Raw genomic sequence first — 54,763 nt, 5'->3', positions numbered from 1 at the left:
GGGTGGCGAGACGCCCGTGGTCGAGCGGCTGGGGCCGATCTTCGCGACGCTCGCACCGGGACCGGGAGCGGCCACGCCCACGCCGGGACGCCCCAAAGACGCGGGAACGGCCGACCAGGGCTACCTGCATTGCGGTCCGCAAGGCGCCGGCCACTTCGTCAAGATGGTTCACAACGGCATCGAGTACGGGATCATGGCGGCTTACGCGGAAGGCTTGAACATTCTGCATAACGCCAATGTCGGCAAACGGACCCAGGAAAACGACGCTGAGACCTCGCCGCTGCACGGCCCGGAGTTCTATCAGTACGACCTGAATCTGCCGGAGATCACCGAAGTCTGGCGGCGCGGCAGCGTGATCGGCTCGTGGCTGCTGGACCTGACGGCGGCGTCGCTGGTAGGCGATGCGGGCCTCGAACAGTATTCGGGACGTGTCTCGGACTCGGGCGAGGGCCGTTGGACGGTCGACGCGGCCATCGACGAAGGCGTACCCGCGCCGGTTCTGAGCGCGGCGCTGTTCGCCCGTTTCAGTTCGCGCGGCGAGGCGGATTTCGCCAACCGCGTGTTGTCGGCCATGCGGCATGACTTCGGCGGTCATATGGAGAAGGCGGCCGCCAAGCTGGGCAAGCCACTCGCGTAAGCGGGCGGCGCGCGTCGCGAGGCTCCCGCAGGTCCGGGGCCTGCGCGGCGCCGCCAGTCAAGCGTAGGCGTCGAATGATGGCCTGACAAAGACGGTCAGGGTTTGCAGGATACAATCCGGCAGCGCCTAATTTGTCCTACATCCATCTGACCGATCCATGCTGAATCCTACTCGGACCTATCTCCTGGGTCCGCTGCTGAAGGGCGTTTCACGTTCCTTTTATCTCACGCTGCGTATCTTGCCCGCCGGCATGCGCGACCCGATCGGTCTCGCATATCTGCTCGCGCGTGCTGCCGATACGATCGCCGACACCGCGCTGATTCCGCCGGAGCAACGTCTGCAATTGCTGCTCGCGCTGCGTGCCGAGGTCAACGGCGCGGGCGACCAGGGCGCGTTTCTCGAACGGATGTCGGCGGAAGTGGCCGCACAACAGACTTTGTCGGACGAAAAGGTCTTGCTCGAATCGCTTGGCCCCGCATTGGCGATCCTGTCGCAACTGACCGAGGCGGATCGCAAGGCGGTGCGCGAGATTGTCTCGACGCTCACGGAGGGTATGGAGTTCGACCTGCGCACTTTCCCGGACGAGCGTTCGGGGCAGATCGTCGCGCTGCGGGAGTTGTCCGAACTCGACCGGTATACGTATCTGGTGGCGGGCTGCGTCGGCGAATTCTGGACCCGGATGACCTACGCGCATATGCCGGGGACGCTCAAAGGCTCGCCGCAGACCATGTCGACGATGCTGCGCCGCGGCGTGCGCTTCGGCAAGGCGCTGCAGATGACCAACGTCTTGCGAGACTGCGGCAAAGATCTGCGGATTGGCCGCTGTTATCTGCCCGCCGAGACCTTGGACCGATTCGGCCTGACTCCACAGGACCTGCTCGCGCCGGAAAATTCGTTGCGCGCTCAGCCTCCGTTGTTCGAACTGGTGCGCCTGACGCTCGATCATTTCCGCGACGCGGTTGAATACACGCTGGCCATTCCGGCGTTTTCCGTGCGTTTGCGGCTGGCCTGCCTGTGGCCGGTGCTGATCGGTCTCGAGACCGTGTTGCTACTGGTCCATAACGACAACTGGCTCGATCCGGCCAGGGTTTCGAAAATCCAGCGCAGCAAGGTGTACCAGGTCATCGGCTTTTCGACGGCGCTGGTGACGTCCAATACGCTGCTGCGGTTTTGGGCGGAGCGGTTGATCAAACAGATCGAAGCGCGCCTGCAAGGGTGACGGTGCGGGCCGGTGATTTCGTGGCGCGGCGCCTGTGCGCGCGCGCAAAAATCAGCGCTATCTGATCAACGGCATGCCCTGCACGGTGGCATGATATCGGCCTCACGTCTCCATCTTTTCTGCCCCTGCCGAATATGTCGAATCTGATCGTCCATGGCGGTCTCCCGTTACGCGGGGAGATCGAGCCTTCCGCCAACAAGAATGCCGTCCTGCCGATCCTCTGCGCCACGCTGCTGACCTGCGAGCCGCTGCGCCTGATCGGCGTCCCCGAGATTACCGACGTCAAGAAGATTCTCGACATTTTCCGCATGCTGGGCAGCGAAGTGTCGATGGACTTCGGCACCGGCATCCTCGATCTGCACCATCACGCCACCTCGTTCGATCCCGTCGCGCACAAGCTGCCGGAGGAAATGCGTTCGTCGATCATGCTGGTGCCGCCGCTGCTGGCGCGCTTCGGCGTGGCGCGTCTTGAAAACGACGTGAAGGGCTGCACGCTCGGCGTGCGCGAAATCGACCCGCACGTCGAAGTGTTCGAGCGCTTCGGTGCACGCGTGGCGCGCACCGCCGATTCGCTGATCGTGCGCGCCGAAACGCAGATGAGCGCGAATCATCACTGGCTGGATTACGCATCCGTCACCACGACCGAAAACTTCGTGCTGTGCGCGGCCTCGGCAAACGGCACCTCTACGCTGGTCAATGCCGCCTCCGAGCCGCACGTGCAGGAGTTTTGCCAGTTCCTCGCCATGCTGGGCGTCGCGATCGAAGGCATCGGCACCTCGCGTCTGAGCGTGACGGGTGGCAACAAGCTGAGCGGCGATGAATTCCGCTTCAGCGAGGATTTCCATGAAATTGCCACGTTTCTCGCGCTGGGGGCGATCACCGGCGGCGATATCGTGGTGCGCAATACGGCGCCCGAGCAATTTCCGCTGATCGACCGGACCTTCGCCAAATTTGGCGTGGAAGTGGAGCATCGTGACGGCTGGTCGCGCGCGCATCGCGACGGGCCGCTGCGCGTGCGCCGGCCGTTCACGCAAAACATCCTGACCAAGGTGGAAGCTGCGCCCTGGCCGTATCTGCCGGTGGATCTGCTGCCTATTTTCATTGCTCTTGGCGTGAAGGCGGAAGGCAGCGCGATGTTCTGGAACAAGGTCTACGACGGCGCCATGGGCTGGTCGGTCGAACTCTCCAAATTCGGCGCGCACGTGTTCCTCTCCGACCCGCATCGGTTGATTACGTTTGGCGGCCTGCCGTTGAGTCCCGCGCGCGTCGAAAGCCCGTACATCATTCGCGTGGCGATTGCGCTGCTGATGGTGGCCGCCAGCATCGAGGGGCGCTCGGAGATCATGAACGCGCTGCCGATCCGCCGCGCGCATCCGCATTTTGTGGAAAACCTGCGCTCGGTCGGCGCGAATGTGGAATGGACCAGTAGCGAATAAGCGGGCAATCTCGCTGGCTCCCCGGTCACTGCACGGCGTAGCCGCGGCCTTGCATGCAGGCGGCATAGGCGCGCCAATAGCGGGTCATGGGCGGTTCCGGTGGCGGCATGGGCGGCGCTTTCACTTCGGCTGCGCTCGCCGGCTCGCTGGCGCCGCCTAACTGCGGCACGCCGTTCTTGTCGGTTTTCGGCATCGGTTCACTCGCCTGCGCCGCTGTTGCTGCGGCGGCCGTGCCGCTAGCCGGCGCCACGGACGCCGCTGAGGCTGTCGTCCCACTCGCCGCAATCGTCCCGCTGGCGGGCAATGGCGGCTGCGAAAACTGGCCGCCGCCGCCAATGCCGGGTACACCGGAGGCGAGCTTCGGCGGCATGGCCGACTGTGCTTCAGTGGTGATGTTGACGTGGGTTTGGCGACCGGCCGTGCTGTAGCAGGTGGCGGCGTCGACGCTCTGTTGCCACGAGCTTTGACTGCGGATCGGATACACCACCGGCTGCCATGCCAGCGCGCCGCCGCTCATGCTCAGCAGCGCCACGCTCATTGGGATTGTCATTTTCATCGCCGCGCCTCCCTCCTGATGCGGTCTCGCTGCAAGCCGCGGCGTTAAATCATTCCCGCGTTGCGGCTCGCGCTCGACCGGCAATCGATCTCGGTTCAGCGTAACACCCAGCCTGCGTGATCAGCGGTGAGAAATATCGGCTCTGTCGGCCATTGTGAAGTGCAATCAGGGCAGGGCGGAGGCGGCTTCGAGTGCGACGGACAGCGCCAGCCGCCCGGTTTCGACGCGCATCGTATTGCGCATCGGCGGCGCACGGTAGGCTTCGAGCCGGGCGCGCTGCGCACTGGTGCCGATCTCGAGCTGGTTCAGCAGGTCGGTGACGATGGCATAAAGCGCCGTCGCGTTGCCGTCTTCCACTTTCACCGCGATCCCGAGCGCGCCGTCGGCGCCAAGCCGAGTCGTCTGCGCGGACGGCCGCACGCCGATGGCATAACTGGCCTCGGCGCCCACCTTGCCGACCAGCGCGCCTTCGAAGCTGCGCATCAGCGTCGTACAGAAGCGCCCTTCGCCCGCCACCATCTCCGGATACGCCGTCATGGCGCGATAGATGCGCGCGAGGGCCGCGCTACGCGCCGAAACCTCGCCGCCGCCGGCGGGTTGCGCAGCCGCATCGGCCAGCTTGGCGTACAGGCGCGCGAGGCGCTCCAGCGGGAAAGCGGGTGTGGGCAGGTTGCAGCCGTCAATGGCCCAGCGGACTGCGTCGTCGGGCAGATCGCAGACGTCCGCGACGATGTGCTTCACGCGCACCTGCAGCGGATGCTCCGGCAGGTGGTAGTCCTGCACGGTTGCGCCGATCGCCTGCGCGCCTGCGAGCATGCCGGCGTGTTTGCCGGAGCAGTTGCTGCAGACCGGGCCCGGCGTGAAGTCCTGCTTGATCCAGGAGCGGAATACGGCATCCGACAGCGGCGGATGGCCGCCGCAGCGCAGATCCGCTTCGCTCGCGTGGGCTTTGGCGATCATCCGGCTGGCGCGCTCGATATGCCGCTCCTCGCTGTTGTGCGAGCCGCACATGAGCGCGAGATCGGCCTCTTCGAAGCCGAAACGTTCCAGCGCGCCGGTTTCGAGCACCGCAAGCGCCTGCGCGGGCTTGGCTGCCGAGCGCGCCAGCGTCATCCGCGCCGGGTCGCCAAACCTGTATAGCAGACGGCCCCGCGCATCGACCACCGCGACATGCGCGATATGGGAATTTTCGACCGCCTCGCCACGGTACGTGGTCGCCGCAATCGGTCTGGTGGTGGCCGCAGTCATCGCTGTTCTCCTGGAATCGTTGGAATGCAATGCCGCCGATTTTACTTTTTATATCGCGCAGACCCTACTGCAGTAAGCGTGGGCAACTGCGGATTGGCCCGGTTGTCGTAAGTCAGGAAAGTGGACTCGAATATGTCACAACGAGGTTGCATTCTTGATAGAGATTGCAATGCAATTTCTCGTGGCGACTTCGGTATTAATTGCTGACTTCAAACCGAATGGAAATTTACTGAAACAATCGACAGTTTGTAGAGGCAATTGCCGACGAAAAATCCGTGCGCTTGTGCTATTCCTGCAGCGTAGCGAGAATGCGGTCGATTTCGTCGAATTGAGCCTGTGACAACTGGTGGTTTTGTCTTACGTTATGCAGGCGTTTGCGCCAGTAAGCGCGCGGTAAGCCCGAGCGGTCAAGCTCCGAGGTCGACAGGCGCCCCACCACGAGCTTGATATGCAGGATTTCGCTGTGCACGAGTTTTGCCGAATGCGCCCCTGACATTTTCGATTGCCCTTCAATGCACACACCGCTCTCAGAAATTATTCCCATTGTCGCTTGCCGTAGAGCCGTTGACGCCGCGCGAAAAACCCCGGAACGCGCCGTCCGCTCTAATTCGGCCTCCTGTCGCTATTTTTGATGGTACGGCGCGCCGTGAATCCGGAACGCCGGAAATGGAATATTCGTTCGGCTATACAGAACTGCGTTCGGTAATGGATTCATGTTAATTTCGGGATTAGTGACTGTCAATATGAGATGTGGGATGCTTCGGCTTAGCTTCATGAATTCGACGGACAAAACAAAATGACAGACCAAGCTCAATCTACCGAGGAGCGATACGCGCTACGCAGTGTCAGCCGCGCGCTCGACGTCCTCGAGGCCTTGGGGAAGGCCGGCAACGAAGGAATGACCGTTGCGGGCGTGGCTGAACAGATCGGCGTGTCGAAGAGCACCGCGTTCGCACTATTGCAAACCCTGTTATCGCGCAATTTCGTGGCCGATGTCCGGCTAGGCGGCTCGCGCCGCTACCGGCTGGGACTGGCGCTCGTGTTTCTTGGCGATCGCGCGGCGGAAGATGTCGGTGTTTCGCAGCTGGCCATGCCGGTGCTGCGCGAACTCACGGAATTGACCGGTTTGACCTCGCGTCTGGCGATCCTCGATCACGGTTACGCCGTGGCGATTAGCCGGGTCGACGCCCCCGGCATCCTGCGGATCGCGTCGGCGCTCGGGCAGCGTGAGCTGCCGCATTGCTCGGCGCTCGGCAAGTCGTTGCTGGCGCTGCTGCCGCCGGCGCGCGTCGTCAAACTGCTGGCGCAAACCGGCATGCCGCGCCGCACCGAATACACCCTCGTGACACCTGGCGAATTGATGACCGATCTACTGCGGGTGGCCGAGCGCGGCTACGCGTTCGATAACGAAGAAGACAACATCGGCGTGGTCTGCATCGGCGCGGCCATTACCAACCGCGAGGGAGAGGGCGTCGCCGCGATCAGCGTGACGACGCTGAAAAGCGGTTTGAGCGACGACGACCTGCACGAGCTGGGCCGCACATTGCGCCGCTACGCGGATCGTGTGAGCCGCCTGCTTGGCGCAGAAGTGGAGCCGGAAGGGCTCACGCTTCAAACAATCTAGGCCAGGACAACGAGCGGATTGCCCCGAAGCAACGTCACGCCACTTCGCGCCACGCCGGCTTGAGGCGTGGCGGCGGATTGCGCGCGGCGGGCATCAGGTATTGGCAAGAAGGAACTCCATGCTGACAACATTTCTCGCTCTGTTCGATTTGCACGGCGCCGGCGATTACATGCCCGCGCTTCTGCGAGGCACGGCCACGACGCTGGCGCTGACCGCGTGCATCATGTCGATCAGCCTGCCGCTCGGGCTCGTGATCGCGCTCGCGAAACTGAGCCACACGCGGATCTTGCGCATTTGTGCCTCGGCCTACATCGAGGTGATTCGCGGCACGCCGGCTTTGCTGCAACTGTTCTACATCTATTTCGTGCTGCCTTCGTTCGGGATTCGTTTCGATCCGTTCATGGCGGGTGTGGTCGGGCTGTCGATCAATTATTCGGCGTATCTCGCCGAGGTCTATCGCGCCGGTATTGCCGCGGTTCCGCAAGGTCAGATCGAGGCGGCCAAGGCGCTCGGGATGTCGCGTCGCAAGATGCTGCGGCTGATCGTGCTGCCGCAGGCGATTCGTGTAGTGATTCCGCCGCTGGGCAATTACGGCATTTCGCTTTTCAAGGACACGTCGCTGGTGTCGATCGTCACCGTTAAAGAGCTGATTTTCACGGGGCAAATCGTGTCGTCGACCAACTTCCAGTACGCGACCATATTTACCATCATCGGCGCCATTTACTTTGCGTTCTCCTATCCGAGCGCGTTACTGGTGCGCTGGCTCGAGCGGCGCATGAGCGTCGGCGCCAGGTCGAGGCCGGTGGGCAACGCTTCGCAAGCGGCGGCGACGCAATGATTCGTCTCGAACGCGTCAACAAGCGCTTCGGCGAACTGCAAGCATTGAAGGATGTCTCGCTCAGCGTCGCGAAAGGCGAGGTGCTGTGCGTGGTGGGGCCGTCCGGATCGGGCAAGTCGACCCTGCTTCGCTGCATGAATCATCTGGAAAGCGTCGACAGCGGCACGGTCTATTTCGATGAAGTCGCCGTTCGCCCGCCGCTTCATAACGGCAAGCGCCGTGCCGATAGCGAGCGTGCGATCGAAGCGATTCGTGCCAGGGTCGGCATGGTGTTTCAGTCTTTCAATCTGTTTGCGCATCTGAGCGTGATGGAAAACATCACCGTGGCGCCCATTCATGTGCTCGGCCGTTCACCGTCCGATGCCCTGCTCGAGGCCAACGTCCTGCTCGACAAGGTCGGTCTGCTGGCGAAGGCGCGCGCCTATCCGCATGAGTTGAGCGGCGGTCAGCAGCAACGCGTGGCAATCGCACGCGCGCTCGCCATGCATCCGCAAGTCATGTTGTTCGATGAGGCCACGTCGGCGCTCGATCCGGAACGGGTGGGAGAAGTGTTGCGCGTGATGCGCACGCTGGCCGACGAAGGCATGACGATGGTCGTCGTCACACACGAGATGGGTTTCGCGCGGGAAGTGTCCGACCGGATTGTGTTCATGGCGGATGGGCGTATTGTCGAAGAGGGCGACCCAGCCATGTTTTTCGCGTCACCCCGGCAAGCGCGCACGCGTGAATTCCTGCGCTCGCTCTGGGAGCGAAACCGGCAACTGGGCGCCGCCGCCGGCCTGTAATCCCTGCTTAAAACCCATGCTTGGAACAATGACCCGGGAGCTTTCCATGAGAATGGCGGCGCTAATGTTCGCTGCGATGCTGGCGGCCCTCGCGTGTGCGTCCACGGCACGAGCGGCAGACGAGGCGGCGATTGCCGGCACGCGCTTTGACGGCGGCGACGGCTCGTACCGCCGCGCGGTCGAAAACGGCGTGACCTTCGTGATTGCCTCAGATCCGCCTTCGACCTATCAGGACAACCGCACCAACAGCTTCGATGGCGTCGACGTGCGCATTTTCCGCGAGATCGCGAGGCGCCTCGGCATCACGAAGGTGACGTGGAATATCGTGCCGTTCGACGCGATGATCCCCACGTTACTGTCCGGCCGCGCCGATGTGATCGTGGATAACCTGCATGAGACGGAAGCGCGTATGCGTGTGGTGGCGTTTACCAGTCCGGCGTACTGGTATGGGTCGGGCATCGCGGTGCAGCGTGGCAATCCTGCGAAGATCCACACGTGGGGCGATTTTGCCGGGCATACCGTCGGCACGCTGCGCGGCAGTATCAACCATCAGTTGCTCGCTCAGCGCAAGGATCTCAAGGAACTGAAGCTGTACACGAGTAACGAAGCGGAATTCGCCGATCTGATCGCGGGCCGCCTCGATGTCGCGATGGAAGACGACATCAAACTCGCGCAGTTTCTGAAGCAGCATCCCGCTGCGCCCATGGAGAGGGTGATGGACTACAAGCCGCGGCCGCAGGAGTATGGCTACGCGCGCTATGTGCTGCGCAAGGGCGACGTCGATCTGAATAACGCCGTGTCCCGCGCGCTGGACGAGATCCGCGCGGACGGCACGCTCTCGGCGATCATCGCGCAATTTGGCTATAGCGACCGCAATCTCTGGTACTTCCCGGTCAAGAACTGAGACGCGCGGTCTGACGCGCGCCGCCAGCGTGCTTCAGGGGCCGTGCGGCGCGGCGACAATCCATCGCACCGCGCAAAATCCGCCTCGCCCCGACTTCCCCGTACAATCACGCCTTCAAAAAGCGCACGCTTCAAAGCGTGCGCCAGTGTTGCCATTCCCTGAATCGAAACCGAACTGCCCGTGACTTCTTCTTCCAACCTTTCCGCCGCCACCCCGCGTAAATCGCTGACCATTATCCAGACACTCCTGATTGTCGGCGTGGCTGGACTGATCGGCTCCTTGCTGGTGAAACTGCTGGTCTAGTCCGTCATCGGGCGCACAGGATACGGCAGCCGTCAGGCGGCGAGCGCGACGGCGGCTTCGACTTCCGAAGCCGTGAGCAGCACCGGAATCGACTTCGAGGTCGGCGTGCCGGCGCCATCCGCGACCGACGACAGCGGCACCAGCGGATTCGTCTCCGGGTAATACGCGCCCAGACAGCCGCGCGGAATGTCGTATTCCACCAGCAGGAAGCCATCCGCTCGCCGCTCGACGCCGTCGTCCCACACGCTGGTGATGTCCACGCGCTGGCCGGCCGCGAAGCCGAGCATCAGCAGGTCTTCCTTGTTGGCGAACAGCACGCGGCGCTGGCCATAAACGCCGCGATAGCGGTCGTCGAGTCCGTAGATCGTGGTGTTGTACTGATCGTGCGAGCGGGTGGTCATCAGCGTCATCAGGCGCTCGCCGTGGCGTTCGCGGGCACGGTGAATCGGGGTGTCCATGGAAATGGCGTGCACGAGGAACTGGGCCTTCTTGCTCGGCGTCGTCCAGACCCGGTCGCGCGAGGCGACGCCGAGGTGGAAGCCGCCCGGATGCTTCAGGCGCTCGTTATAGTTCTCGAAGCCGTCGAAGACCTTTTCGATGCCGTCGCGGATCATCGCGTAGTCGTTCTCGTGAGCCATCCAGTCGACTTTGGCGCTGCCGAGGGTCGCCTGCGCCATGCGCGCCACAATCGCGATTTCCGACAGCAGGTTCGGTGACGCCGGCTTGTTCATGCCGTAAGAGATGTGCACCATGCTGAACGAATCTTCGACGCTCACGCCTTGCGCCACGCCGTTCTGCATGTCGATCTCGGTGCGGCCGAGGGTCGGCAGGATCAGCGCGTCGCGGCCGTGCACGAGGTGGCTGCGGTTCAGCTTGGTGGTGATGTGCACGGTCAGGTCGCACGAGCGCATGGCTTCCCACGTGCGCGGCGTGTCCGGCGTCGCAATCGAGAAATTGCCGCCCAGGCCGATAAACACCTTCACCTTGCCGTCGAGCATGGCCTGAATCGAGTTCACGACGTCGAGGCCGTGTTCGCGCGGCGGCTCGAAGTCATAGACCTGGCCGAGGCGGTCGAGGAAGGCTTGGGTCGGACGCTCTTCGATACCCACCGTGCGGTCGCCCTGCACGTTGGAGTGGCCGCGCACCGGGCATAGGCCCGCGCCGCGCTTGCCGATCATGCCGCGCATCATCATCAGGTTCGACAACAGCTGGATGGTCGGCACCGAATTCTTGTGCTGGGTGAGGCCCATGCCCCACGTGGAGATGACGGCCTTGCCCTTGACGTAGATGTCGGCGAGCTTGAGCACGTCTTCCATCGGCACGCCCGATTCGGTGACGATGGCGTCCCAGTTTTCCGCGCGCAGGTCGTCGACGAAGTCTTCGAAGCCCACCGTATGTTCGGCGATGAAGTCCACGTCGAGCACGCGCTCGGCGCCGCTCGCGAGGGCCGCGTCGTCCAGTTCGATCACGCGCTTGGCGACGCCCTTGATCAGCGCGAAGTCGCCGCCCACCTTCGGGCGGATGAACACGGAACTGATCTTGGTGCTGCCCATGGTCAGCATTTCAACCGGGTGCTGCGGGCTGGCGAAACGCTCCAGGCCGCGCTCCTTGAGCGGGTTGATCGAGACGATGGTGGCGCCGCGCTTGGCGCACTCGCGCAGCTCGCCGAGCATCCGCGGATGGTTGGTGGCGGGGTTCTGGCCGAAGATCAGCAGCGTGTCGGCGTGTTCCAGATCGTCCATGACCACCGTACCCTTGCCGACGCCCACCGTGCCCGGCAAACCGCGGCTGGTGGCCTCGTGGCACATGTTCGAGCAGTCCGGGAAGTTGTTGGTGCCGTACATGCGCACGAACAGCTGGAACAGGAACGCGGCTTCGTTGCTGGCGCGGCCGGAAGTGTAGAAGGCGGCGCGGTCGGGGTCGTCGAGCGCTTTGAGGTGACGGGCGATCAGTTCGAAGGCGGCGTCCCAGGCGATCGGCACGTAGCGGTCGAGCTTCGCGTCGTAGACCATCGGGTCGGTCAGGCGGCCGTGCTGTTCGAGCTCGAAGTCCGACTGCGTCATCAGTTCTTCGATGGTGTGCTGCTCGAAGAACGCGGGCGTCACGCGCTTGCTGGTGGCCTCGGCGGCCACCGCCTTGACGCCGTTTTCGCAGAATTCGAAGGTCGATGCGTGTTCGCGGTCCGGCCAGGCGCAGCCCGGGCAATCGAAGCCGTCAGGCTGGTTCTGCTTGAAGAGCGTCTTGTAGTTGGCGCCCGCGACCTTCTCCTTGATCAGGTTGATCGCGACGTATTTGAGTGCCCCCCAGCCTGCGGCGGGGTGGGTGTACGGTTCGATGCGCGCTTCGGGTTTCTTCATGACCTTCATGCCGGGAACAGGCGGATTTGCCGATGGACTCAAGCCTACTGTGTTCCGAAAAAGCCGCGGAACACAGAATTCGGGAAAGGGGAGGGATACAGTTTCTTGAGATTTGTCATAGACTCCCGTTATTCCTCTTGCCATATGCCTCCGTCTACCCCTTGAAGCTCTATGAAAAACTCGCCGATGAAATCGGCGAAGCCGTCAGCCGCGGGGTGTTCGCGGCGGGCGAGCGGATTCCCTCGGTGCGGCAGGCGAGCCAGCAGCACGGCGTCAGCATCAAAACCGTGCTGCATGCGTATGCCTTGCTGGAGGGTCGCGGGCTGATCGAAACCCGGCCGCAGTCTGGCTATTTCGTGCGCGAGCTGCCGACCGCGCCCGCGAACGGCCGCGAGCCCGCCGCGCCGGCGTCCGCGCCGGCTTCGGAAGTGGATGTGAGCCGGCTGGTGTTGTCCACGTTACGCAGCATTCGCGCGCACGACGCGGTGCCACTCGGCTCGCCGTACCCCGATCCGTCGCTATTCCCGTGGCGCCGCATCAACCAGTACGCGAACGCGATCGCCCGGCGCCATGCGAGCTGGAACCTGATCGACGACCTGCCGCCGGGCAACCCCGAGCTGATCCGCCAGATCGCGCGGCGCTACGCCGAAAACGGCGTGCCGGTCGATCCGGACGAAATCATCATCACGCTCGGCGCGACCGAGGCGATCAATCTGAGCCTGCAGGCCGTGGCGAAGCCGGGTGACACGGTGGTGGTCGAATCGCCGACCTACTACGCGATGCTGCACGCCATCGAACGGCTGGGGATGCGCGCCATCGCCGTGGCGACCCATCCGACCGAGGGCATCGACATCGAGGTGCTGGCGAAGATCATCGGCGAGCAGAAAATCGCGGCGTGCATGGTCATGCCGAACTTCCAGAATCCGCTCGGATTCCAGATGCCGGATGAAAGGAAGCAGCAGCTCGTCGAACTGCTCACGCTGCACGATATTCCGGTGATCGAGAACGACGTGTATCAGGAGCTGTATTTCGGCGAGGCGCGTCCCACCACGTTGAAGAACTTCGACACCAAGGGACTGGTTTTGCATTGCGCGTCGTTTTCGAAGAGCCTGACTGCGTCGTACCGGATCGGCTGGGCGATGCCGGGCCGTTATCGCGCGCAGGTCGAGAAACTCAAGTTCCTGAACACGCTGACGACGCCTTCAGTGCCGCAGGTGGCCGTGGCCGACTACCTGCGTCAGGACGGCTATGACCGGCATCTGCGGCATGTGCGCAAGTTCTACCATCATCAGGCGCGTCTGATGAGCGCGATGGTGTTGCGGTTCTTTCCGGCCGGCACGCGCATTTCCTCGCCGCAGGGCGGCTACGTGCTGTGGGTGCAGATGCCGCAGCGTGTCGATTCGATGCGGCTTTATCAGGCGGCGCTCGCACGCGGCATCACCGTGGGGCCCGGTTATATGTTTTCGACGCGCAACGATTTTCGCCACTTTATCCGGCTGAATTACAGCTATCCGTGGAACGCGCAGACCGAAGCGGCGCTCAAGACGCTGGGCGCCCTTGTTGCCGAGATGGCTTGAGGAGATATTGATGAACGACGAAGTCGATCCGATGCTGGTGGCCGTGCTGATGCAACTATGGCGCGCGCAGCAGGAAACGCCGGGGCGCGACTGGTCGCTGGCGAAGCTGTCGAAGCAGGCCGGTGTGCCGATGAGCGCGCTGCGGCGCCAGTTGACCGCATTGGTGGACGGCGGAATCGTCGAGACCACGCTTACCGAGGAAGGCACCGGCACCGCGCGCCTGAGCGATGCGGGCCGCAGTCTGTGCGCCGAACTGTTTGCCGATCCGGCCGCATGAGCCGGGTTTTCCCGAATATGGGAAAATGCTGTTTCTCCGCGGGTAAAGCGGGCCAGTTGGGCTTGAACGGCGCGGGCACGGCAATGCCTCGCGCGGGCTTTCGCGGAACGCGGCTATCGCGGCCATTGATCATGAAACGTATTGCAGCCTTCTCTCTTGCGACCTGGGCGGCCGCAGCCATTCTCTATTTCGGTCAGCACTCGGTTGCGTTGATCGCGCTGAGCGGCGTGGTCGTGCTCGGCGGCTTCGACATGCTGCGTCCTTAACTCGATTTTGGCGCAAAAGCACTACCCGACTACGAATAGACTCGGGGTAATCGAGTCGGGGCCGCGTCGGCACGCAGGGTCGGATTGCGGATAACCCCAGGCCGGCCTCACCAATGTTGCGAGGCCGCCAGCAAATGGCGCAATCGTGGGGACAATGCGGTGGGCGAGGCGAAGGAGTGATTCGGGCTCCTGCTGACCGCATAGGACGCACACGGACAATGGCTGCATGATTGGGCCGGAACAATGTGAGTCGCCGATGACAACACTACGAGCCCCGGCGTTGCCTTCCCAGCGCGCGATGCGCGGCGTTCCCGCCGTGCCGTCTACGATCGCGCAGGCGCGCGTGCTCGACGAGTGTGAAGCGCGCTCGATCTTCCATGAACCGTGGTGGCTCGATATCGCAACGGGTGGCGACTGGAGCATGGCCAAGGTCGTGCATGGTGCACAGACAATCGGCGAATTGCCCTACTATTCGACGCGCAAGGGCATGTGGCGGATCTCGCAACTGCCGCCGCTCACACGCACGCTCGGACCTGTCATTCCGTCCAAAGGGCTCGACGCCATCCACGAGCAACATCATCGGCTAAGCGTCACGCAGGCGCTAATCGAGCAGTTGCCGCATTTCGACAGCTTCTTTCAGGTGTTCGATCCGCGTATCGACGATGCCCTGGCGTTCGCCCTGCACGGTTTCACCGTGACCGCACGCTATACATTTCAGATTGGGCCGGATTGCACGATACCGGAGGCATGGGCGCGTCTGCACAGCAAAACGCGTAACGTGGTGCGTGGCGCGGACCGCAAGTTGACCGTTGCGCCTATCGCCACGCCGCGCGAATTTCTGCAGTTCTACGAAGCAAATTTGCACGAACGTTCACGTACCAATGCTTACGGCACCGTAGTGATGCGCCAGCTCGTCAATGGGTTTGTCGAACGCAAGGCGGGGCATCTGCTGGGCGCGTATGGCCCGGATGGGAAACTCGCTGCCGCGATCGGTCTTGTCTGGGACCGGCATGCAATGTATTACCTGCTGTCCTCGCGCACGCTTGGCGCGCACGGCGGCGCAATCAGCCTGCTGATCTGGACGGCGATGCAGCACGCCATCGAGCGCAAGCTGACGTTCGATTTCGACGGCTTCTCCAGCCCCGCCACCTACAGTTTTCTGGACGGCTTCGGCGGAGTGTTGAAACAACGGCTGGGCGTGGAGCGGCTCAGCACGGTGTATTCGGTCGCACGCATTCTCAAGCGCCGCATTGTGCCGGGTGCGGGCGTCATCTTCGATCCCAACCTCTGAGCAGCAGTCACTGCTTCCGCTGCGGCCGGCGGGCCGCAGCGCTTAGGCGACTTCCTGCGTGCGGCCCGCCGACCCGATCATGGATTCAGCCAGCTCGATGGTGTTCGACGCGAACAGTGCCGGTGTCCAGCGCTTGACGGAATTGAGCGCGTTGGCCGAGAAACGCTCGCGCAGAGCGCTGTCGGTGCCTAGTTGCTTGATGCGTTCGGCCAGCGCGGTTTCATCGTCGGGTTCGACGATAAAGCCATTGGCGCCGTCGTGCACGAGTTCGTTCGCCACACCGCAGGCACGCGTGACGATCGCGGGCGTGGCTGCGGCAAATGCCTCGCTTACGCATAGGCCCCACTGATCGAACTTGCTGGCAAGCACGACGAAGTCTGCGAGTGCATAGAGCCCTGGCATATGCTGGTTCGGCACCGAGCTCAGGATGACGACACGTTGTGCGAGGCCCAGCCGGTCGATCTGCTCCAGCAGTTGATCCTTGCCCGGACCTTGCCCAACCAGCACGAGCGATACACCGGCGGCGTGCAGTCCCGAGCGGAAGAACGCGGAAATCAGCAGGTCGATGTTCTTGCGCGACACGAAGCGGCTCACGCATAACACATAGCGCGGCGGCAGTTCGAAGCGCGCGCGGATCTCAGGTGCTTGCGAAGCCGCCTCGCGCGCCATTCTGGAAAAGTATTCGACGTCGATCACGTCGAAACCAATGCGTGAGCGTTCCATCGGAATGCCCAGCGATTCGGCGTAGACGCGATGCTTCTCGCCGGCAACCAGTGCGGCGTCGAACTTCGACACCAGCATGCGTTTGAGGCGCTCCTTGAGGGCATAGCGCTTGCCGTCGTCGGCTTTCGAGTCCGACATGTAGATCAGCGAAAAGCGACGTGTCAGTGCTTTCAGGATGCATAGGACAATTGAATAATTGGTGTTGTAGCCGAGCGTGACGACCACCTCGGGCGCGAACGAGCGCAGCACCGAGAAGATTTTTCCGGCCACGCGGAAGGTGTGGCCGTCGCCTTCGCCCGCGTCCTCGATCAACGTGACGCAGTTCGCGGGGTGCGTGTCGAAGAACGCGGCGCGGCGGTCCTGAGGGAAGCCATAAACACCGGACTTTCCGAACACTTCGACAAGAAACACCTCATGACCTCGGCTTTGGGCCAGCCGGAGAAGTGCCTGATAACGCGGCACATGATAGTCACCCAGATTACCGACGACAAATAGGACTCGCATGGAAGGGCTTATTGATCGGGTTTGGGTTGGCAGGATGCTCATGTCGCAAGCATGTCACTTGTCTCCTCGCCCGGTCTGGCGCGATCGCATGCTTCGCGAGGACGTTGCCGGCTGATCGTAGGTTGTGGTGTTCATCCTAACCTGCTGGCAGCGCGCACCAAGGCATTGTCCGGTGAAGGCGAAGGTTTGGCGGCTAAATCAGACCATTGCAATGTGGATGAAATCTGCTGTAAGGCACGCCAGTGCTAGAACCGGCGTTTTGGCGCCCGATTGACTGACCGCCAGTCAGTGGCATAGCATGAATACAACGAGGAGTGCTTAGCAAAATGCGGTCCTCGCCGGCATGGCCACCGTACTCCCGTTGTGGAGACACCCCATTCGATGCGTACTTCAGCCAGACTCCATTCCAGGACCAAGGCCCCCGAAGAGCGGCGCGACGAACTCATGAATTCCGCCCAGCGGCTGTTCGTCGAACAGGGTGTGGCCGCCACAACCATCGAACAGATTACAGCGGGCGCGGATGTCGCCAAGGGGACGTTCTACCTGTACTTCTCATCCCGGGAAGATCTGTTGAGTGCATTGCGCGAGCGCTTCGCCCTGGCGCTGCTGTCGAATATCCAGACCGTGGTGGCACGCCAGCCGCGCGACGACTGGCATGGCCAGCTGGCCGGCTGGGCTGGCGCCTGTGCCAACGGCTACCTCGATTCGATCCGCCTGCACGATACCCTGCTTTACGAAACGCACTCGCTCACCCGCGAGGCGCGCGTCGATAACGAGCTCATCGACGATCTCGCCGCGTTGTTGCAAGCGGGCGCGGCCGCGCGGGCATGGTCGGTCGACGATCCGCGCTTCATGGCGGTGTTCCTGTGCAGCGGTTTGCATAGTGCGGTGGATCACGCGTTCATGAAGGAGAAGCGCGTCAACCGCGCGCGTCTTGCGCAGAAGGTGGAACAGCTCTTTTTTCGCGCGGTGGGGCTGATTCCCGGGTGACCGCGCGTCACTAGCCGGCTCGCGCGCGCACCGTGCGCGTGTACGAAGCGATCATCGTCGCGAGTTCCTGTGCGGCCGGCGTCACCGGAATAGCCGCACGTTGCAGCAGGCAGACCTGCTGCTCGACGGCACGCTCGCGCACCGGAATGGCCGTGAGCGTCTGACCGAACAGCGGATGCCGCGCCACAATCGACGATTCGAGCGAGAGGCAATCGGTCGCCCCAACCATGTGCAGGGTCTCGAACAGGCCCTCCATGGTTGCGATGATATTGGGCGGCGGCAGACCGTGGCGTTCAAACAGATTGCTGAGGCGATTGGCGTGCGGGTCGTCGGTCAGATTAGGCGAGCGGGTGGCGATCCATGTGCAGTCGCCCAGCTCGGCGAGCGAGGTCGCCCTGGCCTGCGGATGACCACGCCGGCACACGACCACCGGATCGGACGGATAGAGCGTGGTCACGGATAGATCGGCGGTGTCCGTGTGCTTCGATACCAGCGCGGCGGCGAAATCCAGCGTGCCCTCGCGGATCCACGCAATCATCATGCGCGAGGTGCCGGTACGCAGATGCACGGCGACGCGCGGAAAGCGCGTGCGGAATTCGCTCAGCACCGGTGCGAGGGCGTCGATCAGCGGTTCAGTCGTCATGCCGAACGAGACCTCGCCGACGTAGTCGCCGCGCAACTGCTGCACTTCCTGCTCAACCCGTTCGCACTCCCCAAGAATGGCGCCGGCTCGCTGCAACAAGCGCTGACCGAGCGCAGTCAGCGCAATGCCGCGGTTGGTGCGGGTGAATAGCGTCGCACCGAGGATGGACTCGAGATTCTGCAATTGCTGGGTAATGCCGCTTTGCGCCGTGCCGAGCGCCCGCGACGCCGCACGAATGCTGCCGTGCTCGGCGATGGCGGTAAACACGCGCAACTGGGAGATCGTCAGGGCCATGGCGGTCGGAGAGAGGGGTGATCGGTAAAGGTGATCATGATAGCCCGTCAGAGACTTCTTTGAGGCGCAGTCGAGGGTTAGCATGAGCGCCGGCCACACTTCCTTTCCGCACTTCTTCTCATATCCAACTCCTACCCCACCGGCTTGCCATGAAGACTCCGTTGATGATCCTCGTCGCCGCGCTGAGCTTCAGCAGCGCCGCGTTTGCCAATGACGGCGCCACCTTGCGGCTCGGCATCGATCCGAGCTACCCGCCGATGGACGCCAAAGCGCCGGATGGCAGCGTCAAGGGCTTCGACGTCGATCTGGGCAACGAGATCTGCCGCCGCATTCACGCGCATTGTCAGTGGGTCGAGCTGGAATTCTCGGGCATGATTCCGGCGCTGCAGGCGCGCAAGATCGACGCCATCATGTCGTCGATGGCGATAACGGCCAGGCGCGAGCAGCAGATCCTGTTTTCGTCGAAGCTGTTCCAGTTCAAGTCGCGGCTCGTGGCGAAGCAGGGCTCGGGGCTGAGCGATGCGCCGGCGGCGCTCGCCGGCAAGCAGATTGGCGTGCAGTCGGGCACGCAATTCGAGAGCTACGCGCAGGCGCATTGGGCGGCTGCCGGCGTCAACGTGGTGGCGTACAAGAGCCAGGATGAGGTCTTCGCCGACCTGATCAACGGCCGCCTCGACGGCGCCCTGCTGGGCACGGTGGAAGCCGATCAGGGCTTTCTGCGCACGCCGGCCGGCAAGGGCTTCGGGTTCGTCGGCGCGCCGCTTTCGATGGGCGACCGGGGCGTCGGCATCGGCCTGCGCAAGGATGAAACGGCCTTGCAGGCGTCCATCAACGACGCGATTGCTTCGATGCTCAAGGACGGCACGTATGCGCAGATCGCCCACCGGTATTTCGCTTTCGATCCCTACGGCGGCAATTGAAACGACGCGCGTCGCGCACATCGCCGCGGCGCTGCTGCAATAATCAGAACCTGATTTCCACCTCACCCGCACATGAAAAAACAGTCCATTCCGCTTCTGTCGCCTGCCATCGGTACGCATCGCGAACTGGTGAGTTTCCATTTTGGCCCCACGGATAGCGGGCAAAAAATCTATCTGCAGTCCACCCTGCACGCGGACGAAGCGCCGGCCATGCTGACCACGGTGCTATTGAAGCGGCGTCTGCTCGAACTCGAAAAGCAAGGCGCGCTGGCGGCCGAGATCGTGGTCGTGCCGGTTGCGAATCCGGTCGGGCTCGGACAATACCTGCTGGGGCAATTCATCGGGCGGTTCGATCTGGCGAGCGGCAAGAATTTCAATCGCCATTTCCTGCAGTTCACGCGCCTGCTGGAGCGCGCCAGGGATTCGCTTGGCGCGGACGTGGCGGCCAATCGCCAGATCGTGCGACAACTGGTGGGCGAACAACTCGCGCAGCACAAGCCGCTGACCGAGTTCGAATCGCTGCAACTGGCGTTGCTCAAGCTATCCTTCGACGCGGACGTGGTGATCGATTTGCATTGCTCGCTGGAAGCGGTGATGCATGTGTACACGAGCGAATCGGCATGGTCCGACTTCGAGCCACTCGCGCGCTATCTCGGCTCGCGCGCGTCGTTGCTCGCCACCGATTCGGGCGGCGAGGCCTTCGACGAAACGCATAGCTTATTGTGGTGGCACCTGCAGCAGAACCTGCCGGCGCATCAACCGGTGGACAACGGCACGATTGCGGTAACGGTGGAATGCCGTGGCCAGCGCGACGTCTCGTATGCGGTGGCGCAACAGGATGCCGACGCGCTGATCGACTATCTGACCTATCGCAAAGCGATTCGCGGCGCGGCGAGGCCGCTGCCTGAACTGCTGACGCCGGCAACGCCGCTCGCCGGCAGCGAGCAGTTCTACGCGCCGGTCAGCGGGATTCTCGTGCACCGGGCGAATATCGGCGACACCATTCGTGTAGGCGACCCGCTGTTCGACATCATCGATCCGTTGACCGACGAAACCACCACGATCAATAGCAATACCGAGGGTGTTTTCTACATGCGCCGCGCGATCCGTTTCGTCACGGCGGGCGCGCCGCTTGGGCGGGTGACGGGCACGCGGCCGGTGCGGACAGGCGTTCTGCTGGGGGCGTAAGTAAGGGCCGGGCTTTGTCGCGAGATGCCGGGAAATTCTTCGCGTTCCATATAGCCTCCCGGGTGATGTCAGCGGTTGTGCGCCTCACGTCGCGTCAGTCGGATGAACCCGCCGGGCATCGATCCTGCACCGATGCCCGGCAGCACCTCGGAAACGCTTCAGACGGCGGTCAAGGTCGGTGCCACGGCGGCCGGATCGCTGATACTGGGGCGGCCGTTTTCGACGTGGCCAGCGAGGCGGCGCGCGAAACTGCTGTCTTCGGCACTGCTGACAGTCAGATCGTACCAGTGATGACTGGACGCCAGCACCCACGCTTCTTCGATCTCCACCCCAGGCGGCACGATCACCGGGCGCGGCCGCGCGCCATACGCATTGTCCGTCACCGTCAGACGCGCAATGCCGCGGCCCTGGTTGCTGAACTTCAGGAACACGTTGCCGTTGGCGACGTCGTAGTGCGTGCGCACTTCGGGCAAGGAGGGCTGGCCGTTGCGCAGCGTCGACTGCGTCTGCGTCGCATTGCCGGCGAACTTGCGCACGAAGCCGTTGGGACCGAACACCTCGAACGTATAGACGCCGTTCGTCGTCGTCAGGTCGAAGCTCTCCTTCAGCGACTTGCCCGCTTCGACCGTGTAGCGCCACGGGCCGTCCGTGCGATTGGTGGCATAGACATAGAAGTGCGCGCCCTGGTCGCCGGTGTTGGCCAGTTCGACGGTGAAGGTGTTTTGCTGCGTGTCGAGACGCCCGTTCACATGCAGTTCATACGGTAAGGCTCGGGCAAAGCGGATGCCGGACTCCTGCGCATCGAACGGCTGCGGCGTGGCGGGCACGACCGGCTTCGGGTTCACCGCGCATTGATTGTTGGCGGTCGTGATGTAGTTGCTGGTATCCGGTAGCGCCGGCATCGTGACGTCGGGCGTGCGGAAGTCGAACGCCGTCGTCAGGTCGCCGCACACCGCGCGGCGCCATGCCGTAATGTTCGGCTCGCTCACGCCAAAACGCTTTTCGATGAAGCGGATCACCGAGGTGTGATCGAACACCTGCGAGCAGACGAAGCCGCCCTTGGTCCAGGGCGAGACAATCGTCATCGGCACACGCGGTCCGAGACCATAGGGTAAGCCGTCGGCGGTGTAGTTGCCGCCGCGCAGCGGGTTCACCACGTTGTGAATTTCGCCTTCCACGCTGACGGTCGACTGGCCCTGCGCTGCTGTCGTGGCCGGTTGCGGCGGCACGAGGTGATCGAAGAAACCGTCGTTCTCGTCGTACATGATGAACAGCACGGTCTTGCTCCACACTTCCGGATTCGAGGTGAGTGCATCGAGAATCTGCGAGGTGTATTCCGCGCCGTAAGCCGGTGTGTAGCTCGGATGCTCCGAGTACGCAGCTGGCGGACACAGCCACGAGACCTGCGGCAGATTGCCGGCGAGCACGTCGTTCTTGAGGTCGACGATCGTGCGCACCGTCTGCGCGCGTTCGTACAGCGGCGAACCCGGTTGCGCGTCGATGAAGTTGACGAAGTTCTGCAGGATGTTGGTGCCGTAGTTGCCGTTCAGCGGATCGGAACCGGTCAGGCCTTGCTGATAGATCTGCCAGGAAATGCCCGCGGCCTGCAGGCGTTCCGGATACGTGGTCCAGGACAGCAGCTGATATTGCGGCGGACCGTCACCGTCCACGTAATCGTTGTTGTCGAGCAGCGGGCCGCCCATCGTGCCGCTCGGATCCACCATGCCGGTCATCAGATACGCGCGGTTCGGGTGGGTCGGGCCGGCCAGCGAGCAGAAGTAGGCGTCGCAAACCGTGAAGGCGTCGGCGAGCGCGTAGTGGAACGGAATGTCGCTACGCAGGTAGTAGCCCATCGTCATGTCGGTCTTGTACTGCGGCCACTGGTTATACGCGCCATTGTTGATCGCGGAGTGCGTCGGATACCAGTTGTGGTCCAGGTCGCCGAGACATTGCGCGCTGGTAGTCTGCGTGTCGAGGTGGAACGGCAGTACCGGTTGCGCCGCATTTTCTTTCGACGGCTGATACCACACCGGTTGCTGACCGCCCGGCAGCGGGATCGGGAAACGGTCGTTGTAGCCACGCACACCGCGCAGATGGCCGAAGTAGTGGTCGAACGAACGGTTCTCCTGCATGAACACCACGATATGCTCGACATCCTGGATCGTCCCGGTACGCGAATTCGCCGGAATGGCGAGCGCGTTGCGGATCGAGTCGGGGAATGCGGCCAGCGCGGCGGCTGCACCAGCGGACGATGCAACGGTCTGCAGGAAACGGCGACGGCTATTTGAGGTCATTGGTTATCACCTTCTGCGGGGGGAAGAATGGCGCGGCGGGCGCCGTTGGGATCCATTGATCAATTGCTGTTGCTGTTCGAGCCGCCCGGGTCTTTGTCGCCAGGCGCATAGTGCAGCACGGGCGCGACTTGCTGGCTGTCGGCGGCAAGGCTTGCCTCGACGTTTTGCACGGCCGGGTCCGGTGCTGCGTTGGGGTCTTTCGTGAGAGCGGCGGATGCGCCGTAAGCGGGTGGCGGCACCGGCGTCGCGCTGGTCTGCTGACCGGCCGGTGTGGCCGCGTTTGCTATAGCCGTATTGGCTGCGTAACTGCTCGCCGCGTTATTCGCGGCATTGCTCTGAGCGCCGCTCGCGGACGTGCCGTCGTCCGCGCCGCATGCGCAGAGCATGATGGTGGTGAGCGCAACGAGTACTGCTGTGACCGCGACGTGGTGTTTGCACATGTCTCCATCCATGATCGGGTTAGCGCATGCAGTCTCCCTGGAGTTGAAGAAAAATTTATGAAATATCGTGTAACGTTTGCGGCCGCTTAAAACAGACGAAAACTGTCGGTTTCACGAAAGCCGTTCGACACATTGCCGACGAAAAACCATGCTGTTTTGCCCTCTTTTCGCGCAAATCGGTAATATCGAATTGGCACTTACAGCAGGGGTAAAAATGACGCGCATCGAAAAGCCTTTCACTTCCTTCCAGCTCAAGCATGAGTGGCTCGAAGCCGATGGCTTTGGCGGCTTTGCGTCGGGAACGGTGGGCACGGCGCGCACGCGTCGCTATCACGCGCTGCTGTTGCCGGCGACGCATGCGCCGGGTGGGCGCGTGGTGCTGGTCAACGGCGTCGAGGCGTGGCTCGAAGCAGAGGGCAAGCGTTATCCGCTGAGCATGCAGCGCTATGTGCCGGACGTGACGTATCCCGACATTTCGGCAAGCCTGCTGGGCTTCGATACGCAACCTTGGCCGACATGGCGTTTTCAGCTCGAAGACGATGCGGTGCTGATCGCCGAGCTATTCGTGGCGAAGACGACGTGCGAGACGGTATTGCGCTGGCGTTTGGAGCAGGGCAGCGCGAGCGGCATCGCAAGCGCCGCATACATCTTGCATGTGCGGCCGCTGCTGTCGGGCCGCGACTATCACGCGTTGCATCATGAGAACGCGGCGTTCAATTTCCACGCGGATGTGGACGTGGGTGACGCTGATACTCGCGTGAGCTGGCAGCCATACGGCGACGTGCCGGCGATCCACGCGTCGAGCAACGGCACGTATACGCACGCGCCGGATTGGTATCGAAACTTCTGCTATGTCCGCGAGCGCGAACGTGGGCTCGACTTCAGCGAAGATCTTGCGACACCCGGCGTGTTCACCTTCCCGCTCGCGGATCAGGAGGCGTTGCTGATCCTGCAAGCCGGCGCGCAGCCGCACCCGACGCCGGTGCCTGAGCGCTTCAAGACTCTCGCCGATTCTGAATACACGCGGCGTAACGCTTTCGCTTCACGCCTGCATCGCTCTGCGGACGCCTATCTGGTGGCGCGCGACGGCGGCCGCACGATCGTCGCAGGCTTTCCCTGGTTCACCGACTGGGGCCGCGATACCTTCATCGCCATGCGCGGCCTGTTGCTGGCATCGGGACGCTTTGAAGCGGCGAAGTCGATCCTGCTCGAATGGGCTAATACGCTCTCCGAAGGAATGCTGCCGAACCGCTTTCCCGACTACGGCAGCACACCGGAATACAACGCCGTGGATGCATCGCTCTGGTTCGTCATTGCCGTGCATGACTATCTCGCGGCCGACCACGCAGACGAGAATACGCGCCAGCGCCTGCAACAGGCGGTCGAAACCATCCTCACCGGCTACAGCAGCGGCACACGTTTCGGCATTTGCGGCGACGCCGACGGCCTGTTGCGATCCGGCGTGCCAGGCGTGCAACTGACGTGGATGGATGCGAAGGTCGGCGATTGGGTGGTGACGCCGCGCATCGGCAAGCCGGTTGAAGTGCAGGCGCTGTGGATCAACGCGCTGCGTATCGCCGCGAGCTGGAACGCGCAATGGCAGGAACCGGCGGCGCGTGCGACCCAGGCGTTTCACGCGCGCTTCATCGATCCAGCGAGCGGCGCGCTGTTCGATAACGTCGACGTGGATCATGTCGCGGGTGCGGTCGGTCGAGCGATCCGGCCGAATCAGATTTTCGCGGTGGGCGGCTTGCCGTTTCCGTTGCTCGACGGCGCGGCGGCACGCGCGGTGGTCGAGCAGGTGGAGACGCATCTGTTGACGCCGCTCGGTCTGCGTACTCTCGCGCCTTCGGAGTCCGCTTATCGTGGGCATTATGGCGGCGCTCAGGTGGAACGTGACGGCGCTTACCATCAAGGCACCGTATGGCCGTGGTTGATCGGACCATTCGTCGAGGCATGGTTGCGCGTGCATCAACCGGATGAGGGGGCGAAGGCGCAGGCGCGTACACGTTTTCTCGCGCCGCTCGTCGAGCATCTGGATGAGGACGGCCTCGATCACCTCTGCGAAGTCGCGGATGGCGACGCGCCGCATCAGGCGGGCGGGACGCCGTTTCAGGCGTGGTCGCTCGGGGAGTTGTTACGAGTGAAGCGGATGCTGGCCAATGGGTAGCGCAACGGTAGCGCAACGTCATTGCCCGCCCCGCCGCACCGCTCACCCAAAACGCGCTACGATGTCAGTCCCACCGCCAAGCTCCAAAAGCAAGGGAATGCTCCATGCCGCCGCTGCGTGCCGCCAATCTGCTCGCAACCATCGAAGGCGCACGCCTTCATTCCAGCGCGTGCGCCCAATGGCAGCGCTGGGGACCCTATGTGAGCGAACGCCAATGGGGCACCGTGCGGGAGGACTACAGCGAAAACGGCACCGCATGGGACCATTTTCCGCACGACCAGGCGCGTAGCCGGGCTTACCGTTGGGGCGAGGACGGCATTGCCGGCTTCGGCGACGACAAGCTGAACTGGTGCGTCTCCCTCGCGCTCTGGAACCGCCGGGATCCGATCATCAAGGAACGCCTGTTCGGTCTGACGAACGCGCAGGGCAATCATGGCGAGGACGTCAAGGAGCTGTACTTTTACCTCGACGGCGCGCCCACCCATTCCTATATGCGGATGCTGTACAAGTATCCGCATGCGGCGTATCCGTACAGCGACCTGGTCGAGGAAAACGCCCGTCGCGGCGCCGACATGGCCGAGTACGAAGTGCTCGACGCCGGCGTGTTCGACGACAACCGCTATTTCGACGTCCAGGTCGAATACGCCAAACACACGCCCGAAGACATCGTGATGCGCATCACGGTCGAAAACCGCTGCGATCAGGAGGCGGCGCTCGACGTGCTGCCGCAGATCTGGGCGCGCAACACCTGGTCGTGGACGGCTTCGAAGGATCGTCCGACGCTCACGAAGCAAACCGCACACGGCGAAACGCAACTGGTCGGGCGTCAGCGCGGCCACCATCCGATCGTCGTCACCGCCTGGTCGAAGGACGCGCCGGAGCTGACGTGGCTCTTCTGCGAAAACGACACCAACGTCAAACGCCTCTTCGGCATGGACGGTGCGGGTCCGTTCAAGGACGGCATCAACGATTACCTCGTGCAAGGCGACGCACAGGCAGTGCGCGCCGATGCGGGCAGCAAGGCCGCTGCGCACGCGCCGCTCGTGCTCGGCCCGCACGGCCGCGCGGTGGTCTATCTGCGCTGGCGCCCGGAGTCCGCGCCGGACGAGACGCCGCTCGACGTCGACGCCCTGTTTGCGCGCCGCCTCGCCGAAACCGACGCGTTCTATGCGGCGTTGCAGCACGACATGCCCGACCCCGACGCTCGCCTTGTGCAGCGGCAGGCGCTCGCCGGCATGCTGTGGTCCAAGCAGTATTACCAGTTCGATGTGCATCGCTGGCTGGAGGGCGACCCGGCGCAACCCACGCCGCCTGCTGCGCGCAAGCGTGGTCGTGACGCGGACTGGCGGCATCTGTGCAACGCCGACATCATCTCGATGCCCGACAAGTGGGAATACCCGTGGTACGCGTCATGGGACCTGGCATTCCACGCCGCGGCGTTTGCGCTGATCGATCCGGAATTCGCCAAGCGTCAGTTGCTGCTGCTCGTGAAAGACCGCTATCAGCATCCCAACGGCCAGTTGCCTGCCTACGAATGGGCTTTCGGCGACGCCAACCCGCCGGTGCATGCGTGGGCCGCGTGGCGCGTCTACGAAATCGACCGCGCGCTCACCGGCAAGGGCGACCGCGATTTTCTCGAACTGGTGTTTCACAAGCTGCTGCTCAACTTCTCCTGGTGGGTGAACCGCAAGGACGCCGACGGCCACAACATTTTCCAGGGCGGTTTCCTCGGGCTCGACAACGTCGGCATCTTCGACCGTTCGTCGCCGTTGCCGACCGGCGGCCATATCGACCAGGCCGACGGCACCGCCTGGATGGCCGCCTACGCGCTCGATCTGATGCGAATTGCGCTGGAACTGGCGTTCGCCAATCACGTGTTCGTCGACATCGCGGTGAAGTTTTTTGAGCATTTCCTGTATATCGCCGAGGCGGTCAGTTGCGACGACGGCTGCGAAACCGGCCTCTGGGATAACGCAGACGAATTCTTCTACGACAAACTGCGGCTACCCGACGGCTCCAATATACCGATGCGCGTGCGCTCGATCGTCGGGCTGATTCCGCTGTTCGCCGTACATGTGCTTGAGGAGCGTCTGCACGGCGCGTTGCCCGGTTTGCGCGACCGCCTGTTCTGGTTCCTTGAGCATCGCCCTGATCTCGCCAAGCTGGTGTCGCGCTGGAACGAACCCGGCAAGGGCAATAACCTGTTGCTGTCGCTGTTGCGCGGGCACCGCATGAAGGCATTGCTGCGGCGCGCGCTCGATGAGTCGGAATTTCTTTCGGATCACGGCGTGCGGGCGCTGTCGCGCGTGCACCGCGAAGAGCCATTCGTCTTCAGGCACAACGGCGACAGTTTTTGCGTCAAGTATTTGCCGGCCGAATCGGATTCGCGCGTGTTCGGCGGCAATTCCAACTGGCGCGGTCCGGTCTGGATGCCGGTCAATTATCTGCTGATCGAATCGCTCTACGAATTTCACCGCTATTACGGCGAGGATTTCCGCGTCGAGTTTCCGACCGGTTCCGGTCAGAAGTTCTCATTGCGCGAAATTGCCGATCAGCTCGCGCATCGCGCCACCACGCTGTTTCTTAAAGACGCCAACGGCGAGCGGCCGGTGATGGGCGCCTATCCGCTGCTGCAAGCGGACCCGCGTTCGAGCGATCTGGTGCTGTTCCACGAATACTTTCATGGCGATAACGGGCGCGGTGTCGGCGCCTCGCATCAGACCGGCTGGAGCGGGCTCGTCGCACTGCTGCTGCAGCCGCGCGTGATCGGCGAGGCCGGTGTGGTGCCGGTCACTGACGATGCCGAGGCCGCGCTCGTAACCAAATAGGCCCGCAATGGGCGTGAGTTGAAAGGCGCGCTGAGCGGGGATGAGCCCGTATGCAACATGACGTGAGGTAGTTGTAAGCAGACGATTCGCGACTGTTTTTGAACTGTGCGGCTACGGGCCTGGTCTTTCATATACGCCATGTCCGTTCCATTGGCTTCTCTGGATTGAGTGAACCTATGTCGACATCATCGAACGCACCTGACTCAAGCGCCGTTTCCGGCGCATCTTCAAGCGGCGCGCAAGCTGCCGCTCCTGTCGTACCGGCCGGCAAGCACCCCGCGCCGCCTTGTACGCTCGTCATCTTCGGCGCGGGCGGTGACCTGACCAAACGTCTGCTGATGCCCGCGCTGTATAACCTGACGGTCGATGGTCTGCTCGATGCGCAGATGAAGATCATCGGCGTGAATCACGGCGAGCTCGCAACCAGCGCGTGGCGCGACGATCTGTCCAAAGCGCTGCAACAGTTCGCCGCCGACAAGGCCAGCACCTTCCACACCTCGAAGCTCGATGAAAAAGCGTGGAATTCGCTCGCGCAGCGCCTCGAATACATGGCCGGCGAATTCGAGAGCGACGACACCTTCAACAACCTGAAGCAGAAGCTGCAGAACACGCCCGGCGGCAACGTGGTGTTTTATCTGGCCGTCGGTTCACACTTCTTCAAGCCGATCGTGGAGCGTCTCGGCAAGGCGGGTTTGCTTGGCGAAGGCGACGGCGGCAAGGGTTTTCGCCGCATCGTGATCGAAAAGCCGTTCGGCACCGACCTTGCCTCCGCACGCGATCTCAACGAGCATCTGCTGAGCTTTGTGAAAGAAGAGCAGATTTATCGCATCGACCACTTCCTCGGCAAAGACACGGTGCAGAGCATCCTCGCGGTGCGTTTTGCCAACGCGCTGTTCGAACCGGTATGGCGGCGCGAATATATCGACTGCGTACAGATTACCGCGTCGGAAACCATCGGCGTGGAAGGGCGTGGCAAGTTCTACGAGCAGACCGGCGCGTTTCGCGACATGGTGCCGAATCACCTGTTCCAGTTGCTCGGCATGGTCGCCATGGAACCGCCTAATTCCTTCGACGCCGAAGCGGTGCGCGATAAAAAGGCCGATATCTTCGACGCCATCCAGCCGTTGAAACTCGATGACGTGGTGTTCGGGCAATACGAAAAGGGACCGGCAGGCCCCGGGTATCGCGAGGAAGCGGATGTCGCGCCGGACAGCCAGACGGAAACCTATGCGGCCGCGCGCGTGTTCATCGAAAACTGGCGCTGGGCGGGCGTGCCGTTTTACCTGCGCACCGGCAAGCGGCTGGCGGCGCGCCGCACGGAAATCTCCGTGCAACTGAAGGCGGTGCCGTTTCGCCTGTTCCGCGATACGCCGGTGGATGCGTTGACGCCGAACGTGCTGACCTTGCGGATCGATCCGACGCACGGCACGAGCTTCGATTTCAACGTGAAGGCGCCGGGTCCGATCATGGAAATGGGCGCGGTGCAGTCGTCGTTCAATTACGGCGATTTCTTCGACGAACAGCCGAACGTCGGCTATGAGACCCTGCTGTACGACTGCATGCTCGGCGACGAGACGCTATTTCAGCGTGCCGACAGCATCGAAACCAGCTGGGCCGCCGTGGACGACGTATTGCATCCGAAGGGCGGCGCCGTGCCGGTGCATGGCTACGCGGCCGGCAGCCAGGGTCCGGCCGAGGCCGATGCATTGCTTGCGCGCAACGGCCATAAGTGGCGTCCTTTGAGCAAGGACGCGGACGCGAAGAAGTAAGGCTCAACGACACATCACCTGGGGACCACTGTGGCGACACGTCAGACCAACGTTAAAGGTAACGTCAAAAGCCGGAGCAACGGCGCCGGCACGACCACCACCAAACCCGCGGCCAGAACGGCAACGAAGGCCGCAACCAAGGCCGCCGCGAAAGGCGGCGTCAAGGGCGGCGCGGACCAGATTCTCGCGATCGATGTAGGCGGCACCGGCCTCAAGGCCGCGATCATCGACGCGCAAGGCAAGATGCTCACCGAGCGCCTGCGCGTGGCGACGCCGCATCCGTGCACGCCCGAGCAACTCGTCGATGAACTCGTCAAGCTGGTCGGGCCGCTGATAGCGGAGCATCCGCCCACGCGCATTTCAATCGGCTTTCCGGGCGTGGTGCGCAACAACCGCGTGCTGACGGCGCCGCATTTCGGCGATGAAGGCTGGCACGATATTCCGCTCGCTGAATCGCTGGCGAAGCGGCTCGGCGGTCTGCCGGTGCGCATGATCAACGACGCCGAAGTGCAGGGCTTTGCGGTGATCGAAGGTCACGGCATCGAATTTGTACTGACGCTCGGCACGGGTGCGGGCACGGCAATGTTTCGTGACGGCGAGTTGATGCCGCATCTGGAGCTCGCTCATCATCCGGTCAGCAAGAATCACGCATACGACGAATATATCGGCGACGCCGCGCGCGAGAAGGCGGGCAACAAGCGCTGGAATAAGCGTGTCGAGAAGGTGATCGGCATTCTTGCCTCGCTGGTGAACTACGACAAGCTGTGGATCGGCGGCGGCAATGCTGCGCGTCTGACTTTCAAGCTGCCGCCGAATGTGGCGGTGGTGTCGAACGATGCGGGTATCGAAGGCGGTGCGCGTCTTTGGCATCCGCTTTCGTTGCGTGACACGCGGCAGTTTCCGGAAGCGACTCAACGGACCGGCGCGTTCGAGCGGAAGTGATGCGCGTGGTTGCGCGTGTTTCGTTGCGCGCGCAACCGCCTTTGGAGCTTTGGCTTTGGCTTTAGCTTTAGTTTTTCGCGTGAAGCGGTATTTAAGGCGCGGTGTCTCTCGTGAGGCACCGCGCTTTTTCACTTAGCGCGCCGCGTCGCCCCAACGGTACTCGTGCGTCAGGTCGTCGAGTTTCGCCTTGAGGTCGGCATCCAGCGTGAGATCTATCGCGCTGAGCGTGTCCGTCAATTGCTCGGGCTTGCTTGCTCCGATGATGGCCGATGTAATCAGCGGATTGGCGAGCACCCAGGCGAGCGAGATTTTGGTCAGCGAGTGGCCCGAGTCCACCGCAAGCGAACGCAGATTGTCGATGGTTTCGAATTCGCGCTTGTGCCAGTAGCGCTCCTGATACATCGCGCCCGCCTTGCCGACGGTGGCCGTGAAGCGGCCTTCCGAAGGCTGTTCATCGTGACGATGCTTGCCGGTCAGGAGGCCGCCCGCCAGCGGGTTATACGGAATCACCGCGAGTTGCTCCTCATCGGCAAGCGGCAGCAACTCGCGCTCGATCTGCCGGAACAGCAGGTTATAACGCGGCTGCACAGAGACGAAGCGCGCGACGCGCAGCACGTCGGCGCGTCCCAGCGCGCGCGCCAACCGGTAAGCCAGAAAGTTCGATACGCCGACATAGCGCGCCCGGCCCGAGCGCACGATGACGTCGAGCGCTTCAAGCGTTTCGTCGAGCGGCGTTTCGCGGTCGTCGGAATGCAGCTGGTACAGGTCGACGTAATCGGTGCCGAGGCGGCGCAGCGAGGTGTCGATGGCATCGAGCAGATGCTTGCGCGAAGCGCCCTGATCCCACGGCGACGGCCCGACCTTGCCCACCGCCTTGGTGGCGACGATAAAGCGCTCGCGCTTGCCCTTCAGCCAGCGGCCGACGATTTCCTCGGTACGTCCCGCGAGATCTTCGCCGCCGCCGAGCGGATAGACGTCTGCGGTATCGATGAAGTTCACGCCGGCTTCCGTCGCTTTATCGAGGATGCTGTGCGAGACCGACTCTTCGGTTTGCAGGCCAAAGGTCATGGTGCCAAGGCATAAACGTGAAACGCTGAGGCCGGTGCGGCCGAATTTACGGTATTGCATGGTGGACTCCGCGAGAGAAACAGACTGCCGGTTGCGTGAAACGAAAAGGATAGCGCTTATCGATGATCAGCGTCGGTGACAAGGGCAGCGGCAACCGGCCCGGCGACGTGCTGCTGTCTACCGAAACCGAAGGCCACGGCGACAAGGCTCGCCGCCGCGACGCTGCCGAGCGTGATGAATACTTCGCTGGCCGTGAGCAAACTCGTCAGCACCGCACCGATGCATGGCGCGATGAACTGCATGAGCATTCCTGCCGATTGCAGCGAGGCGCTGGCGCTCGCGACCTGGTCCGCGAGACGGCGGGCGATGAACAGCCGGCATTCGACCCGGAAACGCGCACCGACGAAACCGGTGGCGAAGAACGCCGTCGCCAGCAGCCACTCGGCCGGGCGCAGCGGTAACCGAAAAATGCCGCCCATGACAATGAAAATCACCGACGTCGCGAGCGCCGGTGCAATGAGCGCGCCGAGCCCCGCCTGCTTTGCATGACGTCCCATCGGCAACAGACTGCCGAGCACACCACCTAGCGCGGAACAGGACACCACGATGCCGAGCACCGATTTATCGAAGCCCTGATGCTTCAGCATCAACGGAAACTGATTGTTGACGGCCGCGGCCAGCGCGAAGTAAATGCCGACGCAGAGCAGGAGCGGCACGACTGTGCCGCTGAAGGGCGCGCGCGATGCAGCTTTCTGGTCTTGCGTCGTACTGGCCTCAGGCACTGCTTTGCCGTTCGACGTCGACGCCAGCATCAACACGATTGCCACGGCGATCAGGACAATCGACGCGAGCATCGTGTGATTGTCTCCGGCCCACGCGGCGACAATACCGCCGGCCGCAGGCGCGCAGATCTTCGCCACGCTTTGCGCGAGACTCAGTAACCGGAAGGCGCGGCTTTGGTGCGCCTCGTCGATGCAGGTGGTGACGTAGAGCGTTTCGGACGGATCGGTGAAGCCTAAGGCCGCCGATTTCAGCGCGACCACCAGCAGGAATGCAATGAAATTGCCGACCCAAAGCAGCGCCGCCGTGGTGCCTAACGTCAGCGTCAACGCGACGACGAGCACGCGGGTGCTTGCATAACGTCCGCAGACGCGGCTGATGATACGTGTCAACAGAATGGGCGGCACCAGTAACGCCGCGCTCAGGATTACCAGATCGAATGGCGTGGCGTTGAATCGATAGGTCGCGATGTTCAGGATGGCGAGAAGGTTGATCCAGCCACCGAAGCTGGCGAAGAAACTACCGGTTAGAAATGTGTAAAAGCGGCGATGCCCAGGCATATTCACTCTCGATGCTTTGTGGATTAATAGAGTCCCGCGTCGCATCCTGAAACCTCAGGGCGTGACGAGGCCTTCGAAGACTTTCGAATCATTCAATCAGGAATACTAAAAAATCAGGGCGAGACAATCCGAACCCTTGATGAGCTAAGGGTTCAATGCTGTTTGCTTAAAGGTGATACAGGTGGTGCAGTAATGCGAATCGTGCTTGCCGTCGAAACGGCAATACCTAGAACAGCGCTGGTTGCTGAGCGGACACCATAGGCACGACGTTGAGTTCGTCGAGCCGCAGACGTGCCTTGGCGAGATCGTGAAGCACTTGCCTTTGCAACCAGGTTTCAGCCCCGCCACCGAACGCCTTGTCGAGCCGCAGCGCCATCTCGGGTGAGATGCCGGCTTTGCCGCTCAACAGGTTGGTGAGCGCCTGACGACTGACGCCCAGAACCAGCGCACCCTCGGTGACGGTCAAATTGAACCGCTCGAGGCAGTTCTGCCGGACAGTGATGCCGGGATGGATAAATTCTGAATCGGCCATGGGGTGAACAATATCGGCGAATGTGGCGCGCGTCAACTGACAAGCGCTTCTTGTCACTCGGGTTGCGCAGACTCGCGGGTTGCTTATCGCGGTGGATTGAATGTTTGCGGCATGTCGTTTGCTTGAAGCGGCATGCCCGACCGACTTTGCGCTTTTCATTCGGCGCGGTCCGCCAGAATACCGGTCGTATCCTCAAAACCCGCATGGCGCCTGGCGATGCGCCGGAAACGTAAATAATTGCTTTCCGGTTGAACTGCTACAATCCACGCATTTTCCTCGTCGTAGACTGCATCATGGGCTTTGAACAACTCGCTGCACTGAAAGACCAACTGGCAAAACAGGCTGAAGAAAAACGCGTGGCGAGGCGTGCCCAGCATGCCAAGCCGGCGCAAAACGCCAAGCCAGCGAAACAGGCCGACGCACCGAAGCAGGCGAAGCCTGGGCGCGCAGCGCCCGCGCCTGCTCGCCATGCTCAGGCACAGACTCAGGCGCATAAAGCGCCTGCGCAAAAGTCGAAGCCGGTCGACCCCGTGGTGCTGTCTATCGGCAAGCTCCAGAAGCGGTTTCCGAAAGCGTTCCCCAAGAATCCCGCGCCGAAAGTGCCGCTCAAGGTGGGCATTTTCAAAGACCTGCTCGAACATTCGGAAGAACTCGGCCTGAACGAAGCGGCTCTGCGCGATGCCATCAAGGTGTGGTGCTGGGGTAGCCGCTACTGGGCGTGCGTCACTGAAAACGCCATGCGTCTCGACCTGAATGGTCAGGATGCGGGTCAGGTACTGCCGGCGGAAGCGGCGCGAGCGCGCGGCTTGCAGGCCAAGCGGCAAAAGAACAAGAGCGCGGCGCAAGCGGGCGTTGCACAGCAGAGCGCTGCGGCCCAGCAGGCAAATGCCGGGCAGCAGGATGCCGCGGTGCCGCAAGAAGGGGTCGAGGGTCAACAAGCGGGTGCCGTGCAGGAACAGCATGAGGCGCAGCAAGACCCGGTCACTCTGCAGACCAGCGCTGCCGATCAGGGTGTCGTCGCGCAGCAAGGTAATGTTGCCGAAGCCGAGCAAGATAGCGCCGCGCAACACGGCAACGCAGCTTAAAGCGCCACATAAAATGCCGCACCGCGCGGCAATGCCAGCCCCTGAACGTTGCCTACGCCGTGTTGTTTTCTTATGCGGCCGGCGACGTTAGCGGGGCGGATAGCGGCAATGTCATCGGTCTACTCGTGCCGAAGCGCCGCGCTTCTTCTTCGGCTATTAATCTCCTGCGATCGTGAATTCTATTACGCAGTATTCGCCGATCGTCGAATGGATGGTTCTGCTAACAAAATGTTAGAGCTTCCCACCGCGTGCCGGCTTCCACGGTTTCCAGCCGCTGCCGGCGAATGGTGACGTGGTGCGGCGCCCCCACCACAGGCGCATCAATACCGCCATTACGACGAGCAGCACGAGCACCAGCACACTGCCTTCCGGGCCGGTTTTGCCGCCGCTCAGCAGGACGTTGCCAAGCGGATGCGCGGTGAACAGGCGATGGTCCAGTATCGTGCCGCTATCCGAGGTGCCGTAAAAATACGACTCGCCCCAGTCCCAGGTCGCATGAAAGCCGATCGCCCACAACAGCGAGCCGGTGTACCAAAGGCTCAGGCAGAACACAAGACCGAAGCCGGCGGCTGAGATGAGGCCCACCGGCGTCTCGCCGGGATTGGATCCGTGCAGGCCGCCGAACAGCGCCGCGAGCACGATGGCGCTCCACCAGAAACCAATCCCTCTACCCAGCGTGTACTGGAGATATCCGCGCAGCGCCGATTCTTCAAACAGGGCGACCATCAGGAATAGACCGCCCCAGGCCAGGGCGCGCCACAAGACAATCGCTCCTTGTTCTGTAGGCGCGTCGAGCGTCAATACGTGCATCTGCATCAGCAGCAGCACCGTCAGACTGACGGCGGCGAATCCGCAAATCAACCCGCTTGCAAAGCGCCTCCATCCCGCTGGCCCTTGCAAGCCGAACGACAGCAAGGGACGTCGCTCGATCGCCGCCATTACCGCGAGTGCGACCGTCAGACTGATGATCTGGATGAACTCGCCACGCAAGAATGGCAAGAGCGTCAGGTGCGTCGCATCGTGCGGCATGCGTCCGAACACATGGATATTCAGCTTGAACAGGCTGAATGCCGCGGCCGCAAATACGGCAATGAACAGCAGGATTCGCCAGCCCCAGCGGATTCCGTTTTTGCCGACGAATACCCCGCGCAATCGCCGCTTGCGCGGTGGCGGCGAGGTATCGCCGTTGGCAGGTTGTGCTGACTGCTGAAGTAGCTCGTCCAAGAAAACCTCCGTTCTAACGACGACGATGGCATGGGCTCGGTCTAATCGCCGGACTCGCCTCGTGGCCAAAGTGCACCGGTCTTTTATGCGCTGGGTATGTAACGACACGCCAGCGGTTTCGATTTAAGCGCATTACTTTAACGTCGTTTCATAGGAATGCCAACGTGTTCAATAATGGCGCGGCTGAGGGCATCGCCAGCGTGTAATATAGATTGCGTGCCATCGACTGCCGCTCGCCCGGGCCGGCTCCGTATGCTCACTCAATCTGCAAAAAAGGGAGCGCTCCGTGCCGTGCAGGTGCAAGCGTTCTAAAGAAGCGCATTCGATCCATGGCAATCAAACTCGCAATCTTCGATTTCGACGGCACGCTAGCCGACACGTTTCCGCTGTTCGTCGAATCGCTCAATGGTCTCGCGGTTCGTCACGACTTCAGACAGGTCGAGCATCATGAGGTGAACCGCCTGCGTTCGATGGGCGCTCGCGAGATTCTGCGCGATTTGCGTTTGCCGATGCATCGCGTGCCACGCGTGCTGATCGATTTCAGAGTGATCATGCAGCAGCGCAGCGGCGAACTACGTCCCTTCGACGGCATCGCGCAGGTGCTGCAAAGTCTCGCAGACCGCCAGATCATGCTGGCATTAGCCACGTCGAATTCGCTTGCCAATGTCGAGGCCGTGCTCGGGCAGGCGTTGCTTGGGCGCTTTGCGGCGGTCGAATGCGGGTCGGGTTTGTTCGGCAAGGCGCATCGTCTGCGCAAGATTTTGCAGGCGACGCGCGTCGCCAGAACCGAGGCCATTTATGTCGGCGACGAGATCCGCGATGCGCACGCGGCAAAGAAAATCGGCGTCCGCTTCGGCGCGGTAGGTTGGGGCTATACGGATTTCGCTGCGCTTACGCGTCTGGGTCCGGATGTCGCGTTTAACGAGCCGGCCGAATTGATCGGGCTGGCGGATCAAGGCTGATCCGCGCCACCCGCCTCTGTCTTTGGTTACTCGCCAAGCTGGCGCAAGGCGCGGCCAGCCATCAGGTTACGTTCGATCTTTTCGAGCGAAGCGCCCTTTGTTTCGGGAATGAGCCAGAACGTCAACAGTATGAAGGCGGCATTCATCGCGGCATAGAGCCAGAAAGTTTGCGCATGGCCGAGCGTATTGAGCAGGGTCAGGAAGGTCGCGCCAGCGATGGTGTTGGCCACCCAGTTCACGAAGGTCGAAGCCGCAATGCCGAAATCGCGTCCCTTGATAGGCTGGATTTCCGCACAAAGAATCCAGATCATCGGTCCCGCGGACATCGCAAAGCCGGCGATAAACAGCAGCAGCATCGCCACGGCGATCATCTGGCTCGCGCCGCTTGTCACGCCCATATGCAGCAGGCCGCCGAGCGAGGCGAGGGCAAGGGCCATCACCGTAAAGCCAGTGTAGAGAATCGGCTTGCGGCCCCAGCGGTCTACGAGACCGATCGCGATAAACGTCGCCGCGACGTTCACGACGCCGACGATCACCGTCCCCCAAAGTTGATCATGTGCCGTGCCGTAACCGGCGAGGCCGAAGATACGTGGCGCGTAATACATCACTACGTTAATGCCGGTCAGTTGCTGCATGACCTGCAGTAGAACGCCAAGCCAAACCGAACGACGAAAGTTCGGATTGCTGAAGAAGAGTCCCCAGCCCTGAAATTCCACCTTGAGCTGATCTGCGATTTCGCGCATTTCGGTATCGACGGCTTTGCTGTCGCTACGCAGACGTTCCAGCACTTTGGCGGCTTCCTCGTTGCGGCCACGGCTCATTAACCAACGCGGGCTGCGCGGCAGGAAGATCAGACCAATCAGCAACGCAAGCGCCGGGAATGCGATCACGCCTAGCATCCAGCGCCAGTCGCCGGCGCCGCTAAAGGCGGTATTGGAAAGAAAGGCCGCGAGAATGCCGACCGTCACCATCAATTGATGCAGCGAGATCATCGCGCCGCGCATGTTGGGCGGCGCGATTTCGGACAGATAAAGCGGTGCGGTAAACGACGCAATGCCCACCGCCAGGCCGAGCAGGACGCGTCCGGCGATCAACATTTCCGGATTTGGCGCGAATGCGCACAGGCCCGATGCACAGGCGAATAACGCGGCGCCGATCATCAGCGAGTATTTGCGGCCAATCGCTTTGGCCATCCACCCCGAGCCGAGTGCGCCGAGCGCGGCGCCGACCATCATCGAGCTGACGATCCATTCCTGTCCCTGATCGCTCACATGAAACTGCCGCGCGATAAACGGCAACGCGCCGGAGATCACGCCGATGTCGAGACCGAACAGCAGACCGGCCAAGGCGGCGATCACGCTGGTTAGCACGACGTGCAAGCGGTTATGCGTGTGTGCTGCAGCATTCGCTGCAAGCCCATGAGGCGTGGCTGACATGACTCTTCCTTTCTGGAAAGCCGCGGCGTCATGGCGTGCATACGACGACGGGTTATGCCGGCATTCCATTCAGGACTGTAGGCACCCGTTTTTCTCATGACGAACTGCGGCGCGATTTGATTTGTTCAGACGTGGGAGCATTCCGCGTGCCTGAGGCCGTCGCCGCTTATCTCGTCGCCTATCCGCGTTGCGTTCATGCCTTTAAACCAGCAGGGAAATGATGCCTCCGATCGTGAGCCCTGCTGCAATCCAGCGTCCCGCCGTGTAAAAGGGATTGCGATTTTCCTGCGCCTGATCCGGCCGTTCGAGTCCTAGCGTGCCGTAAGCAAGCGACTTTAGCGGCGAGACGTCGGCGGTGTTCGCTGGATTGGCAGTCGTGCCTTCGGCACTCGAAGTGCCCGAGGTGTCCGAGGTATCGGCACCGCCCGATGAACTGGCATCCTGTGCAGCGACAGCCGCGCCTTCGGGAGAAATCGTGACGGCCGAGTCCTGGTTCGAGTTGCTCGTCGTGGAAGCAACGGATGGGGCCGCCGCGGCATTTGACCCAGGCTCCGTGTGCGCCAGCGTGGTTGACGACGTGGCGTTGCTGATCTGCATGGCAATCTCTCCTCATTCCATACGGTGCGGCTTCGTTTTATCCACCGTGTCGAAAACGTGTTTCTCATCCTCAAGCCGACACGTCGATCAACGCGCCTACCGGCTGCCAGTTCAGGCTGCTCGCGCTGTCCGACAGGCCATCGAGCACATCGGACAGGTTGACCGTGGCGCCTGGATCCTGATCGAGCGCGGCGACGTGAGCCTGCAACGCGTTACTCAGATTCGACATCGCGGTCGTCATGGGATCTGCGCCGTCTTCTGCTTCATCGGGTTCGGACACTTCCACGTCGTCGACTTCGACGTCCCATTCGCCGGCGGTGTCGTCGGCATTGTTGTCCACGTCGTTGGCTGCATTCGCCAGGTCGGCGATGCGTGAGCCCAGGTCGCGATACGCGCTGACGCCGCCCGAACTGGCCGTGTCGTTAAAGTTCGCAATCGCATTGTTCGAATGGTCGCTGGATGAGGCGCCGCTGTTGTCCGTCGAGGCCGACTGCTGCAGGGACAGCGCCTGATAAAGCGCAGCGAGCAATTGCGCGCCGGTGCTGGCCGCATCGGCGCTGGAGGGGCTCGCGGCACTTGCATTGCCATTCGTGTTGCTTGTGCTGCCTGTGCCGTTCGAGCCGTCGGTCGTCAGCGAATCGGATGGCGTGTTATAGCCGAGCTGCGAGAGCGTCTGCTGAAGCGCGGCCATCAACGGATCGGTGCTGGACGTTGCGGGCGTGAGGACGTCGTCCTGGGCGGCCTGTTTCTTCGCAGGCGTGGCATTGAGCGAGACCGCGGACGTTGGGGCGGGCGCCGGCAACGACGCGACCGTCATACCGAACGAATCGACTGACATGATCCATTTCCTCCAGATAAGCACATTGGATAGGGCAGGCACGCGCGTCGTCGAAAGGCGAATTCATTTCGAAGAAACGAACCTGATCGAACGGGTTATCGGAGAGATGGGTTCAGAGGTTGATGGTTTGTAAGGCGAGGAAAGAGCAAGCCGCTGCTCCCCGGCCTTAAGCGATCTTAAGCGGGCTTGCACCAGACACTGAATGCCAGGAGAATGAAACGCGCCTACGGTTCGCCAATCGTGACGGCCGCGTATTGGCCCACGTCGGGAAAGCCACGCGTCCGGTAGCGCACCGGATACATCGGTTGCTCTTCGAGCAACCCACCCACGAGCGATGCGATCTGCTGCCACGGCACGATACGCGTCTCGCCGGACTCCGGACGCACCAGTACGATCCGGTCTGCCTGGGGCAACAGGGATTCGACGCCCGCGGTCCACGTCGCCGCCGAGAACATCTCGCCGGCTTCGTCTTTGGCGCCGTAAAGCAGGTAGTTGGCGACGAACACATCGCGTCCTTCCTGCTTGTGCAGGCGATCGAGCGCGGTCTTTTGCGCGTCGTAGTCGTCCTTGCGATAACGCAGGGCGAGTTGCGCGAGACGCTGTGCCACCTGGGCCTGGCGCGGCGTAAAACGGCGCAAGCCTTCGTCGTAGCAATACATGAATGGCGAGACCGGCCGCCCGGTCTGCGCGGCTTCGCGGCTGAGTTCGACCATCCGCGCGAGGCCGCCGTCGTCTTTGTCGCTCGTGACGAGCAGGACGTCGCGGGTCGGAATCATGAAGACCGGAAAGCCGTGCACCGGTGCGCGGTGCAGCAGGTCTGGCAGCAGTGCGCGGCTCGCGTCATAGCCGTCGCGCCAGTCGCCGCGATACACGCCGCGCGCGACTTCAACGAAGGAGTCTGTGGTGATGTCGCGCAGGTTGTCGCAGGCAATCGTGAGCGCATCGTCGAGCGTGATGCCCCACGATTTCACGGGGCCGCTCATCAACGTCGAGGTGGACTCGGGATAATCGAGCGCCAGCAGCGTCGCGCAGTCGTCTCCGAAGGCACGCCATGCCGGGGCGAAGGCCGCTTCCCGGCCAGCGGTGCGTAGCTGATGCAGGCGAACGTCTTCGAGAACACCACGGCCGCGGATCAGCGGCCGCAGCATGGCTCGCGCGTCGGACAGACGTTCGGGCGCGGCCTTCCCGCTCGAGCATAGCGTTGCCACGAAGCCTTGCAGCGCGGTGTCACGCGATGCCTTGTCACTGCTGCAGTAAGCACGATACGCGTGGTGCAGATTGAAGACGGCGTTGCCGCCGTATTCGAGCCGGAACTCGTCGGCGTTGTAGCTGAGCGCTGCGTCGAAGCCACGGCGTTTGGCCGCCTCGATGAACTGGGCGGCGAACGCTTGCGGTGTTGGCTTGCGTACAAACAGCGCGTCAAAAAATCCCATGTTGATCAAGGCAAGAAAGCGTGCGTAGACGGTCAATCACGAGCGCCGTAACGGGCAGGCGCCATGACAACGTCGTCGCAAATCGCAGCAGCCGGTCAGGTCGCCCGTTTTCGGGGCAGCTAATGAATAACGGCCTGGCGCGGCAATTCTTGACCTAAACCTGCGCCCATCCGCCATCCGCCTGGATGTCGGCGCCGTTCACATAGCTCGATGCATCCGAAGCCAGAAAGGCCACGATCTCGCCCATCTCTTCCGGCTGTCCCACCCGCCGTAATGGAATGGTGTCGACGACGTTCGCCTTGTACGCCGCGGCGACCTTTTCGTCGGCGAGTGAAGCCGTCAGGGCCGGGGTCGCGATGGGTCCGGGGCTGAGCACATTGACGCGGATGCCCCGCCCTTTGAGTTCCGTCGCCCAGCTACGGGCAAAGCTGCGGATGGCGGCCTTGGTCGCTGAGTACACGGTGCGAGTGCTCAAGCCCTTGGCGGCCGTCGTCGACGACGCCAGAATGATCGACGCGCCTTCGGTCAGTAACGGCAGCGCCTGTTGCACGGTGAAGATAGTGCCTTTGAAATTGACGGCGAGCTGGTAATCGAGCGCCTCTTCCGTGATGGACCCGAGCGCTTCCTTGGCCTGCACGCCCGCATTCGCGAACAGGATGTCCAGCTTGCCCTTCGAGGCGCGGACCGTCTCGTAGAGACGCTCGAGGTCCGCGGGCTTCGACACGTCCGCCTGCACACCCACGACGTCGCCGCCGATCTCAGCGACGGCCTTATCCAGCACCTGCTGGCGACGCCCCGTGATAAAGACCGCCGCGCCACCGGCCGCGAGCCGCTTTGCCGCGGCAAGGCCGATCCCCTCGCTGCCGCCCGTCACAACCGCCACTTTGCCTTGTAGAGACTGATTCATCGAATGCTCCTGTTTTGTGATGATCGTTATATAACCATGCGCAGCGTGGACGAGGCAAATGAATTATGTGATGATCGTTAAAAATCATCAGGGATAGCTTGAAATGGCGCGACCTCGCGTTTTTGACGAAGAAGAGGTGCTCGACCGGGCGATGGAAGTGTTTTGGCGGCACGGTTACGAAGGCGCGTCCATGGCCGAGCTGACCAAGGCAATGGACCTGAACTCGCCCAGTATTTATGCGGCCTTTGGCAGCAAGCGCGGCCTCTTCGACGCGGTGCTCGACCGCTACCGCGAGCGCCGCGCGGCGCACCGCGAGCACGTGCTGGCCGGCGCCGACGCGCGTGAGGTGGCGCAGCGGCTGCTGTTCGGTGCAATCGAATGGTTCGTGGATCCGCAGGAGCCGCTTGGCTGCCTGCTGATTCAGGCGGGACGGTCGGCCGGGGTGAACAACGGCGATGTTCCCGGCGCGATTCTCAGGCAGCGTGGTAAAACCAGAGAGGTGCTGACCGAACGGCTCAAGCGTGCGCAGGCAGAGGGAGATTTCCCGTCGTCCATCGATCCCGCCGCGCTCGCCCGCTACCTGCTGATGGTGTTCTCCGGCCTCGCTTTGCAGGCGGCGGAGGGAATGCCGAAAGCCGAGCTCAGGGAATCAGCGGAGCGTGCCCTGATAGGTTGGCCTGCACGCGAAATCTAAGCCCCTTACCGCCCACCATGAAAAACTCACGTCGCAGTTTTGTTGTTTTTAGTTTGGCCGTTGGCTCGTCGCTCGCGTTGACGCGGGTGGCTTCGGCCGACGCCTCAAAGCTCAGCGAAGGGGATCCGAAAGCCCTCGCCGTGGGCTACAAAGAGACGGCGGCAGCGGTGGACAAGAACAAATTCGCTACTTACGTCGCCGGCCAGAATTGCAGCAATTGCTCGTTGTTCCAGGGTAAGGCCACGGATGCCTGGGGCGGCTGCCTGTTGTTCGGCAGCCAGCAGGTGGCGGCAAGCGGCTGGTGCAGTTCTTACGCCAATATGTAGCGGATGTCGTGATGCGCCGCGCGGGCGCGAACTCACTTGCCGAAGATGTCGAGCTTGAGCGTGTGCGAGTGACCGATCCACACCGCCGCATCGCGGTGATCGCGCAGGTCGTTGCCGGTATTGGGATGCATGAAGACGTCGAGCGCGCCGTGATGAAGCGTGAGCCATTCCACGATCTCCGCAAATTGCGCGCGGTCGAATTCAAGTTGATACGACCACATGGGATGCGGTCCAACCGGCTTTTCATGAAAGCGGCCCAATTGCAACTTGCCGGCGAAACGGGCTTCGATCTGCTCGCGTAGCGCCCATGCTGCGTCGCGATGCTCGGCATCGAAGTACACGTGGGCGTGCCAGTTATGGACAACAGGGGCGTCGGAATGAGTCATGTGAAAGTGGCGTGTTCAGAAAAACTATCAGCATAAGGCAGATTGCGAATGTTGTTCGCAATCTGCCCGCCAAACGACGCCATGCATTTGCCCCACGCCGTGCTTTTATTTACCTAGCTCATAACCCACGGCGCCACCCACCACAGCACCGCCAATCGTGCCTGCGGTGCTGTGGTCAGTGGCTTCGTTGCCCACCACGCCGCCCGCCGCCGCGCCGCCGAGAGTGCAGCCGCTTGCTAGCGACGCCAGAACCACAAGCGTGATGACGCCGGTCCACCCGAATTTAGTGTTCATTTTCAACCTCTCTTTGCCTGTCGATACCCCTTATGAGCAAGTTGCGTGCCGCAGCGTAAGGATGCGCGGCACCCATAGACCGCTAAGGACGCCGCATTAAGCAAAGGCTGAAGTGGCCGATGCGTTTGCGTCGATCCGTCTGCGCTTGCTAGACTGCCTGCGCAAACAGCCGCGTTTCTGACGGCATCGGCGTGTGCCGGTTTTTTTTTCTGTTGACGCATGCCGTCGCCATCAACACGACGCACATAGGACGACTCACCGGAGTTTCGTATGGCCTACATGCTCTTAATCGTCGAACCCACCAATCAACGCAGCGAACGCACCGAGGAAGAAGGCCGCGCGCTTTACGACCGCATGGGCAATTACGCCGAAGAACTGAGCAAGCGCGGCCTGCTGCTGGCCTGCGAGTCGCTGAAGTCGAGTCGTGACGCGGTGCGTGTGCAGGTGCGCGACGGTCAGTCGAGACTGCTCGATGGACCGTTTGCCGAAGCCAAGGAAATGGTCGGTGGATTCCTGCTGCTGAACTGCGAGACGCGTGAGGACGCGGTGGCGATCGCTGCGGCCTGTCCGGCTGCGCAGTGGTGCACGGTCGAGGTCCGCGAAGTCGGGCCGTGCTACCAATGACAGGGTGGTCGGCGCCAAGGGTTTTCCCAGGTCCGTGAATTCGATGTCGATCCGTCCTCATCTCGCGCGTCGTGTTGATGACGAGTCCAAGAGGCGGCTCGTCGTTCACGACAAGGAGTAATGCAATGCGATTCATGATCATCGTCAAGGCGACCGCGACGAGCGAAGCCGGCGTCATGCCCGAAGAATCCCTGATGGCGGTGATGGGCGCCTATCACGAGGAACTGGCGAAGGCCGGTGTATTGCTCGACGCCACCGGCTTGCGGCCGAGTTCGGAGGGCTGGCGCATCCAGTATTCGAAAGGGCAGCGCCGCGTGATCGACGGCCCGTTCGCCGAAACTAAGGAACTGATAGCGGGCTACACGCTGATTCAGGTGCGCACGCGCGAAGAAGCCATGGAGTGGGCGCGGCGCTTTCCCGCGCCGTTCGGCGAGCAGGCCGAGGGCGAGATCGAAGTGCGGCAGCTATTCGAATGGGACGACTTCGAACCGGGCCCTGCGCTCGACCGCTTTCGTGAACTGGATGCGGGTCGACATTAATTCGGACATCGAAAGGTTTAATCATGCGCAAGCAGATCGCTTTCGCCGGATGCGTGGCAGGTTCAGCACGTCTCAATCCGAACGCGGCGGCGCACTGAGATGGCGGGGAATCCGGCGGCGACGCATCGTGCGATCGAGGCGGTCTGGCGCATCGAATCCGCCAAGGTGATTGCCTACGTCGCGCGCATGGTGCGCGACGTAGGCGTGGCGCAAGAGTTGGCGCAGGACGCGCTCGTCGCGGCGCTCGAACATTGGCCGGCGCATGGCGTGCCCGACAATCCCGGCGCCTGGCTGATGATCACCGCCAAAAACCGCGCGCTCGATCACTTGCGTCAGGACGTGCTGCATGCACGCAAGCGCGAGGAACTCGGCCGCGACCTGGATGCGCAGGAGGCTCACGTCGTGCCGGATTTTGTCGATGCGCTCGATGCCGCGCGCGAGGATGACATCGGCGACGATCTGTTGCGTCTCGTGTTTACGGCGTGTCATCCGCTGCTGTCCACCGACGCGCGCGTCGCGCTCACGCTGCGTCTGCTCGGTGGCCTGACCACCGATGAAATTGCGCGGGCCTTCCTGGTGCCCGAGCCGACCATCGCGCAACGGATCGTTCGCGCCAAACGCACTTTATCCGCGGCGAAAGTGCCGTTCGAAGTGCCGCGCGCCGACGCGCGTGCGGTGCGGCTTGCCTCCGTGCTCGAAGTGATCTACCTGATTTTCAACGAAGGCTATGCGGCCACGGCCGGCGACGACTGGATGCGCCCCGCCTTGTGCGAGGACGCGCTGCGGCTGGGACGTATCCTGGCCGGCCTGATGCCCGACGAAAGCGAAGTGCATGGCCTCGTGGCGCTGATGGAGATTCAGGCCTCGCGGACCCACGCACGTGTGGACGCGCAGGGCCGGCCGGTACTGCTGCTCGATCAGGACCGCAGCCGCTGGGATCTGTTGCTGATTCGGCGCGGCTTCGCGGCGCTGGAGCGGGCCCAGTCGCTCGGCGGCGCCAGCGGGACCTACGCGTTGCAAGCGGCGCTCGCTGCCTGCCACGCGCGTGCTCATACTGCCGGGGAGACCGATTGGGCGCAGATCGTCGCGCTGTACGACGTGCTTGCGCAGGTCAATCCGTCACCGGTGGTGGAATTGAATCGCGCCGTGGCCGTGGGTATGGCGTTCGGACCGGTCGCGGCTCTTGAGATTGTCGACGCGCTGGGCGGCAACGCCGCGCTCGCGAATTACCACTGGCTGCCCAGCGTGCGCGGCGACCTGCTGGCGAAACTCGGCCGCATGGACGAGGCCCGCGCGGAATTCGAGCGGGCCGCGGCGATGACGCGTAACGAGCGCGAGCGCGAATTGCTGCTGCAGCGGGCGCGCAGCACGGTGGCCTAAAAAGCGTCAGCCGCGCGCTGACGAATCAAACGCGCGGACGGACGCAAGCCGATGCAAGCGCCCACCTACCCGCTTCATCAGATCGACAAAAACGCCGCCGCCCCGAACAGAATCCCGGCCGCGGCCACGCCCAGGGACAGATTGCGCAACCACTTCTTGCGCGTCAACAACGTGATAGCCGTTAGTGCAATGGAAATCTGGATCAGCGTCGTGGCCTGCGCCCAGCGATGATGTCCGTGCATCAGGTGCTCGCTTTGCGTGTCCTGTTTGTCCACTTCCTTTTCGATGGCTTCGGCGTTGGCGCGAATCGGCTCTTTTTGCTGCTTATATTTGTCGACGTCCGCGAGGAATTTGGCGTGCGCGTCGCTGCCTGGCGTCGATAGCGCGGCGCCCAGTTCAGCAAGGTTTTCTTTCTCGCCCTTCGCCTGGTAGTACGACCATTGATTGGCGGCCTCGGTCTTCTTGATGGCCGCTTCGTTCTTGTAGTAAAGCGCGAGGTTTTCGCTGGTGCCGCTCTGGTAGGCGTAGATCGCGCCGATCGTCGCGAGGATGGCCGTCATCACCGCCATGCGGCTCGCGAACGGATCGGCATCCGCGTGTTCACCGTGGCCGTGGGCTTCACCCACATGCTCGACAGCATGGTCATGCAGCCCATGCACTTCATATTCATCTGACATGCAACACTCCGGAACACACTTATTTGTTTGAACTGGCTGCGGCGACCGTGCTGCGCAGGCGGGAGCGAAAGTGTTCGCCCACGCTTGCGTCCTATCGGCGCGCATCGGGGCTCAATCTTAGCGTGTTGTGTTCAGGACCGCGCGACGTGCGTGGCGAGTGTCATTCCGCCCCGGCTAGTTGACGCTGATGCCGAACAGCGTGCGCAGCAGCGGAATCAGATGTTCGCCGCCGAGCATGCCGAGCAATCCGACCAGCGCGATCGTGGGCGGCGCGGGAGATTTTACGTTGACGACGCTATAGAACAGGCCTACCACGAGGCCGACCACCAACGAGACGAAATACGCTTTCATGATTGCTTCACCTTTTTGCCGTGGCGCGCGGCAGGCGCTCGGGCCCGCCGCGCGAACCGGATCTCACATCGTGATGACGACACGTCCGCGTGTTCCGCCGGCGACGGCCTGGTAAGCCTCGCGGGCTTGCGCGAGTTCGAAGCGGCCGGCGATTGCGGGCGGTTGAAACGCGCCGCTTTCGAAGCCTTCGACCAGCGCCGTCATGAACCGAGCCGATTCGGCCACGCCCAGCTTGGCGCTATCGACGCCGAGCAGTTGGGTTTCGTTATGGTAGAAGTCGATCATGTCGAACTCGACGCGGCGCTTGCCAGTCGCGCTGATTTCGACCACGCGGCCACGGCGCTTGACGAGACTCAGCGCGGTTTCGAAAGCCACGCCGCCCACCGCGTCGTACACCACGTCGACGCCGCCTTCGCTCAATGCCTTGATGCGCTCGGTGGCGTGTTCGTCGAACGGCACGTACTCGTCGATCAGGCGGCCGGCCGGGGAATCCGCTTGCGGCTCATGACGGTCCACGCCGATTACGCGACAGCCGCGCGCCTTGGCGATCTGCACCACCGCGCCGCCGACTCCGCCGCCCGCGCCGATCACCGCGATGGTTTCCCCGGCTTTCAACTGCGCATATTCGACCGTGCCGAGCCAGGCCACCACGAAATTCACGCCGATGGCCGCCGCCTGCTCGTGGCTCAGCGTGGCCGGTTTGCGCGACAGCGCGGCCAAGGGGATCTTGATGAACTCGGCGTGGGTGCCGTCGCGCGTGAAGCCGATGTCGCCGCCCGTGCCCCAGACTTCGGCGCCGAGCCACTCCGCGGGACCTTCCACGACGATCCCGCTGAAGTCGCGGCCCGGCGTGCGCGGCAGAACGGTGTGGGAGAAATGGCCGGAGACGTTCTTCACGTCGCTCGGGTTGACCGAGGCGCTTTTGATCCGCACGACGGCGTGTTCCGCGTCGGCCGAAGGCGTCGGCAGGTCGACATATTCGAGGACGTCCGGGGTGCCAAAAGACTTGAACTGGATGGCTTTCATGACAGCGCTCCTGAGTAGATTTCCGAGTGGGTTACGTGCCGCGTAGTGCAGCGTTGAAGCCATTCTAGATGTCCGAGGCGGCCTTGTTGAGACAACAACTTTCGAGTTTCGGACAGCAATGCGCGGCGATCGGATATCCGCCTTGCGTAGAACGTGCAAAATAAAGGCGACGGATTTTTCCGTCTGCCCCGTTTAAGACGAAACGGAGCCATTGTGCTTTTCTTCAACTTCAACCAAAGGGAGCGTTTCATGAAATGCAACAACCTCAAGCGGTTGCTGGTTGCCGCCATCGCCACGCTGGCCACCAGTGCGGCCTTTGCCCAGATCATGGTTGCGCCGGCGGCACCGCCGCCGCCGCGTGACGAGGTCGCTCCCGCGCCACGTGACGGCTACGTGTGGGATCACGGCCATTGGCGCTGGGAGCACGGCCAGTACGTGTGGGCGCCGGGTCATTGGCAGCCGGTGCGGGTCGGCTATCACTGGGTGCCGGGCCATTGGGTGCAGCGCGGTCCGAACTGGCGCTGGGTGGAAGGTCACTGGGGCTAAGCTGTCGGCGCATTGCTAAGCTGCCGTCGTCGTGTGTCGATGGCCCGGATTGATAACAAGCCCAAAAACAGGCGCGATGCGCGCTGCTCGGAGCCACGGCAAGTGAGAAACGTTCGTGTCGCGACACGATATGCAGAGCCGCCGCCGCGTATGCCGCGGACGTCACGGGATCGCGCCTCTTGAGCGAGCGCGATCCCGATGCGGAACTCGTCGCGCGGGTCGGCGAGCGGGATCCGGCGGCGGTGCGCACGCTCGTGTCGCGCAAGCTGCCGCGTCTGCTCGCGCTCGCAACGCGTATGTTGGGAGACCGTATGGAAGCGGAAGACGTCGCACAGGAGGCGTTTGTGCGAATCTGGAAACAGGCGCCGCTCTGGAAGGAGGGCGAGGCGCGCTTCGATACCTGGATTCATCGCGTCGCGCTCAATCTCTGTTACGACCGCCTGCGCGGGCGGCGCGAAGATCCGGTCGCCGAGCCGCCGGACCAAGCCGATCCGCAAGCCCTACCCGATCTGCAACTCGAAGCCCGGGTGCGCGACGAACGCGTGCGCATCGCGTTGGCTGCGCTGCCGACGAGACAGCGCGAAGCTCTGGTGCTCAACTACTACCAGGAGCTATCGAATATCGAAGCTGCCGCGTTGATGGGCATTACAGTCGACGCCCTCGAAAGTCTGCTCGTGCGCGCCCGCCGCAACCTGCGTGCACAACTGGCCGGCAGCGGCTTTAGCAAGGACATGCCATGACACCTGAGAGATTCCGTACCATCGTCGACGCGTATGGTGCCGATGTGCACCGCTGGCCCGATGCGGAGCGCGCGGCGGCCGTTGCCTGGGCCGATCTGCACCGGGCCGAGGCGGATGCCTTGCTGGCGGAGTCGGCTGGACTCGACGCGTGGCTCGCGAGCCAGCAGGTCGAGCCGCCGGAGCACGCGCTGGTCGCTCGCATTGTCGCGGGCTCGCCTGCGCGGCGTCCGTTGCCGCATCGTGCGCGGCTGTGGTGGCGGGGCGCCGCGTTTGCGGGTATCGGTCTCGCAGGCGGCGTCGCGGGGGCCTTTGCGATGTCGTTTTTTATCCTGACCGGCGCGCCGACCCAGGGACATGAATCGGTCTCGTACCTGACTTCGAGCTTCGACGGCTCGAACGCCGACTGGAGCGGCGAATGAACGACCGTTCATGGAAGATGCTGCTGGCCGGTTCGTTCGTGTTGAACGTGTTTTTGCTGGGCGGGATTGCGGGCGGGGCGTATCAGTGGTTTGCCACGCACGGCACAGCCGCGAAGGCGCCGCCGCTGCGCACCGCGCTGCGCTTCGCCACGGACGGCCTCACGCCGGAGCGTCAGAAGGAGTTTCTGGCAGGGCTCAAGGAGGCGCGCCGTGACGGCCGGGACTATGCGCGCGAGGCCCGCGATGGGCGTCACGAAGTGCTGGCTCTGCTGGCCGCGCCGCAGTTCGATCGCCCGGCGTTGGATGCAGCCCTGCAGCACACGCGTGATGCCGATATCGCGCTGCGCGCGGAGGTCGAGAGCAGCGTCGCGGACTTTGCGACCCGGCTCACGCCCGAGGAGCGCGTCAAGTTTGCCGATGGACTGAAGCAGGCGGGACAGTGGCGTGAGGCACCGCCCGCAGCCAAGGGCAAGCGGCCAGCGAGTGCGCAGGCGAATGCGCCCGCGAGTCAGAACCCCGCGAGCGAGTAGCGCAACAAGTCGTGGTGAAGTTGCGCCACGCCCGTAAATAAATCTCGACGAGCCGCGACGGAAAGCGGAGGCCGCAAGCGTTTAAGGAAGGTACGCAACGAGAGAGGGAACGCGCATGGTCACGTCACCCAGCGATAACGCCGCGGCAATTGCGCTGAACCGTTTTGGTCTCGGTGCTCGCCCGGGCGATACGCCACCACCGGACCCCAAGGCATGGCTGCTCGCGCAGTTCGACCAATATCAGCCGCTGCCTGCAGCGTGGGCGGGTCAGCCCACGGCGGTGGCGCTGGCGACGCAATTGGGCGAGCAACGTCAGCAGAATGCGGCTCAAGCTGCGAGCCAAACCGGCGACTTGGCGCCGGCGGCAAAGCAGGCCGCCAACAAGATGCTTCGCGGCGAAATCCGCGATATCTACCGCGCGGCCGTGGACGCGCGCGTCAACAGCGCATTGATGAGTTCGACGCCCTTTGTCGATCGTCTCGTTCATTTTTGGGCGAACCATTTCGCGGTGTCGACGGAAAAGCCGCAGGTCGCGGCGCTGGCCGGCGCATTCGAAATGGAAGCCATTCGGCCACACGTGCTGGGCCGCTTCGACGACATGCTGGTCGCGGTTGAGCGCCACCCCGCGATGCAGCTTTTCCTCGACCAGACCCGCTCGGTGGGACCGGACAGCGCGGCGGCGCTGCGCGCGGAACAACGCAATCCCGACAATAAGCGTGGGCTCAACGAGAACCTCGCTCGCGAAATCATGGAACTGCATACGCTGGGCGTGCGCAGCGGCTACACGCAAGCCGACGTCACCGAATTCGCCCGCGCGCTCACGGGATGGAGCGTGGCCGGCGTGAAGAGACGCCAGCCCGGACCCCAGCCCGATGGCGCCGCGCCCGGCAGTTTTGTGTTTCGTCCGCAGGTACACGAACCGGGGTCGCGCACCATCATGGGACGCCGCTACGACCAGCCGGGCGAACAGCAGGCGCTCGCGATCCTGCATGATTTCGCGGCGTCGCCCGCCACGGCGCAGCATATTGCCGGGAAGCTGGCGCGCCATTTTGTTTCGGATAACCCATCATCGGTGGTTACCGATCGGCTTGCGAGCGCATTCGAGCGCAGCGGTGGCGACTTGCCGACGGTCTATCGTGCGTTGATCGAGTCGCCGGAAGCGTGGTCGCCCGTGGCGGTGAAATTCAAAACGCCATGGGAATGGACGATTTCTTCGATGCGCGGCCTCGGCTGGCAAGACCTCGGCAATCTGCAAGGCGCGCCGTTACTCACGCAACTCGGCGAGCCTGTGTGGCGGCCCGGCTCGCCAGCCGGCTATGACGATATCGCCGCGAGCTGGGCCGCGCCCGACGCGCTGGTGCGTCGGGTGGAAGTGGCGCAGCGGTTTGCTGCGCGTGTCGGCGACCGGATCGATCCGCGTATTTTGGGGCAGACGCTGCTGGTCGGTTCGATCAGCGAGTCGACCCAGACGGCAGTGTCACGCGCCGAAAGCGCTTCGACGGCGATTGCCTTGCTGCTCGTATCGCCCGATTTTCAACGGAGATAAACGCCATGATTTCCCGTCGTCAATTTCTTAGCTTCGCGGCAGCCGGTGCCGGCGCGATTCTCGTCTCGCCGCAGATGGCGTTCGCGAACGTCGAGACGGACCGCCGCTTTGTATTCGTGATCCAGCGCGGCGCCGCCGACGGGCTGAACATCGTGGTGCCGTATGCCGAACCTTCATACGCGAGCTTGCGTGGGGCGCTCGCTATCGATACGTCGAAGGCGGTCAAGCTGAACGGCACCTTTGCGCTGCATCCCTCGCTTGTCGAAACTGCGAAGATGTATGCGTCCGGCGAGGCGCTGTTTGTGCATGCGGTGGCTTCGCCGTATCGCGATCGGTCGCATTTCGACGGCCAGAATGTGCTGGAGACAGGCGGCACCTCGCCGTATCAGGTGAAGGATGGCTGGCTGAACCGATTGGTGGCGATGATGCCCGCCACGCACGAAAACGCCATTGCGTTCGCGCCAACGGTGCCGATGGCGCTGCGCGGCAAAGCCGATGTCACCTCTTACGCGCCGTCCGGCTTGCCGCAAGCGCCCGACGATCTGCTCACGCGCGTCTCGCAACTTTACGACCAGGACACGCAGTTGCGGCCGCTATGGGAGTCCGCCATGACCGCGCGTGGTCTCGCGAGCGACGCGGGTGCGCGTCAGGATCCGGCGAGCCTCGGTAAGCTCGCCGCGAGCTTTCTGTCACGCGACGATGGCCCACGCATGGCGATGATCGAAACCGGTGGCTGGGACACGCATAGCGCGCAGAATCCCCGCTTGGCGAATCAGTTGAAAGCGCTCGATACGATGCTCGCCGCGATGCGCGACGGCCTCGGGCCGCTATGGGGCAAAACGACTGTGCTGGTGGCCACCGAATTCGGCCGTACCGCCGCTGCCAACGGCACGGGCGGCACGGACCACGGGACGGGTTCGGTGGCGATGCTGGTGGGCGGCGCCGTGCAGGGTGGACGCGTCCTCGGCGACTGGCCGGGACTGAAACCCGGCGATCTCTACCAGGCGCGCGATCTGCGGCCCACCACGGCGCTCGATAGCTTGATTGCTGGCGCCGCGAGCGAAAGCCTCGGACTCGATCCGCATCGAACCGCAGCGACGTTATTTGCGCAGACAGGTTCGACGCGGCCGCTGACCGGTTTGATCCGCAGCTAGAGCATGTTGCGACGCGACGTTGGTTTATGAGGAGAGCGCGCGCGCCGCGCGCTGCTCGCGCAGATACACCGGCAGATCGGTGACGGGCGCCTTGAGCGGAATCTGGCAGAACATATCCGCGATAAAGCCGCGGTGATACGTCGTGTGATTCACCACATGCAGCACCATCTCGCTGCGCGTCATGGCGCCTTCGCCGCCGCCGATGAATTTGAACGGCACCAACTCTTCCTCATCCTGCGGCGTGAGTGCATTGCTGTATGCGATATACCAGTCGTCGATTTTCTCCTGCATGGTTTTGAGCTGCGCAAGCGGCATCGGCTCGCTGAAATTGCGGCTCGAAAAACCATGCTCACGCCCTTCCAGATGCGCCTGAAAGATCGCACCGACCACATAGCTGTGGCTCAGCGTGTGGACGATATTGCCGAATACGGTCTGGCGCGGTTTGAGTGATTCACCGTCCGGCAACGCGGCGACGGCGTCAAAGATGAGCCGGTTGGCCCAGCGGTTGTAGCGGGTCAGCATACGCAGAGTGCTTTCGCTCATTTCACAAAATCTCCATGGGAGGGTTCGATAATCAAAGAAGGCGTTTTGCCTTTTGGCAGGATTCTTCGGACGACATATTACGCGGGGCTTTCGCTTCGGCGAAGTGCTTCCTGTTGCTTGACGCTTTGCATACGACTTGCCTTCAAACAGGGGCGCTGCATCAAAACGATGCGGTGCTCGGGATCGATTCCAGGTTGTTCGAACTATTGCGGCGGGTTATGGTTTTCTCCACCTGAAAACATATTCATCAGCCTTCTGATTGCAGCAGGCATTCGTCCGCGCACAAACATTTCAGCCATTCCCCACGCTATCAGGCTCAAGCGAGCCGGCCGGAGCATCACACATGAAAACCTTATTTCTGCAGGCTCCATCGTATGACGGTTTCGATGGCGGCGCGGGTTCGCGCTATCAGGCGAAGCGCGAGATCCGCTCCTTCTGGTATCCCACCTGGCTCGCGCAACCGGCGGCCCTGGTGCCGGAGAGCCGCGTGCTCGATGCGCCGGCGGATGGTTTGTCGGTGGACGCGGCGCTTGAAATTGCGCA

General features: G+C 62.7%; 55 protein-coding genes and 1 pseudogene (1 of these 56 cut by a window edge). 33 read left to right on the top strand and 23 right to left on the bottom strand.

All coding sequences use genetic code 11. The features are described from left to right. The 3 genes from gnd to FQ755_RS05365 all read left to right on the top strand — a co-directional run. Positions 1–637: the 3' portion of a phosphogluconate dehydrogenase (NAD(+)-dependent, decarboxylating) gene (gnd, locus tag FQ755_RS05375; protein WP_144151725.1), read on the top strand. Its footprint begins 401 nt before the window's first position; only the last 637 of its 1,038 coding nucleotides appear in the window; its start codon lies off the left edge, out of view; the stop codon is at positions 635–637. A gap of 157 nt (positions 638–794) precedes the next feature. Further along, the gene (locus FQ755_RS05370; protein WP_144151722.1) at positions 795–1,856 is read left to right on the top strand and encodes a phytoene/squalene synthase family protein; all 1,062 of its coding nucleotides are present in this window, start codon (positions 795–797) and stop codon (positions 1,854–1,856) included. A 134-nt stretch (positions 1,857–1,990) separates the two neighbouring features. Beyond that, entirely contained in the window at positions 1,991–3,292 is a 1,302-nt protein-coding gene (locus FQ755_RS05365) for a UDP-N-acetylglucosamine 1-carboxyvinyltransferase (RefSeq protein WP_144151719.1), read from the top strand. 25 nt (positions 3,293–3,317) lie between these two features. Here FQ755_RS05365 and FQ755_RS05360 read toward each other — a convergent pair whose 3' ends face one another. The 3 genes from FQ755_RS05360 to FQ755_RS05350 form a co-directional block, all read right to left on the bottom strand. Next, positions 3,318–3,848, bottom strand: a complete 531-nt coding sequence (locus FQ755_RS05360; RefSeq protein WP_144151716.1) for a hypothetical protein — start codon at positions 3,846–3,848, stop codon at positions 3,318–3,320. A 165-nt stretch (positions 3,849–4,013) separates the two neighbouring features. Next, positions 4,014–5,096, bottom strand: coding sequence for an asparaginase (locus tag FQ755_RS05355; protein WP_144151713.1), 1,083 nt, complete (start codon positions 5,094–5,096; stop codon positions 4,014–4,016). Positions 5,097–5,382: 286 nt separating this feature from the next. Then, positions 5,383–5,592 carry a hypothetical protein gene (locus FQ755_RS05350; protein ID WP_186308423.1) on the bottom strand — a complete coding sequence of 70 codons (210 nt, stop codon included), beginning with the start codon at positions 5,590–5,592 and terminating at the stop codon, positions 5,383–5,385. Positions 5,593–5,892: 300 nt separating this feature from the next. On the opposite strand from FQ755_RS05350, the gene FQ755_RS05345 reads away from it, so the two are divergent. The 5 genes from FQ755_RS05345 (at position 5,893) to FQ755_RS37980 (ending at position 9,550) form a co-directional block, all read left to right on the top strand. Continuing rightward, positions 5,893–6,720 (top strand): IclR family transcriptional regulator, encoded by an 828-nt coding sequence (locus tag FQ755_RS05345; protein ID WP_144151707.1) that lies wholly within the window; start codon positions 5,893–5,895, stop codon positions 6,718–6,720. A gap of 118 nt (positions 6,721–6,838) precedes the next feature. Then, on the top strand, positions 6,839–7,558 hold the full coding sequence (locus tag FQ755_RS05340) for an amino acid ABC transporter permease (RefSeq protein WP_144151704.1): 720 nt from the start codon (positions 6,839–6,841) through the stop codon (positions 7,556–7,558). Next, positions 7,555–8,343: an amino acid ABC transporter ATP-binding protein gene (locus FQ755_RS05335; RefSeq protein ID WP_144151701.1), complete on the top strand. Its 789-nt coding sequence runs from the start codon at positions 7,555–7,557 to the stop codon at positions 8,341–8,343. Before FQ755_RS05340 ends, FQ755_RS05335 begins: the two co-directional genes overlap by 4 nt. Positions 8,344–8,389: 46 nt before the next feature. Beyond that, a complete protein-coding gene (locus FQ755_RS05330; RefSeq protein ID WP_186308422.1) occupies positions 8,390–9,247 on the top strand; it encodes a substrate-binding periplasmic protein in 858 nt (285 codons plus the stop codon). Between the two features lie 180 nt (positions 9,248–9,427). Next, the gene (locus FQ755_RS37980) at positions 9,428–9,550 is read left to right on the top strand and encodes a hypothetical protein (protein ID WP_260858326.1); all 123 of its coding nucleotides are present in this window, start codon (positions 9,428–9,430) and stop codon (positions 9,548–9,550) included. 32 nt (positions 9,551–9,582) lie between these two features. On the opposite strand, the gene FQ755_RS05325 is transcribed toward FQ755_RS37980, so the two are convergent. Beyond that, complete coding sequence (locus FQ755_RS05325) at positions 9,583–11,907, bottom strand: FdhF/YdeP family oxidoreductase (RefSeq protein WP_144151695.1); 2,325 nt, start codon at positions 11,905–11,907, stop codon at positions 9,583–9,585. Between the two features lie 161 nt (positions 11,908–12,068). On the opposite strand from FQ755_RS05325, the gene FQ755_RS05320 reads away from it, so the two are divergent. The 4 genes from FQ755_RS05320 (at position 12,069) to FQ755_RS05310 (ending at position 15,318) form a co-directional block, all read left to right on the top strand. Next, complete coding sequence (locus FQ755_RS05320) at positions 12,069–13,484, top strand: PLP-dependent aminotransferase family protein (RefSeq protein ID WP_144151693.1); 1,416 nt, start codon at positions 12,069–12,071, stop codon at positions 13,482–13,484. Positions 13,485–13,491: 7 nt separating this feature from the next. Continuing rightward, entirely contained in the window at positions 13,492–13,761 is a 270-nt protein-coding gene (locus FQ755_RS05315) for a helix-turn-helix domain-containing protein (RefSeq protein WP_144151690.1), read from the top strand. A 131-nt stretch (positions 13,762–13,892) separates the two neighbouring features. Then, positions 13,893–14,027, top strand: coding sequence for a hypothetical protein (locus FQ755_RS37975; RefSeq protein WP_260858325.1), 135 nt, complete (start codon positions 13,893–13,895; stop codon positions 14,025–14,027). 256 nt (positions 14,028–14,283) lie between these two features. Further along, positions 14,284–15,318, top strand: a complete 1,035-nt coding sequence (locus FQ755_RS05310) for a GNAT family N-acetyltransferase (RefSeq protein WP_260858323.1) — start codon at positions 14,284–14,286, stop codon at positions 15,316–15,318. A 42-nt stretch (positions 15,319–15,360) separates the two neighbouring features. Here the strand turns inward: FQ755_RS05310 and FQ755_RS05305 are convergent, their stop codons facing one another. Continuing rightward, positions 15,361–16,545, bottom strand: a complete 1,185-nt coding sequence (locus FQ755_RS05305) for a glycosyltransferase family 4 protein (protein ID WP_144151687.1) — start codon at positions 16,543–16,545, stop codon at positions 15,361–15,363. 444 nt (positions 16,546–16,989) lie between these two features. Between FQ755_RS05305 and FQ755_RS05300 the strand changes: the two genes are divergently transcribed. Then, entirely contained in the window at positions 16,990–17,535 is a 546-nt protein-coding gene (locus FQ755_RS05300; RefSeq protein ID WP_222105712.1) for a TetR/AcrR family transcriptional regulator, read from the top strand. A gap of 10 nt (positions 17,536–17,545) precedes the next feature. Here FQ755_RS05300 and FQ755_RS05295 read toward each other — a convergent pair whose 3' ends face one another. Beyond that, positions 17,546–18,472 (bottom strand): LysR substrate-binding domain-containing protein, encoded by a 927-nt coding sequence (locus FQ755_RS05295; RefSeq protein ID WP_144151681.1) that lies wholly within the window; start codon positions 18,470–18,472, stop codon positions 17,546–17,548. A 149-nt stretch (positions 18,473–18,621) separates the two neighbouring features. Between FQ755_RS05295 and FQ755_RS05290 the strand changes: the two genes are divergently transcribed. Together FQ755_RS05290 and FQ755_RS05285 are read left to right on the top strand one after the other, a co-directional pair. Continuing rightward, positions 18,622–19,392 (top strand): transporter substrate-binding domain-containing protein, encoded by a 771-nt coding sequence (locus FQ755_RS05290; RefSeq protein WP_144151678.1) that lies wholly within the window; start codon positions 18,622–18,624, stop codon positions 19,390–19,392. Between the two features lie 72 nt (positions 19,393–19,464). Continuing rightward, positions 19,465–20,580: a succinylglutamate desuccinylase/aspartoacylase family protein gene (locus tag FQ755_RS05285; RefSeq protein WP_144151675.1), complete on the top strand. Its 1,116-nt coding sequence runs from the start codon at positions 19,465–19,467 to the stop codon at positions 20,578–20,580. 158 nt (positions 20,581–20,738) lie between these two features. On the opposite strand, the gene FQ755_RS05280 is transcribed toward FQ755_RS05285, so the two are convergent. Both FQ755_RS05280 and FQ755_RS05275 read right to left on the bottom strand, forming a co-directional pair. Beyond that, on the bottom strand, positions 20,739–22,874 hold the full coding sequence (locus tag FQ755_RS05280) for a phosphocholine-specific phospholipase C (protein WP_144151672.1): 2,136 nt from the start codon (positions 22,872–22,874) through the stop codon (positions 20,739–20,741). A 59-nt stretch (positions 22,875–22,933) separates the two neighbouring features. Next, positions 22,934–23,314, bottom strand: coding sequence for a hypothetical protein (locus FQ755_RS05275; RefSeq protein ID WP_144151669.1), 381 nt, complete (start codon positions 23,312–23,314; stop codon positions 22,934–22,936). Positions 23,315–23,528: 214 nt separating this feature from the next. Between FQ755_RS05275 and FQ755_RS05270 the strand changes: the two genes are divergently transcribed. The 4 genes from FQ755_RS05270 to FQ755_RS05255 all read left to right on the top strand — a co-directional run bounded on the left by FQ755_RS05270 (position 23,529) and on the right by FQ755_RS05255 (position 31,023). Further along, on the top strand, positions 23,529–25,484 hold the full coding sequence (locus FQ755_RS05270) for an amylo-alpha-1,6-glucosidase (protein ID WP_144151666.1): 1,956 nt from the start codon (positions 23,529–23,531) through the stop codon (positions 25,482–25,484). A gap of 104 nt (positions 25,485–25,588) precedes the next feature. Further along, on the top strand, positions 25,589–28,312 hold the full coding sequence (locus FQ755_RS05265) for an MGH1-like glycoside hydrolase domain-containing protein (protein WP_144151663.1): 2,724 nt from the start codon (positions 25,589–25,591) through the stop codon (positions 28,310–28,312). 176 nt (positions 28,313–28,488) lie between these two features. Next, entirely contained in the window at positions 28,489–30,081 is a 1,593-nt protein-coding gene (zwf, locus tag FQ755_RS05260) for a glucose-6-phosphate dehydrogenase (RefSeq protein ID WP_144151660.1), read from the top strand. Positions 30,082–30,261: 180 nt separating this feature from the next. Then, entirely contained in the window at positions 30,262–31,023 is a 762-nt protein-coding gene (locus FQ755_RS05255; RefSeq protein ID WP_260858346.1) for an ROK family protein, read from the top strand. A gap of 132 nt (positions 31,024–31,155) precedes the next feature. Here the strand turns inward: FQ755_RS05255 and FQ755_RS05250 are convergent, their stop codons facing one another. The 3 genes from FQ755_RS05250 to FQ755_RS05240 form a co-directional block, all read right to left on the bottom strand. Further along, positions 31,156–32,151: an aldo/keto reductase gene (locus tag FQ755_RS05250; RefSeq protein ID WP_144151654.1), complete on the bottom strand. Its 996-nt coding sequence runs from the start codon at positions 32,149–32,151 to the stop codon at positions 31,156–31,158. Positions 32,152–32,207: 56 nt separating this feature from the next. Further along, complete coding sequence (locus tag FQ755_RS05245; RefSeq protein WP_186308421.1) at positions 32,208–33,431, bottom strand: MFS transporter; 1,224 nt, start codon at positions 33,429–33,431, stop codon at positions 32,208–32,210. 226 nt (positions 33,432–33,657) lie between these two features. After that, on the bottom strand, positions 33,658–33,963 hold the full coding sequence (locus FQ755_RS05240; RefSeq protein ID WP_144152081.1) for a HigA family addiction module antitoxin: 306 nt from the start codon (positions 33,961–33,963) through the stop codon (positions 33,658–33,660). Positions 33,964–34,256: 293 nt separating this feature from the next. Here FQ755_RS05240 and FQ755_RS05235 point away from each other — a divergent pair, with 293 nt between their 5' ends. Then, on the top strand, positions 34,257–35,048 hold the full coding sequence (locus tag FQ755_RS05235) for a ProQ/FinO family protein (protein ID WP_144151648.1): 792 nt from the start codon (positions 34,257–34,259) through the stop codon (positions 35,046–35,048). Positions 35,049–35,279: 231 nt separating this feature from the next. On the opposite strand, the gene FQ755_RS05230 is transcribed toward FQ755_RS05235, so the two are convergent. Next, positions 35,280–36,272 carry a CPBP family intramembrane glutamic endopeptidase gene (locus FQ755_RS05230; RefSeq protein ID WP_144151645.1) on the bottom strand — a complete coding sequence of 331 codons (993 nt, stop codon included), beginning with the start codon at positions 36,270–36,272 and terminating at the stop codon, positions 35,280–35,282. 329 nt (positions 36,273–36,601) lie between these two features. Between FQ755_RS05230 and FQ755_RS05225 the strand changes: the two genes are divergently transcribed. After that, entirely contained in the window at positions 36,602–37,234 is a 633-nt protein-coding gene (locus FQ755_RS05225) for an HAD hydrolase-like protein (protein ID WP_144151642.1), read from the top strand. 26 nt (positions 37,235–37,260) lie between these two features. Here FQ755_RS05225 and FQ755_RS05220 read toward each other — a convergent pair whose 3' ends face one another. The 5 genes from FQ755_RS05220 to FQ755_RS05200 all read right to left on the bottom strand — a co-directional run bounded on the left by FQ755_RS05220 (position 37,261) and on the right by FQ755_RS05200 (position 42,445). Beyond that, positions 37,261–38,670: a sugar porter family MFS transporter gene (locus FQ755_RS05220; protein WP_144151639.1), complete on the bottom strand. Its 1,410-nt coding sequence runs from the start codon at positions 38,668–38,670 to the stop codon at positions 37,261–37,263. A gap of 201 nt (positions 38,671–38,871) precedes the next feature. Further along, positions 38,872–39,267, bottom strand: a complete 396-nt coding sequence (locus FQ755_RS05215) for a hypothetical protein (protein WP_144151636.1) — start codon at positions 39,265–39,267, stop codon at positions 38,872–38,874. A 70-nt stretch (positions 39,268–39,337) separates the two neighbouring features. Next, entirely contained in the window at positions 39,338–40,105 is a 768-nt protein-coding gene (locus FQ755_RS05210; RefSeq protein ID WP_144151633.1) for a hypothetical protein, read from the bottom strand. A gap of 224 nt (positions 40,106–40,329) precedes the next feature. Continuing rightward, entirely contained in the window at positions 40,330–41,574 is a 1,245-nt protein-coding gene (locus tag FQ755_RS05205) for a hypothetical protein (RefSeq protein ID WP_260858321.1), read from the bottom strand. A gap of 118 nt (positions 41,575–41,692) precedes the next feature. Next, on the bottom strand, positions 41,693–42,445 hold the full coding sequence (locus tag FQ755_RS05200) for an SDR family NAD(P)-dependent oxidoreductase (RefSeq protein ID WP_144151630.1): 753 nt from the start codon (positions 42,443–42,445) through the stop codon (positions 41,693–41,695). A 103-nt stretch (positions 42,446–42,548) separates the two neighbouring features. On the opposite strand from FQ755_RS05200, the gene FQ755_RS05195 reads away from it, so the two are divergent. Further along, positions 42,549–43,139, top strand: a complete 591-nt coding sequence (locus FQ755_RS05195; RefSeq protein ID WP_144151627.1) for a TetR/AcrR family transcriptional regulator — start codon at positions 42,549–42,551, stop codon at positions 43,137–43,139. Positions 43,140–43,156: 17 nt separating this feature from the next. Then, the gene (locus FQ755_RS05190; protein WP_144151624.1) at positions 43,157–43,465 is read left to right on the top strand and encodes a high-potential iron-sulfur protein; all 309 of its coding nucleotides are present in this window, start codon (positions 43,157–43,159) and stop codon (positions 43,463–43,465) included. A 32-nt stretch (positions 43,466–43,497) separates the two neighbouring features. Here FQ755_RS05190 and FQ755_RS05185 read toward each other — a convergent pair whose 3' ends face one another. Continuing rightward, entirely contained in the window at positions 43,498–43,851 is a 354-nt protein-coding gene (locus tag FQ755_RS05185) for a DOPA 4,5-dioxygenase family protein (protein WP_144151621.1), read from the bottom strand. A gap of 105 nt (positions 43,852–43,956) precedes the next feature. Next, positions 43,957–44,145 (bottom strand): glycine zipper 2TM domain-containing protein, encoded by a 189-nt coding sequence (locus FQ755_RS05180; protein WP_144151618.1) that lies wholly within the window; start codon positions 44,143–44,145, stop codon positions 43,957–43,959. Between the two features lie 270 nt (positions 44,146–44,415). Between FQ755_RS05180 and FQ755_RS05175 the strand changes: the two genes are divergently transcribed. From FQ755_RS05175 to FQ755_RS05165, 3 genes are all read left to right on the top strand, one after another. Next, positions 44,416–44,769 (top strand): YciI family protein, encoded by a 354-nt coding sequence (locus tag FQ755_RS05175; RefSeq protein ID WP_144151615.1) that lies wholly within the window; start codon positions 44,416–44,418, stop codon positions 44,767–44,769. Between the two features lie 125 nt (positions 44,770–44,894). Continuing rightward, on the top strand, positions 44,895–45,308 hold the full coding sequence (locus tag FQ755_RS05170) for a YciI family protein (RefSeq protein ID WP_144151612.1): 414 nt from the start codon (positions 44,895–44,897) through the stop codon (positions 45,306–45,308). A 99-nt stretch (positions 45,309–45,407) separates the two neighbouring features. Continuing rightward, entirely contained in the window at positions 45,408–46,688 is a 1,281-nt protein-coding gene (locus FQ755_RS05165) for an RNA polymerase sigma factor (protein WP_144151609.1), read from the top strand. Between the two features lie 77 nt (positions 46,689–46,765). Here the strand turns inward: FQ755_RS05165 and FQ755_RS05160 are convergent, their stop codons facing one another. The 3 genes from FQ755_RS05160 to FQ755_RS05150 form a co-directional block, all read right to left on the bottom strand. Then, positions 46,766–47,365, bottom strand: a complete 600-nt coding sequence (locus tag FQ755_RS05160) for a DUF4337 domain-containing protein (protein WP_144151606.1) — start codon at positions 47,363–47,365, stop codon at positions 46,766–46,768. Between the two features lie 174 nt (positions 47,366–47,539). Continuing rightward, positions 47,540–47,716, bottom strand: coding sequence for a DUF1427 family protein (locus FQ755_RS05155; RefSeq protein WP_144151603.1), 177 nt, complete (start codon positions 47,714–47,716; stop codon positions 47,540–47,542). A 63-nt stretch (positions 47,717–47,779) separates the two neighbouring features. Next, positions 47,780–48,742, bottom strand: coding sequence for a zinc-binding alcohol dehydrogenase family protein (locus FQ755_RS05150; protein ID WP_144151600.1), 963 nt, complete (start codon positions 48,740–48,742; stop codon positions 47,780–47,782). 249 nt (positions 48,743–48,991) lie between these two features. Between FQ755_RS05150 and FQ755_RS05145 the strand changes: the two genes are divergently transcribed. From FQ755_RS05145 to FQ755_RS05120, 6 genes are all read left to right on the top strand, one after another. Then, positions 48,992–49,288, top strand: a complete 297-nt coding sequence (locus FQ755_RS05145; RefSeq protein WP_144151597.1) for a YXWGXW repeat-containing protein — start codon at positions 48,992–48,994, stop codon at positions 49,286–49,288. Between the two features lie 128 nt (positions 49,289–49,416). Then, entirely contained in the window at positions 49,417–50,028 is a 612-nt protein-coding gene (locus FQ755_RS05140) for an RNA polymerase sigma factor (protein WP_144151595.1), read from the top strand. After that, positions 50,025–50,447 (top strand): hypothetical protein, encoded by a 423-nt coding sequence (locus tag FQ755_RS05135; protein ID WP_144151592.1) that lies wholly within the window; start codon positions 50,025–50,027, stop codon positions 50,445–50,447. The genes FQ755_RS05140 and FQ755_RS05135 overlap by 4 nt, the downstream gene beginning before the upstream one ends. Beyond that, positions 50,444–50,977: a periplasmic heavy metal sensor gene (locus FQ755_RS05130; RefSeq protein ID WP_144151589.1), complete on the top strand. Its 534-nt coding sequence runs from the start codon at positions 50,444–50,446 to the stop codon at positions 50,975–50,977. The genes FQ755_RS05135 and FQ755_RS05130 overlap by 4 nt, the downstream gene beginning before the upstream one ends. Positions 50,978–51,092: 115 nt before the next feature. Next, positions 51,093–52,523, top strand: coding sequence for a DUF1800 family protein (locus tag FQ755_RS05125; RefSeq protein ID WP_144151586.1), 1,431 nt, complete (start codon positions 51,093–51,095; stop codon positions 52,521–52,523). Between the two features lie 5 nt (positions 52,524–52,528). Further along, positions 52,529–53,677 carry a DUF1501 domain-containing protein gene (locus FQ755_RS05120; protein ID WP_144151583.1) on the top strand — a complete coding sequence of 383 codons (1,149 nt, stop codon included), beginning with the start codon at positions 52,529–52,531 and terminating at the stop codon, positions 53,675–53,677. A 24-nt stretch (positions 53,678–53,701) separates the two neighbouring features. Here the strand turns inward: FQ755_RS05120 and FQ755_RS05115 are convergent, their stop codons facing one another. Then, positions 53,702–54,220 (bottom strand): DinB family protein, encoded by a 519-nt coding sequence (locus tag FQ755_RS05115; protein ID WP_144151580.1) that lies wholly within the window; start codon positions 54,218–54,220, stop codon positions 53,702–53,704. A gap of 343 nt (positions 54,221–54,563) precedes the next feature. Between FQ755_RS05115 and FQ755_RS05110 the strand changes: the two are divergent. Beyond that, positions 54,564–54,763, top strand: a pseudogene (locus FQ755_RS05110) (hopanoid biosynthesis associated radical SAM protein HpnJ); the annotation flags it as partial.

This window comes from Paraburkholderia sp. BCC1885, assembly GCF_900996235.1.
In the GTDB taxonomy this organism is placed as follows: domain Bacteria; phylum Pseudomonadota; class Gammaproteobacteria; order Burkholderiales; family Burkholderiaceae; genus Paraburkholderia.
Note: the sequence above shows the minus strand (reverse complement) of the source record. Positions and strands in the feature narration are given on the sequence as shown.

What these genes read in the sequence shown, in the direction of transcription:
- FQ755_RS05200 (WP_144151630.1), bottom strand. Translation starts at nt 42,445, where the DNA reads ATGAATCAGTCTCTACAAGGCAAAGTGGCGGTTGTGACGGGCGGCAGC.
- FQ755_RS05175 (WP_144151615.1), top strand. Translation starts at nt 44,416, where the DNA reads ATGGCCTACATGCTCTTAATCGTCGAACCCACCAATCAACGCAGCGAA.
- FQ755_RS05330 (WP_186308422.1), top strand. Translation starts at nt 8,390, where the DNA reads ATGAGAATGGCGGCGCTAATGTTCGCTGCGATGCTGGCGGCCCTCGCG.
- FQ755_RS05305 (WP_144151687.1), bottom strand. Translation starts at nt 16,545, where the DNA reads ATGCGAGTCCTATTTGTCGTCGGTAATCTGGGTGACTATCATGTGCCG.
- FQ755_RS05165 (WP_144151609.1), top strand. Translation starts at nt 45,408, where the DNA reads ATGGCGGGGAATCCGGCGGCGACGCATCGTGCGATCGAGGCGGTCTGG.
- FQ755_RS05235 (WP_144151648.1), top strand. Translation starts at nt 34,257, where the DNA reads ATGGGCTTTGAACAACTCGCTGCACTGAAAGACCAACTGGCAAAACAG.
- FQ755_RS05190 (WP_144151624.1), top strand. Translation starts at nt 43,157, where the DNA reads ATGAAAAACTCACGTCGCAGTTTTGTTGTTTTTAGTTTGGCCGTTGGC.
- FQ755_RS05265 (WP_144151663.1), top strand. Translation starts at nt 25,589, where the DNA reads ATGCCGCCGCTGCGTGCCGCCAATCTGCTCGCAACCATCGAAGGCGCA.
- FQ755_RS05195 (WP_144151627.1), top strand. Translation starts at nt 42,549, where the DNA reads ATGGCGCGACCTCGCGTTTTTGACGAAGAAGAGGTGCTCGACCGGGCG.
- FQ755_RS05130 (WP_144151589.1), top strand. Translation starts at nt 50,444, where the DNA reads ATGAACGACCGTTCATGGAAGATGCTGCTGGCCGGTTCGTTCGTGTTG.
- FQ755_RS05120 (WP_144151583.1), top strand. Translation starts at nt 52,529, where the DNA reads ATGATTTCCCGTCGTCAATTTCTTAGCTTCGCGGCAGCCGGTGCCGGC.
- FQ755_RS05270 (WP_144151666.1), top strand. Translation starts at nt 23,529, where the DNA reads ATGACGCGCATCGAAAAGCCTTTCACTTCCTTCCAGCTCAAGCATGAG.
- FQ755_RS05150 (WP_144151600.1), bottom strand. Translation starts at nt 48,742, where the DNA reads ATGAAAGCCATCCAGTTCAAGTCTTTTGGCACCCCGGACGTCCTCGAA.
- FQ755_RS05365 (WP_144151719.1), top strand. Translation starts at nt 1,991, where the DNA reads ATGTCGAATCTGATCGTCCATGGCGGTCTCCCGTTACGCGGGGAGATC.
- FQ755_RS05300 (WP_222105712.1), top strand. Translation starts at nt 16,990, where the DNA reads ATGAATTCCGCCCAGCGGCTGTTCGTCGAACAGGGTGTGGCCGCCACA.
- FQ755_RS05180 (WP_144151618.1), bottom strand. Translation starts at nt 44,145, where the DNA reads ATGAACACTAAATTCGGGTGGACCGGCGTCATCACGCTTGTGGTTCTG.
- FQ755_RS05335 (WP_144151701.1), top strand. Translation starts at nt 7,555, where the DNA reads ATGATTCGTCTCGAACGCGTCAACAAGCGCTTCGGCGAACTGCAAGCA.
- FQ755_RS05240 (WP_144152081.1), bottom strand. Translation starts at nt 33,963, where the DNA reads ATGGCCGATTCAGAATTTATCCATCCCGGCATCACTGTCCGGCAGAAC.
- FQ755_RS05345 (WP_144151707.1), top strand. Translation starts at nt 5,893, where the DNA reads ATGACAGACCAAGCTCAATCTACCGAGGAGCGATACGCGCTACGCAGT.
- FQ755_RS05185 (WP_144151621.1), bottom strand. Translation starts at nt 43,851, where the DNA reads ATGACTCATTCCGACGCCCCTGTTGTCCATAACTGGCACGCCCACGTG.
- FQ755_RS05245 (WP_186308421.1), bottom strand. Translation starts at nt 33,431, where the DNA reads ATGCCTGGGCATCGCCGCTTTTACACATTTCTAACCGGTAGTTTCTTC.
- FQ755_RS05275 (WP_144151669.1), bottom strand. Translation starts at nt 23,314, where the DNA reads ATGTGCAAACACCACGTCGCGGTCACAGCAGTACTCGTTGCGCTCACC.
- FQ755_RS37975 (WP_260858325.1), top strand. Translation starts at nt 13,893, where the DNA reads ATGAAACGTATTGCAGCCTTCTCTCTTGCGACCTGGGCGGCCGCAGCC.
- FQ755_RS05160 (WP_144151606.1), bottom strand. Translation starts at nt 47,365, where the DNA reads ATGTCAGATGAATATGAAGTGCATGGGCTGCATGACCATGCTGTCGAG.
- FQ755_RS05155 (WP_144151603.1), bottom strand. Translation starts at nt 47,716, where the DNA reads ATGAAAGCGTATTTCGTCTCGTTGGTGGTCGGCCTCGTGGTAGGCCTG.
- FQ755_RS05310 (WP_260858323.1), top strand. Translation starts at nt 14,284, where the DNA reads ATGACAACACTACGAGCCCCGGCGTTGCCTTCCCAGCGCGCGATGCGC.
- FQ755_RS05370 (WP_144151722.1), top strand. Translation starts at nt 795, where the DNA reads ATGCTGAATCCTACTCGGACCTATCTCCTGGGTCCGCTGCTGAAGGGC.
- FQ755_RS05115 (WP_144151580.1), bottom strand. Translation starts at nt 54,220, where the DNA reads ATGAGCGAAAGCACTCTGCGTATGCTGACCCGCTACAACCGCTGGGCC.
- FQ755_RS05170 (WP_144151612.1), top strand. Translation starts at nt 44,895, where the DNA reads ATGCGATTCATGATCATCGTCAAGGCGACCGCGACGAGCGAAGCCGGC.
- FQ755_RS05285 (WP_144151675.1), top strand. Translation starts at nt 19,465, where the DNA reads ATGAAAAAACAGTCCATTCCGCTTCTGTCGCCTGCCATCGGTACGCAT.
- FQ755_RS05295 (WP_144151681.1), bottom strand. Translation starts at nt 18,472, where the DNA reads ATGGCCCTGACGATCTCCCAGTTGCGCGTGTTTACCGCCATCGCCGAG.
- FQ755_RS05125 (WP_144151586.1), top strand. Translation starts at nt 51,093, where the DNA reads ATGGTCACGTCACCCAGCGATAACGCCGCGGCAATTGCGCTGAACCGT.
- FQ755_RS05340 (WP_144151704.1), top strand. Translation starts at nt 6,839, where the DNA reads ATGCTGACAACATTTCTCGCTCTGTTCGATTTGCACGGCGCCGGCGAT.
- FQ755_RS05325 (WP_144151695.1), bottom strand. Translation starts at nt 11,907, where the DNA reads ATGAAGAAACCCGAAGCGCGCATCGAACCGTACACCCACCCCGCCGCA.
- FQ755_RS05210 (WP_144151633.1), bottom strand. Translation starts at nt 40,105, where the DNA reads ATGTCAGTCGATTCGTTCGGTATGACGGTCGCGTCGTTGCCGGCGCCC.
- FQ755_RS05135 (WP_144151592.1), top strand. Translation starts at nt 50,025, where the DNA reads ATGACACCTGAGAGATTCCGTACCATCGTCGACGCGTATGGTGCCGAT.
- zwf (WP_144151660.1), top strand. Translation starts at nt 28,489, where the DNA reads ATGTCGACATCATCGAACGCACCTGACTCAAGCGCCGTTTCCGGCGCA.
- FQ755_RS05220 (WP_144151639.1), bottom strand. Translation starts at nt 38,670, where the DNA reads ATGTCAGCCACGCCTCATGGGCTTGCAGCGAATGCTGCAGCACACACG.
- FQ755_RS05145 (WP_144151597.1), top strand. Translation starts at nt 48,992, where the DNA reads ATGAAATGCAACAACCTCAAGCGGTTGCTGGTTGCCGCCATCGCCACG.
- FQ755_RS05250 (WP_144151654.1), bottom strand. Translation starts at nt 32,151, where the DNA reads ATGCAATACCGTAAATTCGGCCGCACCGGCCTCAGCGTTTCACGTTTA.
- FQ755_RS05355 (WP_144151713.1), bottom strand. Translation starts at nt 5,096, where the DNA reads ATGACTGCGGCCACCACCAGACCGATTGCGGCGACCACGTACCGTGGC.
- FQ755_RS05215 (WP_144151636.1), bottom strand. Translation starts at nt 39,267, where the DNA reads ATGCAGATCAGCAACGCCACGTCGTCAACCACGCTGGCGCACACGGAG.
- FQ755_RS05290 (WP_144151678.1), top strand. Translation starts at nt 18,622, where the DNA reads ATGAAGACTCCGTTGATGATCCTCGTCGCCGCGCTGAGCTTCAGCAGC.
- FQ755_RS05225 (WP_144151642.1), top strand. Translation starts at nt 36,602, where the DNA reads ATGGCAATCAAACTCGCAATCTTCGATTTCGACGGCACGCTAGCCGAC.
- FQ755_RS05360 (WP_144151716.1), bottom strand. Translation starts at nt 3,848, where the DNA reads ATGAAAATGACAATCCCAATGAGCGTGGCGCTGCTGAGCATGAGCGGC.
- FQ755_RS05350 (WP_186308423.1), bottom strand. Translation starts at nt 5,592, where the DNA reads ATGTCAGGGGCGCATTCGGCAAAACTCGTGCACAGCGAAATCCTGCAT.
- FQ755_RS05280 (WP_144151672.1), bottom strand. Translation starts at nt 22,874, where the DNA reads ATGACCTCAAATAGCCGTCGCCGTTTCCTGCAGACCGTTGCATCGTCC.